Annotated in this window: 55 protein-coding genes (1 of these 55 running past the window's edge); 27 read left to right on the top strand and 28 right to left on the bottom strand. The window is 68.6% G+C overall.

What is annotated here, in order from left to right; all coding sequences use genetic code 11:
• Both V6M51_RS10300 and V6M51_RS10305 read right to left on the bottom strand, forming a co-directional pair.
• Positions 1-328: the beginning of a cation-translocating P-type ATPase gene (locus V6M51_RS10300; protein WP_332766876.1), read on the bottom strand. 2,267 nt of this gene lie to the left of the window's left edge; the window shows 328 of its 2,595 coding nt (coding positions 1-328); it begins with the start codon at positions 326-328; the stop codon falls past the left edge of the window.
• A gap of 39 nt (positions 329-367) precedes the next feature.
• A complete protein-coding gene (locus V6M51_RS10305) occupies positions 368-589 on the bottom strand; it encodes a hypothetical protein (RefSeq protein WP_332766878.1) in 222 nt (73 codons plus the stop codon).
• A 286-nt stretch (positions 590-875) separates the two neighbouring features.
• On the opposite strand from V6M51_RS10305, the gene V6M51_RS10310 reads away from it, so the two are divergent.
• Positions 876-1,505: a spermidine synthase gene (locus tag V6M51_RS10310; protein ID WP_332766880.1), complete on the top strand. Its 630-nt coding sequence runs from the start codon at positions 876-878 to the stop codon at positions 1,503-1,505.
• Between the two features lie 48 nt (positions 1,506-1,553).
• On the opposite strand, the gene V6M51_RS10315 is transcribed toward V6M51_RS10310, so the two are convergent.
• From V6M51_RS10315 to V6M51_RS10325, 3 genes are all read right to left on the bottom strand, one after another.
• Positions 1,554-2,129, bottom strand: coding sequence for an arsenate-mycothiol transferase ArsC (locus tag V6M51_RS10315; RefSeq protein WP_332766882.1), 576 nt, complete (start codon positions 2,127-2,129; stop codon positions 1,554-1,556).
• Between the two features lie 88 nt (positions 2,130-2,217).
• The gene (locus V6M51_RS10320; protein WP_332698368.1) at positions 2,218-2,469 is read right to left on the bottom strand and encodes a helix-turn-helix domain-containing protein; all 252 of its coding nucleotides are present in this window, start codon (positions 2,467-2,469) and stop codon (positions 2,218-2,220) included.
• 93 nt (positions 2,470-2,562) lie between these two features.
• Positions 2,563-2,988: a hypothetical protein gene (locus tag V6M51_RS10325; RefSeq protein WP_332766884.1), complete on the bottom strand. Its 426-nt coding sequence runs from the start codon at positions 2,986-2,988 to the stop codon at positions 2,563-2,565.
• 300 nt (positions 2,989-3,288) lie between these two features.
• Between V6M51_RS10325 and V6M51_RS10330 the strand changes: the two genes are divergently transcribed.
• The 7 genes from V6M51_RS10330 to V6M51_RS10360 are packed head-to-tail and all read left to right on the top strand — an operon-like array spanning position 3,289 to position 9,405.
• The gene (locus V6M51_RS10330; RefSeq protein WP_332766886.1) at positions 3,289-3,738 is read left to right on the top strand and encodes a hypothetical protein; all 450 of its coding nucleotides are present in this window, start codon (positions 3,289-3,291) and stop codon (positions 3,736-3,738) included.
• Between the two features lie 23 nt (positions 3,739-3,761).
• Positions 3,762-4,121, top strand: coding sequence for a DUF983 domain-containing protein (locus V6M51_RS10335; protein ID WP_332766888.1), 360 nt, complete (start codon positions 3,762-3,764; stop codon positions 4,119-4,121).
• A 27-nt stretch (positions 4,122-4,148) separates the two neighbouring features.
• Positions 4,149-4,427 (top strand): helix-turn-helix domain-containing protein, encoded by a 279-nt coding sequence (locus V6M51_RS10340; RefSeq protein ID WP_332766890.1) that lies wholly within the window; start codon positions 4,149-4,151, stop codon positions 4,425-4,427.
• The gene (locus V6M51_RS10345) at positions 4,417-6,099 is read left to right on the top strand and encodes a SulP family inorganic anion transporter (protein ID WP_332766892.1); all 1,683 of its coding nucleotides are present in this window, start codon (positions 4,417-4,419) and stop codon (positions 6,097-6,099) included. The genes V6M51_RS10340 and V6M51_RS10345 overlap by 11 nt, the downstream gene beginning before the upstream one ends.
• Positions 6,096-6,737: a methyltransferase domain-containing protein gene (locus V6M51_RS10350; protein ID WP_332766894.1), complete on the top strand. Its 642-nt coding sequence runs from the start codon at positions 6,096-6,098 to the stop codon at positions 6,735-6,737. The genes V6M51_RS10345 and V6M51_RS10350 overlap by 4 nt, the downstream gene beginning before the upstream one ends.
• Entirely contained in the window at positions 6,734-7,108 is a 375-nt protein-coding gene (locus tag V6M51_RS10355; RefSeq protein ID WP_332766896.1) for a DUF983 domain-containing protein, read from the top strand. Before V6M51_RS10350 ends, V6M51_RS10355 begins: the two co-directional genes overlap by 4 nt.
• An 11-nt stretch (positions 7,109-7,119) precedes the next feature.
• A complete protein-coding gene (locus tag V6M51_RS10360; protein WP_332766898.1) occupies positions 7,120-9,405 on the top strand; it encodes an NADP-dependent malic enzyme in 2,286 nt (761 codons plus the stop codon).
• Between the two features lie 336 nt (positions 9,406-9,741).
• On the opposite strand, the gene V6M51_RS10365 is transcribed toward V6M51_RS10360, so the two are convergent.
• The 4 genes from V6M51_RS10365 to V6M51_RS10380 form a co-directional block, all read right to left on the bottom strand.
• Entirely contained in the window at positions 9,742-10,140 is a 399-nt protein-coding gene (locus V6M51_RS10365) for an MAPEG family protein (RefSeq protein ID WP_332766899.1), read from the bottom strand.
• A 39-nt stretch (positions 10,141-10,179) separates the two neighbouring features.
• On the bottom strand, positions 10,180-11,493 hold the full coding sequence (locus tag V6M51_RS10370; RefSeq protein ID WP_332766901.1) for a hypothetical protein: 1,314 nt from the start codon (positions 11,491-11,493) through the stop codon (positions 10,180-10,182).
• A 111-nt stretch (positions 11,494-11,604) separates the two neighbouring features.
• Positions 11,605-12,060 (bottom strand): hypothetical protein, encoded by a 456-nt coding sequence (locus V6M51_RS10375; protein ID WP_332766903.1) that lies wholly within the window; start codon positions 12,058-12,060, stop codon positions 11,605-11,607.
• A gap of 69 nt (positions 12,061-12,129) precedes the next feature.
• Positions 12,130-12,831 carry a hypothetical protein gene (locus tag V6M51_RS10380; RefSeq protein WP_332766904.1) on the bottom strand — a complete coding sequence of 234 codons (702 nt, stop codon included), beginning with the start codon at positions 12,829-12,831 and terminating at the stop codon, positions 12,130-12,132.
• 158 nt (positions 12,832-12,989) lie between these two features.
• Between V6M51_RS10380 and V6M51_RS10385 the strand changes: the two genes are divergently transcribed.
• From V6M51_RS10385 to V6M51_RS10395, 3 genes are all read left to right on the top strand, one after another.
• Positions 12,990-13,592 carry a DUF2239 family protein gene (locus V6M51_RS10385; RefSeq protein WP_332766905.1) on the top strand — a complete coding sequence of 201 codons (603 nt, stop codon included), beginning with the start codon at positions 12,990-12,992 and terminating at the stop codon, positions 13,590-13,592.
• A gap of 55 nt (positions 13,593-13,647) precedes the next feature.
• Positions 13,648-14,706 carry a hypothetical protein gene (locus V6M51_RS10390; RefSeq protein ID WP_332766906.1) on the top strand — a complete coding sequence of 353 codons (1,059 nt, stop codon included), beginning with the start codon at positions 13,648-13,650 and terminating at the stop codon, positions 14,704-14,706.
• A gap of 221 nt (positions 14,707-14,927) precedes the next feature.
• Complete coding sequence (locus tag V6M51_RS10395) at positions 14,928-15,329, top strand: hypothetical protein (protein WP_332766908.1); 402 nt, start codon at positions 14,928-14,930, stop codon at positions 15,327-15,329.
• On the opposite strand, the gene V6M51_RS10400 is transcribed toward V6M51_RS10395, so the two are convergent.
• Positions 15,295-15,498 (bottom strand): hypothetical protein, encoded by a 204-nt coding sequence (locus tag V6M51_RS10400; RefSeq protein ID WP_332766910.1) that lies wholly within the window; start codon positions 15,496-15,498, stop codon positions 15,295-15,297. The genes V6M51_RS10395 and V6M51_RS10400 overlap by 35 nt on opposite strands.
• Before the next feature lie 149 nt (positions 15,499-15,647).
• Between V6M51_RS10400 and V6M51_RS10405 the strand changes: the two genes are divergently transcribed.
• Positions 15,648-16,094 (top strand): MarR family winged helix-turn-helix transcriptional regulator, encoded by a 447-nt coding sequence (locus V6M51_RS10405; RefSeq protein WP_332766911.1) that lies wholly within the window; start codon positions 15,648-15,650, stop codon positions 16,092-16,094.
• The gene (locus tag V6M51_RS10410) at positions 16,091-17,524 is read left to right on the top strand and encodes an MFS transporter (protein WP_332766913.1); all 1,434 of its coding nucleotides are present in this window, start codon (positions 16,091-16,093) and stop codon (positions 17,522-17,524) included. The genes V6M51_RS10405 and V6M51_RS10410 overlap by 4 nt, the downstream gene beginning before the upstream one ends.
• Here V6M51_RS10410 and V6M51_RS10415 read toward each other — a convergent pair.
• From V6M51_RS10415 to V6M51_RS10425, 3 genes are all read right to left on the bottom strand, one after another.
• A complete protein-coding gene (locus V6M51_RS10415) occupies positions 17,521-18,900 on the bottom strand; it encodes a sensor histidine kinase (protein ID WP_332766915.1) in 1,380 nt (459 codons plus the stop codon). The genes V6M51_RS10410 and V6M51_RS10415 overlap by 4 nt on opposite strands.
• 60 nt (positions 18,901-18,960) lie before the next feature.
• Positions 18,961-20,304: a dicarboxylate/amino acid:cation symporter gene (locus tag V6M51_RS10420; protein ID WP_332766917.1), complete on the bottom strand. Its 1,344-nt coding sequence runs from the start codon at positions 20,302-20,304 to the stop codon at positions 18,961-18,963.
• 107 nt (positions 20,305-20,411) lie between these two features.
• Positions 20,412-20,909, bottom strand: coding sequence for a hypothetical protein (locus tag V6M51_RS10425; RefSeq protein ID WP_332766919.1), 498 nt, complete (start codon positions 20,907-20,909; stop codon positions 20,412-20,414).
• 142 nt (positions 20,910-21,051) lie between these two features.
• Here V6M51_RS10425 and V6M51_RS10430 point away from each other — a divergent pair, with 142 nt between their 5' ends.
• The 3 genes from V6M51_RS10430 to V6M51_RS10440 are packed head-to-tail and all read left to right on the top strand — an operon-like array spanning position 21,052 to position 23,687.
• Complete coding sequence (locus V6M51_RS10430) at positions 21,052-22,044, top strand: ABC transporter ATP-binding protein (protein ID WP_332766921.1); 993 nt, start codon at positions 21,052-21,054, stop codon at positions 22,042-22,044.
• Between the two features lie 3 nt (positions 22,045-22,047).
• Complete coding sequence (locus V6M51_RS10435; RefSeq protein WP_332766923.1) at positions 22,048-22,878, top strand: ABC transporter permease; 831 nt, start codon at positions 22,048-22,050, stop codon at positions 22,876-22,878.
• A gap of 5 nt (positions 22,879-22,883) precedes the next feature.
• Positions 22,884-23,687 carry an ABC transporter permease gene (locus tag V6M51_RS10440; RefSeq protein WP_332766925.1) on the top strand — a complete coding sequence of 268 codons (804 nt, stop codon included), beginning with the start codon at positions 22,884-22,886 and terminating at the stop codon, positions 23,685-23,687.
• A 3-nt stretch (positions 23,688-23,690) separates the two neighbouring features.
• Here V6M51_RS10440 and V6M51_RS10445 read toward each other — a convergent pair whose 3' ends face one another.
• Positions 23,691-24,698, bottom strand: a complete 1,008-nt coding sequence (locus tag V6M51_RS10445; RefSeq protein ID WP_332766927.1) for an NAD(P)H-dependent flavin oxidoreductase — start codon at positions 24,696-24,698, stop codon at positions 23,691-23,693.
• Between the two features lie 139 nt (positions 24,699-24,837).
• Between V6M51_RS10445 and V6M51_RS10450 the strand changes: the two genes are divergently transcribed.
• Together V6M51_RS10450 and scpA are read left to right on the top strand one after the other, a co-directional pair.
• Positions 24,838-26,259: a methylmalonyl-CoA mutase family protein gene (locus tag V6M51_RS10450; RefSeq protein ID WP_332766929.1), complete on the top strand. Its 1,422-nt coding sequence runs from the start codon at positions 24,838-24,840 to the stop codon at positions 26,257-26,259.
• Entirely contained in the window at positions 26,256-28,409 is a 2,154-nt protein-coding gene (gene scpA / locus V6M51_RS10455; protein ID WP_332766931.1) for a methylmalonyl-CoA mutase, read from the top strand. Before V6M51_RS10450 ends, scpA begins: the two co-directional genes overlap by 4 nt.
• 4 nt (positions 28,410-28,413) lie before the next feature.
• Here scpA and V6M51_RS10460 read toward each other — a convergent pair whose 3' ends face one another.
• The 7 genes from V6M51_RS10460 to V6M51_RS10490 form a co-directional block, all read right to left on the bottom strand.
• Positions 28,414-30,102 carry a SulP family inorganic anion transporter gene (locus V6M51_RS10460; RefSeq protein ID WP_332766933.1) on the bottom strand — a complete coding sequence of 563 codons (1,689 nt, stop codon included), beginning with the start codon at positions 30,100-30,102 and terminating at the stop codon, positions 28,414-28,416.
• 91 nt (positions 30,103-30,193) lie between these two features.
• Positions 30,194-30,622, bottom strand: coding sequence for a DUF4112 domain-containing protein (locus V6M51_RS10465; RefSeq protein WP_332766935.1), 429 nt, complete (start codon positions 30,620-30,622; stop codon positions 30,194-30,196).
• A 60-nt stretch (positions 30,623-30,682) separates the two neighbouring features.
• On the bottom strand, positions 30,683-31,666 hold the full coding sequence (gene dgcA, locus V6M51_RS10470) for an N-acetyl-D-Glu racemase DgcA (RefSeq protein ID WP_332766937.1): 984 nt from the start codon (positions 31,664-31,666) through the stop codon (positions 30,683-30,685).
• Complete coding sequence (locus V6M51_RS10475; RefSeq protein WP_332766939.1) at positions 31,663-34,248, bottom strand: polar localization protein TipN; 2,586 nt, start codon at positions 34,246-34,248, stop codon at positions 31,663-31,665. Before V6M51_RS10475 ends, dgcA begins: the two co-directional genes overlap by 4 nt.
• A 145-nt stretch (positions 34,249-34,393) precedes the next feature.
• Positions 34,394-34,645: a hypothetical protein gene (locus tag V6M51_RS10480; protein ID WP_332766940.1), complete on the bottom strand. Its 252-nt coding sequence runs from the start codon at positions 34,643-34,645 to the stop codon at positions 34,394-34,396.
• A gap of 122 nt (positions 34,646-34,767) precedes the next feature.
• Positions 34,768-35,301: a methylated-DNA--[protein]-cysteine S-methyltransferase gene (locus V6M51_RS10485; RefSeq protein WP_332766942.1), complete on the bottom strand. Its 534-nt coding sequence runs from the start codon at positions 35,299-35,301 to the stop codon at positions 34,768-34,770.
• Positions 35,285-36,781: an AlkA N-terminal domain-containing protein gene (locus V6M51_RS10490; protein WP_332766944.1), complete on the bottom strand. Its 1,497-nt coding sequence runs from the start codon at positions 36,779-36,781 to the stop codon at positions 35,285-35,287. The genes V6M51_RS10485 and V6M51_RS10490 overlap by 17 nt, the downstream gene beginning before the upstream one ends.
• Positions 36,782-37,053: 272 nt before the next feature.
• Between V6M51_RS10490 and cysD the strand changes: the two genes are divergently transcribed.
• Positions 37,054-37,983 carry a sulfate adenylyltransferase subunit CysD gene (gene cysD, locus V6M51_RS10495; protein ID WP_332766978.1) on the top strand — a complete coding sequence of 310 codons (930 nt, stop codon included), beginning with the start codon at positions 37,054-37,056 and terminating at the stop codon, positions 37,981-37,983.
• A gap of 130 nt (positions 37,984-38,113) precedes the next feature.
• On the top strand, positions 38,114-40,018 hold the full coding sequence (cysN, locus tag V6M51_RS10500) for a sulfate adenylyltransferase subunit CysN (RefSeq protein ID WP_332766946.1): 1,905 nt from the start codon (positions 38,114-38,116) through the stop codon (positions 40,016-40,018).
• Here the strand turns inward: cysN and V6M51_RS10505 are convergent.
• From V6M51_RS10505 to V6M51_RS10515, 3 genes are all read right to left on the bottom strand, one after another.
• Positions 40,006-40,674 carry a glutathione S-transferase family protein gene (locus tag V6M51_RS10505; RefSeq protein WP_332766948.1) on the bottom strand — a complete coding sequence of 223 codons (669 nt, stop codon included), beginning with the start codon at positions 40,672-40,674 and terminating at the stop codon, positions 40,006-40,008. The two genes, cysN and V6M51_RS10505, sit on opposite strands and share 13 nt — an antisense overlap.
• 96 nt (positions 40,675-40,770) lie before the next feature.
• Positions 40,771-41,784 (bottom strand): zinc-dependent alcohol dehydrogenase family protein, encoded by a 1,014-nt coding sequence (locus V6M51_RS10510; protein ID WP_332766949.1) that lies wholly within the window; start codon positions 41,782-41,784, stop codon positions 40,771-40,773.
• 75 nt (positions 41,785-41,859) lie between these two features.
• Positions 41,860-43,020, bottom strand: coding sequence for an MFS transporter (locus tag V6M51_RS10515; RefSeq protein WP_332766950.1), 1,161 nt, complete (start codon positions 43,018-43,020; stop codon positions 41,860-41,862).
• A gap of 109 nt (positions 43,021-43,129) precedes the next feature.
• Between V6M51_RS10515 and V6M51_RS10520 the strand changes: the two genes are divergently transcribed.
• The 5 genes from V6M51_RS10520 (at position 43,130) to V6M51_RS10540 (ending at position 47,519) form a co-directional block, all read left to right on the top strand.
• Complete coding sequence (locus V6M51_RS10520) at positions 43,130-43,753, top strand: exopolysaccharide biosynthesis protein (protein WP_332766951.1); 624 nt, start codon at positions 43,130-43,132, stop codon at positions 43,751-43,753.
• A 67-nt stretch (positions 43,754-43,820) separates the two neighbouring features.
• Entirely contained in the window at positions 43,821-44,336 is a 516-nt protein-coding gene (locus V6M51_RS10525) for a DUF1993 domain-containing protein (protein WP_332766952.1), read from the top strand.
• Between the two features lie 92 nt (positions 44,337-44,428).
• Positions 44,429-45,706: an aminotransferase class III-fold pyridoxal phosphate-dependent enzyme gene (locus tag V6M51_RS10530; RefSeq protein ID WP_332766954.1), complete on the top strand. Its 1,278-nt coding sequence runs from the start codon at positions 44,429-44,431 to the stop codon at positions 45,704-45,706.
• A 6-nt stretch (positions 45,707-45,712) separates the two neighbouring features.
• Positions 45,713-47,143, top strand: coding sequence for an amidase (locus V6M51_RS10535; RefSeq protein ID WP_332766956.1), 1,431 nt, complete (start codon positions 45,713-45,715; stop codon positions 47,141-47,143).
• A gap of 1 nt (position 47,144) precedes the next feature.
• Entirely contained in the window at positions 47,145-47,519 is a 375-nt protein-coding gene (locus tag V6M51_RS10540) for a DUF423 domain-containing protein (RefSeq protein ID WP_332766958.1), read from the top strand.
• Here the strand turns inward: V6M51_RS10540 and V6M51_RS10545 are convergent.
• Entirely contained in the window at positions 47,516-48,721 is a 1,206-nt protein-coding gene (locus V6M51_RS10545) for a multidrug effflux MFS transporter (RefSeq protein ID WP_332766960.1), read from the bottom strand. The two genes, V6M51_RS10540 and V6M51_RS10545, sit on opposite strands and share 4 nt — an antisense overlap.
• A 99-nt stretch (positions 48,722-48,820) precedes the next feature.
• Between V6M51_RS10545 and V6M51_RS10550 the strand changes: the two genes are divergently transcribed.
• Both V6M51_RS10550 and pip read left to right on the top strand, forming a co-directional pair.
• Positions 48,821-49,840, top strand: coding sequence for an alpha/beta fold hydrolase (locus V6M51_RS10550; protein ID WP_332766962.1), 1,020 nt, complete (start codon positions 48,821-48,823; stop codon positions 49,838-49,840).
• A gap of 9 nt (positions 49,841-49,849) precedes the next feature.
• Positions 49,850-50,842 (top strand): prolyl aminopeptidase, encoded by a 993-nt coding sequence (pip, locus tag V6M51_RS10555; protein ID WP_332766964.1) that lies wholly within the window; start codon positions 49,850-49,852, stop codon positions 50,840-50,842.
• Here pip and rodA read toward each other — a convergent pair.
• The 3 genes from rodA to V6M51_RS10570 all read right to left on the bottom strand — a co-directional run.
• Positions 50,839-51,993 carry a rod shape-determining protein RodA gene (gene rodA, locus V6M51_RS10560; RefSeq protein WP_332766966.1) on the bottom strand — a complete coding sequence of 385 codons (1,155 nt, stop codon included), beginning with the start codon at positions 51,991-51,993 and terminating at the stop codon, positions 50,839-50,841. The two genes, pip and rodA, sit on opposite strands and share 4 nt — an antisense overlap.
• The gene (gene mrdA, locus V6M51_RS10565) at positions 51,990-53,978 is read right to left on the bottom strand and encodes a penicillin-binding protein 2 (RefSeq protein WP_332766968.1); all 1,989 of its coding nucleotides are present in this window, start codon (positions 53,976-53,978) and stop codon (positions 51,990-51,992) included. The genes rodA and mrdA overlap by 4 nt, the downstream gene beginning before the upstream one ends.
• Before the next feature lie 10 nt (positions 53,979-53,988).
• Positions 53,989-54,570: hypothetical protein (locus V6M51_RS10570; RefSeq protein WP_332766970.1), on the bottom strand; the 582-nt coding region annotated here is incomplete at its 5' end.

The raw sequence follows: 54,570 nt of genomic DNA on the forward strand, positions 1-54,570 counted from the left end.
CGCCACCGCCGCGGATCACCCGCGCGAAGGGCTGCGCGAGATCGCGCAGGGCCACCATCGCCCGTTCGCTCCGCGCCTCCTGTAGTATGACCAGGCCGATCGTGGCCAGCGCTCCGGCCAGAATGAACAGGCCCTCGCCGAGGTCGCCCAAGACCAGGTAGAGGACGGCGGCGACCATGAGCAGGATGAACATGGGCTCGCGCATGGTTTCGGCGGCGATCCGCAGGAGCCCTCGCCGGGAGGCGCGCGGAAGCTCATTGGCTCCGTCATGGAGCAGCCGCTGCGCGGCCTGCTCTTCGCCCAGTCCTCGAAGCGGTTCGACGGCCATGGTCAATCTCGGCTCGATCCCGCCTCGCACCCAGCCCATCTAGCGGGACGTCAGGGCGGACGTCGACGGCTCGGCTGGAATGTACCCGGTCGCGCCGCCGAGGACGAATTTCCGCGGCCGGGAATGGCCGTCGGCGGCCATGAAGAGGAGGTTGACCGCGTCCAACTCGACCCGAGAGGCCGGACGGCCCCGTGCGCCGAGGTGGCGCACAGCGTCGGCGCCCAGGCCCTGGGGGGCGGCCGGCTTGTCGTGGAGGGACATTGGAGGGCTCCTTGGGCGCCCTTCGTCTCACCGGAGCGGCCAGGCGCCCTTGATCGAAATCACACAGGCGGCCAGGTGGACGCTCGGCTCGCCGCGCCTGGGCGGACGTCCGCGGCGCCTGGGCCGACAACGGCGCGCGCACCCGCGCCTGACCCCGCGCCAAGAGCATTTCACATCACCATTGATGTTCACACCATCATGGATGATATGCTTTTCGACGATTCCCTAGGTTCACCTTCTCGTCGCCCCGGCGAATGGCGCCTGAGGTCTCTGGGAAGCCTGCGCTATGAAGGTGCTTGTCCAATGCGATGACCTGGACAGGAAGGTGCGCATCTTCGAAGCGATCGATGACGGGTCGCGTTTCTATTTCGAAGACGGCGCGCTCTACACCCATGTGGACGCTAAGGGCGTCAACCTCCTGGAATATGTTTCAGCCATGGAGGCCGCGCTCAAGGATCGCGAGAATCTCCTCCTGCTGGGGACGGCAGGCGGAGCCCTGGCGACCCAGCTCAGCCGACGGGGCGCGAAGGTCACCGCCGTTGACAACTGGCACACGGCTTTCGAAATCGCGCGCCGATGGTTTCACCTCCCAGCCGAGGTCGAGTGCATTCACGCCGACGCCCTGACCTTTCTGCGCTCGACGGAACGGCGGTGGGACGCCGTCGCGATCGACGTCTTCAGCGGCACGGAGATTCCGAACGCCATGCTGACACCCGATATCGGTCAGCTGCTCGCCGGGGTGCTCTCGCCCGGCGGCTTGATCGTCTGGAATGTTGCCGACTGCACGGCGTCGTGGCCGGCGCAGTGGATCGCACGGGCGTTGCGCGCGGCAGGTCTGACGCCCCGACTGGTTCCGGTGCTGGCCGAAGACGTCGGCAACACCCTGGTGGTCTGCCGAGCCAAGCTCAGTCGTTGAGCAACACCCTGGAGGGATGGCCGATCACCTGATGGTCGGGATCGGACCTCAGGCGCGATCAGTGGCCGTGAGCACCGCTCCAAGCGCCCAAATCCGTGGCGCGAGCGCGTGGCGCGCATTCCTCAGAACCGACATGGGGTCCAGCCCGGGCGCCTTTTCTGGGTCCGGCACAGCCCATGTCAACGCCATCTGGTGGCGGCCAAGTCCAAGCCTGTCGACGCCCAGGGAGACCACGATGTCGTATGCCTCGAGCTGCAGTTCGCCGATCGAGGTGGCCTGGCGCCGCTGGATGTCGATTCCAATCTCGGCCATGACCGCAACGGCTGCGGGATCCAAGGGCCCGACGGTCAGTCCAGCGCTGGCGACAACGATGTCCAGGCGACCGTAAGCGGCCCGCGCCAAGCCCTCAGCCATCGGGCTCAAGGCCGCCTGCGTCGGGCAGACGAACAACAGCCGAACCGGCTTGGCCTTACGAGGTTTCCGACCCGCACGAAGATGTGGATACGGCGATAGGTCGTCCCCGCTCAGCCCCCTCGAACGGCCGGGCTCGGGCCGCGGCGCGGGCAGAAACTCGGCGGCCGACGCGCGACAAGGCAACGGGCGGGCAGTCCCAGGATTGTGCATGACCTATCGGCCATAGCACACCCTACATCGCCAAGTCGATATGTTGAATTACTTTTGTGATGTCTTAAACATCAAACTCGAAGGCTAGCTACTTGCGCTCCAAGAGCCGCACACCCCGCCCCTCGCCTTCGCTCCGCGCGCCCCCGGCGATCAGTTCCACGCCGGCCGCATTGATGGCGTTGACCACCTTCTCGAGGCTGTCGACGACCGCGCGCACGATTCCGTCGCTGGCCTCCATCCGTTGGATGGTGGGCAGCGAAACGGTGGCCAGCCGGGCCAGCTCCTTCTGGTCAATACCGAGCAGCGCGCGCGCGGCTTTCATCTGTGAACCCGTGATCATTTCCGTATCTATAATGATGTCCAGCGCATCATCAAGTCATCAATGCGACCTATCGCGCCGCCCGAACGCCGGCCGGCACGGAACCACCGACGGCTAGGACCTCACCAGACATGGACCGTGGGATGGGCTTCCGGCAGTCGGTTCACGGCTGTGGCCCTTGGCCCCCATCACGCCCGGCACGCCTTCGCGCGCGGCGTATTTCGGATCCTGGCGCAGGAGATTGAGCACGGCGACCGCCGCGGCCGGACCATCGAAAACCAGGTCCATCCGGTCGTACCAGGTGCGTATCGCCAGACGCCTTGGGGACGGGATGGCGACCTCGTCGATCTTCGCGATGGGGATAGCCGACAGGCGCTGCTCGCTATCGATGAAGATCAGCCGCCAATTGGTGACTATAGCCAGCCCCAGGCGCCCCTCGCCCGACATCACGCGCTCCGCCGCCCATCCCTCCAGCAGCGTTTCCCCCTCGAACAGGGTAAGCGATCGTCTCAGTCGGGCGAAATCTATCGCGCAGTTCAACAGGTAACCACCCTCGCGGTGAGGTCGAGCGCCGCCATGCGCTCGACCTCCACGCCTCCCCATGACGTCTTGCACATCGATTTCGATATGTGAATGGGCACAGTTCACGAATTTCCGGAAACCGTCTCATGAGAACGCGCCGGATCGGCTAAAGTGATATCCTGAACACCTTTAAGACGCTCTAAAGACAATATACTGATCTCAAGACCATTCGTTGTGATATTTGACATATCACTTGATAGATGTGAGATTGCACGCCACACGGCCATCCCGTTCGCGCCCGTCATCCAAGAGCCCGCCATGCCGCTGAACGTCGCCTGCGCCCGACCGACCATCGTTCTGGTGGAGGACGACGGCGAACTTCGCGGCCGGCTCGCCGCCGGACTTCGGCACGACGGCATGCGTGTCGTTGAATACGAACATGGCGGCCCCGCCCTCGCGGCGATCGAACAGGGCCTGTCGGTGGACGTCCTGGTCATCTCCCTCCAAGACGACGGGGCGGCAACCTGCGACGTCGCTCGGCAAGCCAAGGCGCTGGCGCCCCAGATCCAGATCGTGGTCACGCCCGCACCCGAGGCGACGACCGGCCTTCCGCCGGAGGCCCATGTGCTGGTCAAGCCCTTCGAGCCAAGCCGGCTCTCGCGATATATCCGCTTGGTGGCCGCCAGGCCCGCCCTGCGCGGCGCCCTACGTGCGGTCTACCGGCAGGCGCGATCGGCGCCGCCGCCTTCCGCTCCCCTCGCACATTGAGCCCGCCGAGTGGCGCCAATCCCGTGAACCGGCTCAATCCCATCGTCTGCGGCCTGAGATGCCGATGCCCAACCTGCGGCCAAGGCTCTCTCTTCAGAGGTTACCTGAAGGTCCGTTCCAGGTGCGAAGGCTGCGGGGCGGACTTCTCACGCGCCGATTCCGGCGACGGACCGGTGGTCTTCATCCTGCTGATCGTGGGCGCCATTGGCTGTTTCGGGATGCTTTTCGTGGAGTTCAGATTCCATCCGCCGGTCTGGTTGCAGCTCCTGATCTGGCTCCCGTCCATCGGACTCCTGACACTGGCCGTGCTGCGCCCCTTCAAGGCGATCCTCATCGCGCTGCAGGTCCACAACGGCGCGTCGGAGGCTCGCCATGACAACTAGGATATCGTCTCGCCAGGACGCCTCGTCATGATCGCCGGCGCGCAGATGCGGGCGGCCCGCGCCCTGCTTGGCCTCGACCAACGCGACCTTGCCCGGCTGTCGGGCCTGTCGCTGCCGACCATCCAGAGGATGGAGTCATCCGAGGGCTCCGTTCGCGCGGTCGTCGATAGCTTGGAGAAGGTGGTTGACGCCCTCACCGCCGCAGGGGTCGAACTGATCGCGGACGGCGCCCCGAGCACAGGCGTCGGGCGTGGCGTGCGATTGATCGCCAGGTCCGAGAAAAGGCGTCCGACCCATGTCGCGTGAATGGCGCCTGTTCATTCCCAAGGCCGTGACGGTCCTTCGCCAGGGCTATGGCCTGAAGCCGTTCGGCGGCGACGTCTTCGCGGGCCTGACGGTGGCGATCGTCGCCATGCCGCTGGCCATGGCGCTGGCGATTGCCTCGGGCACGACGCCGGAGCGCGGTCTGATCACCGCAGTGGTCGCCGGCTTCCTCATCTCACTCCTGGGCGGCAGCCGATTCCAGATCGGCGGACCGACCGGAGCCTTCGTCGTCGTGGTCTATGGCGTGATCGCCAAGCACGGATACGACGGACTGCTGATCGCCACGACGATGGCCGGCGTCATCCTGATCGTCGCGGGACTCCTGCGTATCGGGACCCTGATCAAGTACATTCCCGACCCCGTCACGACCGGGTTCACCACCGGCATCGCCACCATCATCCTGGTCAGCCAACTGAAGGACATTTTCGGCTTCTCGATCGAGCGCGTCCCCGCCGACTTCATTCCCAAGCTGCAGGCCCTCTGGGAGGCGCGCGCCAGCCTAAGCCTTCCCACCCTGGTCCTCGCGGTCGCCTGTTTCGTCGCGATCATGGGGCTTAGGCGTTTGGCGCCGAAGGTTCCTGGCTTCCTTGTGGTGACGGTCGCCGCGGCGGTGACCGTCACCCTACTGGCCCTGCCGGTGGAAACGATCGGTACGCGGTTCGGAGGCGTGTCCTCCACCCTGCCCCCTCCAAGCCTGGATTTCTGGTCCTGGACCAAGGCGCGTGACGTCCTGCCGAGCGCCTTCACCATCGCCCTGCTGGCCGGAGTCGAGTCGCTGCTGTCGGCCGTCGTCGCCGATCAGATGACGGGCCGGCGGCATCGCTCCAATATCGAGCTCGTGGCCCAGGGGATCGCCAACATCGCCTCGGCGGCTTTCGGCGGCCTGCCGGCGACCGGCGCTATCGCCCGCACCGTGACCAATATCCGCTCCGGCGCCCACTCACCGGTGGCCGGCATGCTGCACGCGGCCTTCCTGCTGCTCTTCATGCTGCTGCTCTCGCCGCTGGCCAAGTATGTGCCGTTGGCGGCCTTGGCGGCCATCCTGGTAGTGGTCGCGATCAACATGGCCGAACTGAACCGCTTCCGGCTGCTGCTCGGCACATCCAACGGCGACCGGTCTGTCTTGCTGCTGACCTTCGGGCTAACGGTCGTCGTGGATCTTACGCTGGCCATTGAGGTCGGCATGGTGCTGGCGGCCTTCGTATTCATGCATCGCATGAGCCAGCTCTCCAGCGTGGAGGGTGGCGGCCCACGCCTCATCGACGGCGACCGGGACGACTTCAGCCGAGCGGAGGAGCCGGCCTACGAACCGTATGAGGGTCTGCCGCACGATACCGCGGTGATCACGTTCAGGGGACCCATGTTCTTCGGCAGCACCAGCGTGCTGAAAGACGCCCTCGACCAAGTCGGCGGCCGAAGCCGACGCTACATCCTGAGGTTCGAGGAGGTTCCGTTGGTCGATCCGACCGGAGCCGCCGCCCTTTCGTCGTTCCTTCGCCGCGCCATCCAGGACGGCGCCGAGATCATCGTCTGCGGCGCTCGTGACAGCGTGCGGGCCAACCTGCTGCGCACTGTGGAGGCCCACGTGCTTGAGAAGGTCGGGTTCGCACCGGACTTCGCCACGGCCCGCGCCGCAACGGCCGTGGTCGCATGATCCCGCTTCGAACCGTCCAGACGGCTGGCGGCGAAGTGGCGGTCATCCTGCGCAGGTCCGATCGCGCCGTCGGCTATGTGAAAGATGGGGTGCTGCAAACGCTGATCGACGCCCGCGGCCACAACCTCGCGCCGCATGTGACCGCCGCGGTCGATGTCCTATTGCAGGAGAAGGTTCGCCAGGCGCTCGTGCTGGGCTACGGCGGCGGAGCGGCTTCGACCATGTTGCACCGAGCCGGCGTGGACGTGTTCGCGGTTGACTGCGACCCCTGCGCCAAGCCGCTGGCGCAGCTCTTCTTTCGGGCGCCGCCCTGCCTCGAGGTAGTCGTCAGCGACGCCGCCGCTTATGTCGAGCGGGCTGCGGCGGCCTCCTTCGACGGCGTCCTCATCGATTTCCAGGATTCCTTCGAGACGCCGAGGGCCTATCTGTCCCAGTCCTTCTGGCGGGCGGTGGCGAGGGTGCTTCGTCCCAGGGGAATGGTCATCGTCAACGTGACCCGCTGGCTTCATGGCGGACGCGACTGGCGGGCGTTTCAAGGCGCGCTCGGCCTAGGCGGCTTCGACGCCGTGGCGCTGAGCGACGAGCACGGCGCCGGCAATCGGATACTGGTGTCCGCCCGAGGCGCCACGTCGCCATGATCCCGCGCCGGACGACAGCCGGGACGACCTTCCTGGGCCTCAAACGCGGGGCTTGGGGGCGCTGTCCGAACTGTGGGGACGGCCGGCTCTTCCGCGCCTACCTCAAGGTGCGGTCCGTCTGCGAGGTCTGCGGCCATGAAAACGGTCGTTATCCGTCAGATGACGCTCCGCCCTATTTCACCATCCTGATCGTGGGCCATCTCGTGGTCGCGCCGCTTCTCGCCTTCCGGGTCATATGGACGGTCCCGACCGGCTTGTTGCTGGCGATCCTGCTCCCGGCTCTCGCAGCGCTCACCTTGGCGGTCCTGCCGATCGTCAAGGGCGCCGTCGTGGGCGTCCTCTGGGCGCTCGGCAAGACTCCCACCGCCTGAAGGGCCGCGCCATGACCATCGACGAGCGGCGCGCCCGCGCCGACCAGGAAGCGCTCGACTTCCATCGCTATCCCCAGCCCGGGAAGATCGCGATCGCCGCGACCAAGCCCATGGCGACCCAACAGGACCTGAGCCTGGCCTACTCGCCCGGGGTCGCGGCCCCGGTTCGGAAGATCGCCGAGGATCCCAACGCGGTCTACGACTACACCTCCAAGGGCAATCTGGTCGGCGTGATCTCCAACGGCACGGCGATCCTCGGGCTCGGCAATCTGGGCTCCCTGGCGTCCAAGCCGGTCATGGAGGGCAAGTCGATCCTCTTCAAACGCTTCGCCGACCTCGACTCCTTCGACATCGAAGTCGCCACTGACGATCCAGACGCCTTCATCGAGGTCGTTCGGCACATCGGCGCTACCTTCGGCGGCGTGAACTTGGAAGACATTTCCAGTCCCGACTGCTTCCGGATCGAGGCCGAACTTCAGGACCTACTCGACGTTCCAGTGTTCCACGACGACCAGCACGGCACCGGCATCATCTGTGCGGCGGGCCTGATCAACGCCTGCGAGGTCACCGGGCGCAGGCTGGAGGACCTTCGCCTGGTGCTTTGCGGCGCCGGAGCCGCGGGCCTGGGCTCGATCACCATGATGAAGGCTCTGGGCGTGCGCCCTGAGAACACAACCCTGGTCGACATCGACGGTGTGGTCCACCGCGGACGCAAGGTCGGCATGGACCAGTGGAAGTCCGTCCACGCGACCGACACGCCTCACCGGACCCTGGCCGAAGCCCTGGCCGGGGCCGATGTGTTCGTGGGCGTCTCCGCAAAGGGGGCCCTTACAAAGGCGATGGTCGCCTCGATGGCCGCCAACCCGATCATCTTCGCCATGGCCAATCCTGATCCTGAGATCACCCCCGAGGAGGTCCTGGAGGTCCGCCAGGACGCGATCGTCGCTACGGGACGCTCCGACTATCCCAACCAGGTGAACAACATCCTCGGGTTCCCCTACATCTTTCGCGGCGCCTTGGATGTTCGGGCGCGGTCGATCAATCAAGAGATGAAGGTCGCAGCGGCCCGGGCGCTCGCCCTGCTTGCCCGCGAAGACGTGCCCGACGAAGTCGCTGTGGCCTATCAGGGCCGTAAGCTGAAGTTCGGTCGCGACTACCTCATCCCCTCCCCGTTCGATCCACGTCTGATCTGGTATGTTCCCCCGTTCGTGGCCGAAGCGGCCATGCGCAGCGGCGTGGCGCGTCGCCCGATCGCCGACATGAGCGCCTACCGCGCCGAGCTCAAGCGCCGGCTCGACCCATCGGCGGGGTTTCTCCAGAACATCACCGAGGCCGTCCGCTCGGCGCCCATGAAGCGGGTCGTCTTCGCCGAGGGCGAAGAGCCCTCGGTGATCCGCGCAGCGCACGCCTTCGCCAGCCAGGGCCTGGGCGTCCCAATCCTGGTCGGCCGGGAGGAGCAGATCTGGAGCAACGCGCGCGAACTGGGCCTCGACGCCTCGGATTTCGAGATCGAGGTCGTCAACGCACGACTGTCGCATCGCAACGGAGCCTATGTCGACTACCTCCACGGCCGGCTGCGGCGGGTGGGCTTCCTGAAGCGCGACGTCCAACGCCTGATCAACCTGGACCGCAATAGCTTCGCCGCCGCCATGGTCGCACTTGGCGACGCCGACGCCATGGTCACGGGCGTGACCCGGAATTTCGACCAGTGCCTGGAGGAGGTCTACCGGGTCATCGACCGGGCGCCAGGTGGCCGGGTCATCGGCTTCTCGGCCCTGCTGGCCAGGGGGCGAACAATCTTCGTCGCCGACACCTCGATCAGCGAGCTCCCGAGCGCCCAGGATCTCGTGGAAATCGCCTGCGAGGCCGCCGCGGCCGTGCGCGAACTCGGTCACGTCCCACGCGTCGCATTCCTGTCCTATTCGAGCTTTGGCCACCCGCGTGGCGCGCAGCCGCGGCGCGTGCGCGAGGCCGTCGAGCTGATGGACCGGCGGGGAGTCGACTTCGAGTACGAGGGCGAAATGCCACCCGACGTCGCGCTGGATCCGGGACTCTGGGACAGTTACCCGTTTCAGCGCCTAAGCGAGCCGGCGAACGTCCTGATCATGCCGGCGATTCATTCGGCGGCGATCTCGACAAAGCTGGTTCAGGCACTGGGGGAGGTACCCGTTATCGGACCCGTCCTGCGAGGCCTGGCGCGACCGGTGCAGATTTGCCGCCTAGGAGACTCCGTCTCGCGCATTGTGATCATGGCGACGCTTGCCGCCTTCGAGGCGCGGCAGGCCGGATATCCCTGACGACCTCGCGGTCGCGACGTTCAAGCCATCCCAACCCAAGTTTGTCGACATGCGCATTTTCAAGCGCCGCTCGTGGCGGCGTCATCATTGGAACTTCTTGACCCACCGAGGCTGGACGATCGTCATGGTGCTTGGCGGCGGCTTGGCCGTGCTCGGCCTAATACTGGCTGGAATCTAGGCGACGCTCTCGCCTCGCGCCCGACGCGCCGGGGCCCGCCAGCGCAGGTGTTCTTGGCCAATACGGCGACGATGGTGACGATGAACGCCGCGAACCCCACCAGATAGGGGCGTCCGGCGCCAGAACCGAAGGAGGAACAGTCCGGTGATAGCCCTCGGCTAAGGCGTCCAGACGATCGCGATCATGACCATGACCAAGCCGGCGGTCGCAATATTCCAACTGAAGGTGCGAAACCACGGGACGCCCGCGGCGTAGAGCGGGAGGAAAAGCAGCCTTCCCGCGAGGTAGACCACGGCGCCGGCCACGCTCAGCCAACCGCCTGAGCGGCCGAGCATCTCCAGCATCAGGACTGCGGCGGCGAAGACGGCGAAGGTCTCGAGGAAATTGCGCTGGGCCCGGTCGAGGCGCCCCGCGACGCCCTTCGGCCGCAATTCCTCATCCCGCGCACCGACCGAATAGGCGTTCCCGACCTGGGCCTTGAATGTGAACGACGCCGCGGTGAGATGGATGAGGCCCAGGACCATGGCCCCGAACAGCGCCCAAAGTTCGATAGACATCGGCTGCCCCCCTTTCGAGACCAGAATCCTAGCACAGCCTCAGGGGCTTCCGGCGACGCCTCCCGCCGAAGGGGCTGGATTCCAGCCGAGAAGCAGCAGCATGACGAAGAACCCCAGGACGTAGGCGAGCGGAACGAACCATCCCTCCCGCAGCCATCGGAAGACGGATCGACCTTCGGGATAGAGGTTGGTGAGCGCCACTCCGGCCGAGGATCCGAACCAGACCATGGAGCCGCCGAAGCCGACCGCGTAGGCTAGCAAGGCCCAGTCATAGCCGCCCTGTTCCAGGGCGAGCGCAGTCAAGGGGATGTTGTCGAACACGGCGGACAGGAAGCCCAGTCCCAGCGAGCTCTGCCACGTGGGATCCGGCAACGCGTTCACCGGCATCAGCGACGCCGCCGCGACCAAGGCCACTAGGAACGATGCGCCCTTGAGCGCCGGCCGAGCCACCGCCCAATCGGGCTTTGCCACAAAGGCCGTCAGGATCAAGGCCGCCCACACGGCCAAGCCCAGCCAGGGCGCCCTCTCCTCGCCCTCGGTGAGGATGTTTGCGGTGATATTCGTCGCCACAGCGGCCGCCAGGATGAACATCACGATCCAGACGCGGCGCCATTGCAGCGGATGGTCCGGCTCGTCCTTGGCGAGGATGGGTTGATAACGCTGCTGTGATCGCGCGCCCGCCAGGCTGCAGACGACGAACGCGACGCCGGCCGCCACATAGGCCGTCAGCACCCTGAGCGGTGATATCCCGTTCAACCACATGATCGTGGTCGTCGTGTCGCCGATGACGCTGCCCGCTCCGCCCGCGTTGGCGCAGGCGACGATGGCGGCCAGGAAACCCACGCTCACCCGGCCCTGGTAGACGTGGCGCGCCATCACGCCACCGATCACCGCGGCGGCGATATTATCCAGAAAGGCGGACATGACGAAGACGATACCCAGAAGCGCCACCCCACCTGTCCAGTCGTCAGGCAGCAGGCTCGGGAGATGATCGGGCAAGTTGCTGCGCTCGAACTGGTTCGAGAGCAATTCGAACCCGACCAGCAGCAGCAGCAGATTGGTCAGGATCACCCATTCATGCCGCACGTGTTCGCCCAGCGCGGCCAAGCCGACGCCCGTGGGAAAGCCGCTGACCAAGGCCTGATAGGCGAGGATCGTGGCGAGCCCGGTGAACGCCACCTCCAGGGTGCGATGATGGAAGATGGCGACGCCGAGCAAGGTCAGGCCGAAAAGATAGAACTCGATCGGCGCGCCCAGAAGCGCGGGCGCGTCAACCCGCGGCGCGGCGGCATGCGCTAGGGCTGGAAGGGCGCACAGGGCCAGCGCCGAGGAAAGAACCAGTCGGATTCGCATCAGGTTAGGTACCCGCCAGCGACTGGATCGCCAACCACGGCTTCGGGGCCTGAATGGGGGGCGGCAGTTCAATCTTGCCCGGCGGCGCCACCAAAACCTAGCTCCGCCGTGTCAGTACGCGTGGAAGCTGTCCAACCCCAGCACCTCATGGATGTCGGCGATAGTCGCCACCGCGCTCACCTCCGCGAGACGCGCCGGCAGGACCGTGTCTCGCTCCTCATCCTCGCACCAAAAGTCAGGATGGGCCCTCATCGCCGCACAAACCCGCGCCTGCACGTCCGCGAGAGAGAGCGGCGTGAGCAGTTCCAGTTCATGCTCTATCCGGAACTGCGCGGGACCTGGCATCAGTCGCGATAGCAACGATCCTGCCCGCCCCGTGCGCAGGACCGAGCTCACGATCCAACGACACCCTTCAGCGTCCACCAGCTCCATCCCGACCTGCAGGTCCTCCGCCAAGGTTCGCGGACCGCAAGTTGTCAGGGCGTCCAGGTCTGGCAGTCCCCAAATGTCGGAGTCCGTAGTGAACCCCAGAACAGGAAACCGGAAATCCGCCTGCGCCGTCTTCATACCCGCCCCCAAATTGTATACGAACGAAAAGGGAACAAAGACAATGCGGGCAGGCTTGTGAAGTTGCGATCAGCGCGGGTGCTTCGGCGCCGCGCTGGGGCGCGAGAGGTTCTCGACACTGTCTGCAGCATATGCCGCGAGGCCCGCGGGCATAGCCTTCATCCAGTCCGTCGTGCCGTACCAAACACGGCGAATAGGATCATACCTGGGCTTACCGCCCCAACTGCCGGTCAGGCGCCGGTGCTGCTCCGTTGGCAGCACCTTCAGCAGTGCATAGTGGTTCCTTGGATCCTGCACGTTTCGACCGAGGCCCTTCAGCGGGATTGTGTGGTGAATCTCCTGCCCGGGCTTCGCCAACCCGAGCTTGCGTAGCACCTTGCGAGAGGCGTCGGCGGTGACGGAGCCCTTTTTCAAAACTCCCACGCCCTTCGACGCCGCCCTTGCGCCCTTGACCACGACACCCACCGGTAGCGCATCCGCCACAGCCATCGCGCCATTGAATGCCGCGCCGGCGTAATTTCCATCCTGCAAGTCAGCTGCAGCTTCCCAGGCCGGTCCCACAATTGGAATGAACGACTGTGCGGTGGTCGGACCCTGGATGTCCGGTCCATTCTGGAAGTCGTGGAACGCATCCTTGGCTAGATCGAGCGGCGAGCGAAGTCCGCGATCCTCAGCCTGTCGTCGCGCCCGGATCCTGGCCATCTCCTGATCGTAGCGGTCTCCGGCCGCATCCGGCACGGTTCGAGGTTCACCGCGGGGCATTCGCGCCATTTCTTGCTCCATGATTTGGTTGTGGCCTCGTACGGCGTGGGTTGCGGACCGCTTGGTCGCGCATTGCAGTCGACGCACGCGAACCAGCGCTCGAAGGATTTCGCACGCTTGCTCAATTTGTACCCGGGTATTATTTAAGTCAGGAGCGACGGCTTTGGATGCCCGTCACCACCGGAGTCTCGATGCCCGCGACCGACATCTTCACGGCCTTTGTCCGACACCGACGCATCGCGGCTGGAACTTTGCGAGAGGTCGTTCCGGCCGTGAAGTCGGCGGCTGACGCCGACGCGACGCACCTGCTGATCTTCGACGACGCCACGGGACGCTCGGTCGAACTCGACCTGCGAGGCTCCCTGCCCGACGTCCTGGAACGGCTGAACCAGACGCCGCAGGCCGAACCCGGCAAGCCAACCGGTCGAGGACGACCCAAGCTCGGCGTCACGGCGCGCGAGGTGACCTTGCTTCCGCGCCATTGGGAGTGGCTGGCGGCACAGCCCGGCGGCGCCTCGGCGGCGCTTCGGCGGCTCGTGGAGGACGCCCGTCGGACCTCGCCCGCGACCCTGCGACAGGCCCAGGACGCCGTACACCGGGTCATGTTCGCGCTTGCTGGCGACCTGCCGGACTTCGAGGAGGCGAACCGCGCCTTCTATGCCAAGGACTATGCCCGCTTCGACGCCCTCACGGCCGCCTGGCCGGCAGACGTGGGCGACTATGTCCGGATGCTGGTCGGCCGCGTCGCCGTTGCAGGTGACCAGCGATAAGCTAGGATCGCCGCCGCGCATGCGGCCCATCAGAGGCGCGGCGCGGAGGAACACCATGGACGCCGCCATTCCCGCTTCCCTGCGCTACAGCCGCGACCAGTTGATGGCGAGCCATCCCTACGCCAGACCGCACGACGAGGCGGGCTACCGTCTGCATGGCGGTTTCGATGCTCAGGACGCCTATGTGTCGCCCCGGGTGCTGCATCGATGGCCGGCGGTGCGGGCCTGGGGCGCGGCGCTCGAAACGCGCGGCTGGCCGCTCATCGACGCCACCACGTCGCTGCTGAAGCTGCCCAACTATCCGACGGTGGCGCAGGAGCGCGTGCTGCTGCGGAACGGCCTCGGCCAGAGTTTCTGGAATTCCCTCACCATCACCGGGATCGTCGAGGCCCGCGGCAAGGCCCTGGTCAGCTACGTCCCGCCGGACATGCGCAAGCTGATCGTCGAGAACATCAGCGACACGGCCACCGGCCATCTTCACCTGGGCCTGCTCGAAGGCCACGGCATGGACGAGGGCGGCGGCGATCCCCGCACACCGGACCTCGGCGCCCACGACGCCATGTGGTTCGCCTGCCGCGACCTGGTCTTTGGCAAGGACGCCTATCCCATGCCGGCGCCGCCCGAGAGCATCTCGCGCCCCGTCGAGGTTGACCGGGAGATGCCTCTGATCAGCCCAGAACATGAGGGGCTCATCAAGATGCTGATGAACGTCCTGATGATCGAGGTCCGGGCGGAATCCTTCTTCGCCTTCTGCTGCGATGTCCTGCGCGATCCGGTGCTGTTCGTCGATCGGCGCCCCGCCGCCGACCAGGCGGCCGTCCTCGTCGAGCGAATCCGCCAGGACGAGCAGATTCACGTCGGTTACCTGCAGGCGGTGATCTCCGAGCTCCGCAGCTTCACCGTTCGCACCACCGACGGCCACGAGGTTCCCGGAAGCCAGATCATCGATCCGGTCTGGGCCGACATGGTGGAGTGGCATGGCGTGCGGGAGCGCGAGGCGTCCCGTGGACGAACCCGCGCGGAGATCGAACGCCAGGCTATCGATAAGCTGGGGCCCCAAGCCGGCGCTCGCCTGATCGTCGAGTTCGACAGCCTCGAGGTCGAGGCCGCGTAGACGCCTATCGTCGCCAACCAGGAGGCCTCGCCTCCAATTCGTGCTCGGCGTCATGCGTGTCGACGGCGAGCCGCCGAGCGGCGTCGCAATTCAGGATCTGAACGCCGCGCTGCACGTACGCGATTTCCAAGTCTGCCGCCGAGGGGCTCGGCGGCAGAACGTGTAGGCCACAGGGGCGCCTGGCCTCAGCGGGCATTTCGATCCGCGGCGCAGCCGTCGAGTTGCAGGCGGAGCAGCGGCGCGGGGCGTGGGCGCGTCAGGCTGCCGCTCGCCATGCCGGCGTCTGCTGGTCGGGACTCGGTCCCGCGCCCTACGAACCCCGTGATCGCCACGCCCTGCTGGCCGAGGCCAGGGCCAAGCTCACGCGACGCCAAGCCTGGTCCGAGAGTGCGGCGGGCGGGTTCCTGTCGGCCGTCGTGAAGGCCCAGCTCGCCGCCCGCGCGGCGCATGAGGCCGGCGAGCGCGCCCGCGCCGCCTGCTCGCGTGACGCGACGGGCGAAGCCATTGCTTGCGCCGCGGCCGCTGAGGAACTGGAGGCCCAGGCCCATCTGCTTCTGGCCAGCGCTCAGGCCGCTCGCAACGCCGCCGTCAGGCTTGCTGCGCCGACTCGGGCTGTGGATTGAAACGACGGCGCCAGGTCATCTGTTCGAACTGGCGCTCGCGGACCACCTCATGCAGCAGATCGGCAAGGTCCAGGACCTGGTCGCGCGACATGCGCCGCGTCATGGCGCGGATCTCGGCGGTCACTTGCGCCATCGCTTCCGACGGCAGGCTGTCTTGAGGCTCTGACATCTGCTGGCCCTCACTTCGGCCTACTCGCCTCAACGGGGAATTCGGCCGGAAGTTCCCGCAAGCCGCGCAGGCGGCGCCGCCCTCGCTTGACCGCCCGCTCGATGCGGTTCAGATAGGTAGTTCGACAACCTAACTACTTTCGTGACCAAATGACCGTGCAGCTCGACAGTCCCGAACCGACGAAACTGGCCGAGGCGCTGCGCCCGGCCCTGCTGCGCGTTTCGCGCCGTCTGCGGCAGGAAGCCCAACGCGCGGGGGTCTCGGCGCTGGACGCCCTGATCCTTGGTCAGATCATGCGTGTCCCCGGCGTCGGAGTCTGCGACCTGGCCGACGCCGAGCAAATGTCTCGGCCCACCATGAGCAGCCATGTCAAACGCCTGGAGGCGGCCGGCTGGGTCGTCCGCGCCGACCATGCCGACGATGGACGCCGCTCCGGCCTGGCGGTCACGCCAGCCGGCGCCCGCCAGCTCGAGGCGATCCGCCAGCATCGCAACGACTGGCTCGCCGCCCGCATCGCCAAGCTCGACCCCGCCGCGCGCGACGACCTGGGCGCGGCGATCGCGCCCCTCCTCCAGCTCCTGGCGCTCGAGCCGTGAGCCCGGTCGACGGGCCTCTCGAACGCCAGGATGACGCGGCCATGACCCGCGGCTGGGTGATCCCGGCCATCATCGGCTCGGCCATGTTGATGCAGACGATGAACGCCACGGTGCTCTCCAACGCCTTACCGACCATGGCCGTGGCGTTGCACGAGGATCCGCTGCGGCTGAACCTCGCCATCACCATGTTCCTGCTGGCCTCGGCGGTCTTCCTGCCGATCAGCGGCTGGGTGGCCGACAAGTTCGGCGCCAAGCGCATCTTCATGATCGCCATGGTGCTGTTCGCCCTCTCCTCGGCGGCCTGCGGCCTGGCCCAGGATCTGACCCAGCTGGTCATCGCCCGCATCTTCCAGGGCATGGCCGGCGCCATGATGGCGCCCGTCGGCCGCCTGGTCCTGCTGCGCACCACGCCCAAGGCTGAGTTGGTCGGGGCCATGTCGGTCATGACCATGCCGGCCCTGCTGGGCCCTGTGATCGGCCCGGTGGTCGGCGGCGCCATCGTCACCTTCGCCGACTGGCGCTGGATCTTCTTCATGAACCTGCCCGTGGCGGTGGTGGGCGTGTTCCTGGTCTTCCGCTACGTGCCCAATGTCAGCGAGCAGCAGGTCTCACCCATCGACTGGACCGGCATCCTGTTGACCGGCCTGGGGCTCGCGGGCCTGATCTTCGGCTTCGAGAACCTCGGCCGCGACATGCTGCCCGACGGCCTGGTGGCGGGACTGTTCCTGGGCGGGTTCGCGGCGCTCGGCCTCTACTGGCGGCGCGCGCGAGGCAATCCGCACGCCATCATCGACCTCTCGGTGTTCCGCATCCAGACCTTCACGGCCTCCGTGGTCGGCGGGGCCTTCATGCGCGTCGCCATGGGGGCGACGCCCTTCATGCTCGCCATGCTGCTGCAGATCGGCTTCGGCATGTCGCCATTCCAGGCCGGCCTGATGACCTTCATCTCCGCGGCCGGAGCCCTGGTCATGAAGACCACCGCCCCGCCCATCCTGCGCCGTTTCGGCTTCCGGACGGTGCTGGTGGTCAACGCCGTCTTCGTGGGGGTCAGCTTCATGGCCTATGGCCTGTTCACCCCCGCCACGCCCCACTGGCTGATCATGATCGGCCTGGCGGTCGGTGGATTCTTCCGCTCGCTGCACTTCACCAGCCTGAACGGCATGGCCTATGCCGACATCGACCAGGACCGGATGAGCCGCGCCTCCACCACCTCGTCGATGATGCAGCAGCTCGTCCAGTCGATCGGCATCGGGCTGGCGGCCACCCTGATGCATTTCTTTATGGTCGCCCGCGGCGAGACCCATCTGACCGCCGGGGCGATCTCGCCGGCCTTCGTGGTGATCGGCCTGCTCACCTTCGTCTCGCTGTTCTTCTTCGTGCCGCTTCCAAAGAACGCCGGCGACGAGATGAACGGCCGGCTCAAGGCCTAGCTGTCGAGCGGCGCGGTCATCTCGCAGATCAGCCCTTCCGCGGGAAACGCCAGATTGGCCGATCCTCCGAACGAGCCGAGCGCTGTCCTGATCAGGCGGGATCCGAAGCCCTCGCGCTCGGGCGGCGAGACCGGCGGGCCCCCAGTCTCACGCCAGAAGATCCTGAGCCCCTGCGGCTGGAGGCTCCAGTCGATCGCCACCTCTCCGCCCGGCGCCGACAGGGCGCCGTACTTGGCGGCGTTGGTGGCCAATTCGTGCAGCACCATGACCAGGCTGACGGCCAAGTCCGGCCTCAAGCGGACCCGGCCGGCCTCGCCATGCAGCCGGACGCAGGTCTGGTCGAAGGGCGCCAGGGCCGCGGCGAAGATCTCGGTCAGCTCGGCGGTTTCCCAGACGTTGCGCGTCAGCAGGTCATGCCCGCGCGCAAGGGATTGCAGGCGCTCCTCGAACGCCCTGCGGAACGTGGCCGGATCGTCGCCGGCGCTGCGGAAGGCGTGGGCGGCGATGGCCTGCACGGTGGCCAGGTTGTTCTTCACCCGGTGATTCAGCTCCGCCAGCAACAGGTCCTGGCGTTCCCGCGCCACGACCTGAGCGGTGATGTCCTGGGCGGTGCCGATGACCCGGCGGGGGCGACCGTCCTCCGCGAACACGACCCGGGCGGCGCCGCGCACCCAGGCCGCCGAGCCGCGCGCCCCGGCGGCGGCGGTCCGGTGCTCCACGACATAGGCGCCGCCCTCCTTGCCGGCCAAAGCGCCCCCATAGGCCGCCTCGACCAGATGGAAGTCGTGGGGGTGGACCGCCGCCGCATAGGTGGCGAAGTCGATCGTGGTCTCAGCATCCACGCCGAACAGAATTCGGGTCCGCGCATCCCATTCCACCAGGTCAGCCGCCAGGTCGTACTCCCAGAGCCCGAGCTCGGTGGCGTCGAGCGCCAGGGCGAGCCGCGCCTTCTGGCGGTCGGCGTCGCGCTGGGCCTGGTGTCGCGCCGTGACGTCGAGAACGACGAAAGCGACCCGTGGCCGTTCCCCCGGCATGGGCGAGAACGTGCCCAGAAACCAGCCTCGCCGGCCGCCCTCCAGCGAGAAGGGATACTCCGCCGTCCGCGCCTCCTGGGCGGCCCAGCAGGCGCGCAACGTGGTCAGCCGCACGTCGATCTGCGCCCGCGTCAGGCCCAGGTCCCGGCCGGTCAGGCCGTCCAGGCCGCCTTCGCCTCGGCCGTAGAACGCCGCGGCGTTGCGATTGGCCGTCACATACCGGTAGTCGTCATCGAGCAGTTCGAACACGCCGGCCATCACGTCGGCGGCGTCGAACATCGCCTTCAGCAGCGCCGCGCCACCGATCCCGGACCAGCGGTCGGCGCCCTCTTCGTCGGCCATCGGTGCTGGCCTCCCGCGATTCAGACGTCGCGGCATGCTAGCGGGTGGACGCCCATGGGCCTAGGCCGCAGGCTGGTCCTCGATTGTCGGCTCGACGCCCGCTGAATCGTAGATGGCCTGATCCAGTATGCCTTGGCGCCTGGCCACCAGCGTCGGGATCAGCGCCTGGCCGGCGACGTTGGTGGCCGTGCGGCCCATGTCCAGGATCGGGTCGATAGCCAGCAGCAGGCCAACTCCCTCCAGCGGCAGGCCTAGCGTCGACAGGGTCAGGGTCAGCATCACGATCGCCCCGGTCAGGCCGGCGGTCGCCGCCGATCCGATCACCGAGACGAAGACGATCAGCAGGTAGTCGGTGAAGGCCAGCGGCACGCCGTAGAACTGCGCCACGAAGATCGCCGCGATGGCCGGATAGATGGCCGCGCAGCCGTCCATCTTGGTGGTCGCGCCCAGCGGCACGGCGAACGCCGCATAGGCGCGCGGCACGCCCAGACCGGTTTCGGTCACCGTCTGGGTCACCGGCAGCGTGCCGATGGACGAGCGCGACACGAAGCCCAGCTGGATGGCCGGCCAGGCCGCCAGGTAGAACTTCACCGGATTGAGCCCGTTGAGCGCCAGCAGCGTCGGGTAGACGACGAATAGCACCAGTCCGAGGCCGATATAGACCGCCGCCGCGAACGCGCCGAGCTGGGCCAGGGCGTCCCAGCCATAGTGCGCCACGGCGTTGCCCAGCAGACCGATGGTGCCGATCGGGGTCAGGCGGATCACCCACCAGAGGATCTTACGCACGATGGCCAGAGCCGAGGCGTTGAAGGCCAGGAAGGGTTCGGCCGCCGCCCCGCTGCGCAAGGCCGCGATCCCGGTGACCAACGAGATCACCACGATCTGCAGCACGTTGAACGACAGCGAGGTGGTCGGCGATCCATCGGTGAGCTTGGTCGACGCCGTCAGTCCCAACATGTTCGACGGCACGAGCCCCTTGAGGAAATCCATCCAGGAGCCCTGGGTGCTCGACGCCTCGGCCGCCGCCGCGGCGACGCCGGTATTGACCCCTGGCTGGAGGATCAGGCCCAGCGCGATGCCGATGCTGACGGCGATCAGGGCGGTGATCGCGAACCACATGAGCGTGCGCCAGACCAGGGCCGCGGCGTTCTGCAGTTCGCGCAGGTTGGCGATGCTGGCCACGATCGCGGTGAACACCAGGGGCGGCACCAGCACCTTCAGAAGTTGGACGAAGGTCGAGCCCATCAGCTTCAGAGCTTCCGACAGGCCATGGCCCTGCTGCCCAGGCTCAGTTCCCAGGTTGCGGGCCAGCATGCCGAGCGCGAGCCCAATCACCATGGCGGCTAGGACCTGGAATCCAAAGGATCCCAGCAATCCCCGCCGCTTGCCGTCCACTCGCGCCATGTCAGCTCCTGATCGTCCGCCCGCGCGAGCATGGCCGCGCGGCCTCGGGCGCGCCAGCGGTTTTGCCCTGGTGGAGCTATTAGAGAAGCTGGGCGCCCAAGGGCGCGTCAGCCCGTTGGAGAATGACCCTCGGCCACCATGATCTCGCCAGCGCAGGCGCGCGAGACCGCGGCCTGATCGGCGATCTTGTCCCGCAAGGCCGGCACGCCCAGCGTGGATCCGCGCAGTTCGAGGATGTCCAGGGCGCCGCTGGCCACCACCTCCCGCGCTTCCGCGGCCCGCGCGCACGGATCTTTCAGCCGACCCCAGACTCCCAGCGAGCGGATCTCCGCCGTCGCCCCGCCGCAGATCAACCGCGCTCGCTCTATGACCGCCCGTCCCTCGGTGGAGGCCCGGCCGCCCGCCGCCAGCTGTCCGATCGGATCGGCCGCCTCGTCCATGGCGGCCTCGCAGGGCCCAAGCGCGCCGCGCAGGGCCACCAGCGCGACATCGCTCGGCGGCGCGGGGATCGGTGGGACATAGACTTCCGGCGGACGGGTGGCGGGATCGTCGCAGGCGCTGGCCAGCAACCCCGCCAGGGCGAGGCCGCAAAAAGTCTTCCACATGTCGCGGCTCCGGGTTGTCCGTGTCTCCCTAAAGTCGCGGCGAGCCGAATGGATGCGTCCGGGCCAAGCTCCGCAATTGACCCTCGCCGTCGCGCCGCCTAGCGTCCGCCTCCTTCTCTCTTTGAAATCGCGGCGGTGTCCCATGCCCCAGATCCTGGTTCAGGACCTGGCGAAGACCTATCGCGTCGCCGAACGCGATCCCGGCGTGCTGGGCGCGCTGAAGGGGCTTGTCCATCGCCGCTGGCGCGCGGTCGAGGCGCTGAAGGACGTCTCCTTCTCCCTGGAAGCCGGCGAGTTGCTGGGCTTCATCGGCCCGAACGGGGCCGGGAAGTCGACCACGATCAAGATCCTCTCAGGCATCCTTCGCCCCGACAGCGGCCGCGTGGAGGTAGGCGGCCTCGTGCCCTACCAGGAGCGGATCAAGCACGTGGCCCGGATCGGCGTGGTGTTCGGCCAGCGCACCCAGCTCTGGTGGGACCTGCCGGTGATCGACGGCTTCGACCTGTTGCGCGACATCTACCGCATCGACCCGGTCCGCTACGCCCGGACCCGCGACGAGCTGGTGGCCCTGTTGCGCCTGGAGCGCCTGCTCGACCAACCCGTCCGCCAGCTTTCGCTGGGCCAGCGGATGCGCGCCGAGATCGCCGCGGCCCTGCTGCACGAGCCTGAGGTTCTGTTCCTGGACGAGCCGACCATCGGCCTCGACGCCCCCTCGAAGCTGGCGGTGCGCGAGTTCGTCAAACGCCTGAACCGCGAGCGCGGCGTCACCGTCCTGCTGACCACCCACGACATGCACGACATCGAGGCCCTGGCCGAACGGGTCATCGTCATCGGCCACGGCCAGGTGTTGGCCGACAGCCCCTTCGAGGCCCTGCGGCGCGACGTCCTGCGCGAACGCCGCCTGTTCATCGACTTCGTGGACGAGGCGCCGGAGATCGACCTTCCCGGCGTCGAGGTCCGCGCCCGCGACGGACGATCCCTGGAACTGGCCTTCGATCCCGCCGTCGTCGGCGCGCCTCGGCTGATCGCCGCGATCACCGCCGACTATGCGGTGGAAGACATCCACGTCGAGCAACCGGCCATCGAAGAGGTGATCGCCAAGTTCTACGACCTGCACGGCGCGGCGGAGGCCTGAGCCGTGGCCGGCGCCATCCGCCCCTACGCCGCGGCCTTCGCGGCCCGGTTCCAGCTCATGCTGCAGTACCGCGCCGCGGCCCTGGCCGGCTTCGCCACCCAGTGCTGGTGGGGCGGGATCAAGGTCATGGTCTATGCGGCCTTCTTCGCCAATGCCGCGGCAGGCGACACGCCGATCACCCTGTCGCAGGTGATCACCTACACTTGGCTCGCCCAGGCCTTCCTGGTGCTATCCCCCTGGACCGGCGATCCGGAGATCAGCCAGGCCGTCCGCACCGGCGCCATCGGCTATGAGCGCCTGCGCCCCATCGACACCTATAACTGGTGGTACGTCCGGGCCGCGGCCTGGATGACCGCCCGCGCCCTGCCCCGCGCCCTGCTGATGCTGGCCGCGGCCGGCGTGGCCTTTCCCTTGTTGGGCCTGGAGGCCTGGTCCTGGCGACCGCCCGCCGACACCCTGGCTTTCGGGCTCTTCGCACTCTCCATGGTGCTGGTGGTCCTGGTCTCCTCGGCCTTCGTCATGCTGCTGAACATCAGCGCCGTGGTGACCATGGACGAGCGGGGGATCAACACCCTGGTCGCCTCGCTGCTCATCGCGCTGTCGGGCAACCTCCTGCCCTTGGCCCTCTATCCGGACTGGATGCAGACCTTCCTGCTGATCCAGCCCTTCGCCAGCTTCCTGGACATCCCGTTCCGCATCTATTTCGGCGGGCTGACCGGCTGGGCCGCCGCCGCGGGCCTCGCCCTTCAGGTCTTCTGGACCCTCGTCATGATCGTCATCGGCCGCGCCTGGATGACCCAAGTGATGACGCGCCTCCAGATGCAGGGAGGCTGACCCCCATGAGCGCGCTCTTCCTGCTCACCCGCTATTTCTCCGCCTCGGTCCGCGGCCAGCTCCAATACCCCGGCTCGACCATGATGCTCGCGGCAGGCCAGTTCTTCACGACCATTATCGACGTCGTCGCGGCCTGGGCGCTGTTCGCGCGCTTCGGCCCGGTCCAGGGCTGGATCTTCGGCGACATCGCCATGTTCTTCGGCATGGTCAGCGTCTCGTTCGCCATCGCCGACTTCCTCAGCCGTGGCTTCGACATGTTCGGCGCCCATTTCATCAAGACCGGCGACTTCGACCGCGTTCTGCTGCGTCCCCGCTCGGCGGCGCTCCAGCTCATCGGCTACGACTTCCGCCTGGCCCGCATCGGGCGGTTCGCCCAGGGCCTGATCGTCATCGGCCTGGCCACCGCCACCCTCTCGCTGGAATGGGACGCGGCCAAGATCGCGCTGGCGCTCTGGACCATCGTCGGCGGGGTGGCCCTGTTCGTCGGGCTGATGGTCTTCCAGGCCGTCCTGGCCTTCTGGACGGTCGAGAGCCTGGAGGTGATGAACGTCCTCACCTATGGCGGCGTCCAGGCCGCCCAATTCCCGCTCAGCCTCTATGCCGGCTGGTTTCGCAACCTGCTGATCTTCGTCGTGCCCCTGGGCTGCGTCGCCTATTTCCCCGTCCTGGCCATCCTGGACAAGCCCGATCCGCTGGGCGCGCCAGCCTGGCTCCTGCCGCTGACCCCAGCGGCAGGACTGCTGTTCCTGGCCGTCTCGTTCCTGGCCTGGAGGTTCGGGGTGTCGAAATACACCTCGACCGGGAGCTGACCCCTACTCGGCCGCCATCGCCAAGGCGCTGCCGCGGGTGAGCGAGGTCTTGCGGGCCAGCGAGGCCTTGGCCGCCTCGTACTCGGCCGCCAGGCGGTCGACCAGCTGGCCGGCGGTGGGGATGTCCTTCACCGCCCCGATGCCCTGGCCGCAGCCCCAGATGTCCTTCCAGGCCTTGGCCTTCTGGTTGCCGCCCGAGCCGAAGTTCATCTTCGAGGGATCGGCTTCCGGCAGGTTGTCCGGGTCCAGGCCCGCGGCCTCGATGGACGGGCGCAGATAGTTGCCGTGCACCCCGGTGAACAGGTTGGAATAGACGATGTCGTCGCCGCGCGACGCCACGATCATGTCCTTGTAGCCCTCCATGGCGCGGGCTTCCTGGGTGGCGATGAAGGCTGAGCCGATATAGGCGAGGTCCGCGCCCATGGCCTGGGCGCCCAGCACCGCGGCGCCGTTGGCGATGGAGCCCGAGAGCGCGATCGGCCCGTCGAACCACTCGCGCAGTTCCTGGACCAGGGCGAAGGGCGACAGGTGCCCGGCATGGCCGCCGGCGCCGGCCGCCACCGGGATCAGGCCGTCGGCGCCCTTCTCCACCGCCTTGCGGGCGAAGCGATCGTTGATGACGTCGTGCAATACGATGCCGCCATAGGAGTGGATCGCGGCGTTGACGTCCTCGCGGGCGCCCAGCGAGGTGATGGTGATCGGGGCCTTGTACTTCACGGCCAGCTCGACGTCCTGTTCCAGGCGGTCGTTGGTCTTGTGCACGATCTGGTTCACCGCGAACGGCGCCGAGGGGCGGTCCGGGTTCTTGCGGTCCCAGTCGGCCAGCTCCTCGGTGATCTGGGCCAGCCACTCGTCCAGCTGGCTCACCGGCCGGGCGTTCAGCGCCGGGAAGGAGCCCACCACGCCCGCCTTGCACTGGGCGATGACCAGTTCGGGACCCGAGATGATGAACAGGGGCGAACCGATGACCGGAATACGCAGGCGGTCGGCGAGGACGGGAGGCAGGGCCATGGGAATCGCATCCTTGGTTGAATGGGCGTCGATCTAATTTTTACAACGTATATACAAGAATAGCCGACGCGCAAGCCGGCGTCACCGCTCACGCCGCGTGAACTTGACGCGCGCGACCCACGCGGCCCAATGGCGCACGATGACGCAAGTTGCCGACGCCCCTCCGTCCGCCAGCGACGCCGACTGGCGCGCCCTGGTCGCCAAGACCCTCAAGGACGCCGCCTTCGAGACCCTGCGCGCAACCACGGCCGAGGGCCTGGCCATCGAGCCGCTCTATCCGGCGGCCCTGACCCAGGCGGCCTTCACGCCCCGCGTCCACGATCCTGAACAGCCCTGGGATGTCCGCGTCGCCGTCGCCCATCCGGAGCCCGCCCGCGCGAACGCCGACCTGCTGGCGGACCTGACCGGCGGCGCGACCTCGGCGGTCATTTCCCTCGATCCCGCCGGCCAGGCCGGCGTGGCAGTCGGATCGGCGGGCGACCTCGCCCGGGTCCTCGACGGGGTCCTGCTGGAGATGGCGCCGATCGCGCTCGACGCCGGGTACCTGGGTCCCAAGGCCGCCGACTGGCTGGCCGCCGCCGCCAAGGGCTCGCCCACCGCCCAACTCGCCCTCCACCTCGATCCCCTGAGCGCCTTCGCGCGGACAGGCGCGAGCCCCGGTCCCATCGAGAGCCATCTGATCTCGGCCGCCACGGTCGCCGCACGGCTGGCCCAGGCCCACCCCAAGGCCAGCCTTTTCCTGGCCTCGGGCCGCGTCGTCCACGAAGCCGGCGGCGGCGAGGCCGGCGAACTGGCCTTCGCGCTGACCGCCGCGCTCGCCTACGCCAAGGCCCTGGTCCGCGCTGGCGTTCCCATGGCCGAGGCCTTCGGCGGGATCATCCTCGGCCTCTCGGCCGACACCGACTATTTCGCCACCCTGGCGAAGCACCGCGCCGCCCGCCAGCTCTGGACCCGTGTCACCCAGGCCTGCGGCGTGACCGTTCCGGCCCGCATCGAGAGCCGGTCTTCGGGCCGCATGCTCACTGTGCAGGATCCCTGGACCAACATGCTGCGCCTGGCCGCCGCCGCCTTCGGGGCCAGCGTCGGGGGCGCCGACGCCGTGGTGCTCGGGACCTTCACCGACGCCATCGGCCTGCCCATCGCCTTCGCCCGGCGCCAGAGCCGCAACACCCAGTTCGTGCTGATGGAGGAGGCCCACCTCGGCCGCGTCGCCGACCCGGCCGCCGGATCCGGCTACGTCGAGGCGCTCACCGATGAGATGGCCCGCGCCGCCTGGGCCGAGGTCCAGGTGATCGAGGCTCAGGGCGGTCTGATCAGCGCGCTCGCCGGCGGTCACATCGCCGCCGAGGTCGCCAAGGTCCGCCGGGCTCGCGACGCCGCCGGCCCGCCCAAGATCGTCGGGGTCACCGCCTTTCCCCCGACCCAGGCCGCCCCGGTCGAGGTCGCCCCCGCCGCGCCCCGTGCCGTCGAGGCGCCCACCACCCGACTGCCGGGTCCCGACGGCGCCTGCCCGCCGCTCGCCCCTATCCGTCTCGCCGAGCCCCACGAGGCCGCCCGATGACCCAATTCCCCGATTTCGCCAGCCTGCCCTTCGACGGTCCTTGCGCCGCGACGTCGCCGCCGACGGGCCCGCTTTGGGAGACCCCCGAGGGCATCGCGGTGAAACCCGCCTACGGCCCCGCCGACATCGAGGGCGTAGATCCGGGTTTCCCGGGCCTGGCGCCCTACGTGCGCGGCCCCTATCCGACCATGTACCTGACCAATCCGTGGACCATCCGCCAGTATGCGGGCTTCTCCACGGCCGAGGACTCCAACGCCTTCTACCGACGCAACCTCGCGGCGGGCCAGATGGGCCTCTCGGTGGCCTTCGATCTGGCCACCCACCGCGGCTATGACAGCGACCATCCCCGGGTGAAGGGTGACGTCGGCATGGCCGGCGTCGCTATCGACTCCATCCTGGACATGCGGACCCTGTTCGACGGCATCCCGCTCGACAAGATGAGCGTCTCGATGACCATGAACGGCGCGGTCCTGCCGATCCTGGCCCTCTACATCGTCGCCGCCGAGGAACAGGGCGTTCCCCACGAGAAGCTGTCGGGCACCATCCAGAACGACATCCTCAAGGAGTTCCTGGTCCGCAACACCTATATCTATCCGCCCGGCCCTTCGATGCGGATAATTTCGGACATCTTTTCATATACTTCGCGCGAAATGCCGAAGTTCAACTCGATCTCGATCAGCGGCTATCACATCCAGGAAGCCGGGGCGACGCTGGACCTGGAGCTGGCCTACACCCTGGCCGACGGCATCGAATACGTCCGCGCCGGCGTCGCCGCCGGGATGAGCGTCGACCAGTTCGCTCCGCGCCTGTCGTTCTTCTGGAACGCCGGCATGAACGCCTTCATGGAGATCGCCAAGCAGCGCGCCGCGCGCCTGCTCTGGGCCAAGCTGATGCGGGACGAGTTCGATCCCAAGGATCCCCGCTCGCTGGCCCTACGCGCCCATACCCAGACCAGCGGCTGGAGCCTGGCGGCCCACGACGTCTACAACAACGTGCCGCGCACCCTGGTGGAAGCCATGGCCGCCGTCGGCGGCCAGACCCAGAGCCTGCACACCAACTCGCTGGACGAGGCCTTGGCCCTGCCCACCGACTTCTCGGCCCGCATCGCCCGCAACACCCAACTCTTCCTGCAACTCGAGAGCGGTCAGACGCGGGTCATCGACCCCTGGGGCGGCTCCTACTATGTCGAACGTCTGACTGCGGACCTCGCCGCCCGCGCCCTTGAGCATATCGCCGAGGTCGAGGCCCTGGGCGGTATGGCCAAGGCCATCGAGGACGGTCTGCCCAAGCGCCGCATCGAGGAGGCCAGCGCCCGCACCCAGGCCCGCATCGACTCGGGCCGCCAGAGCGTAGTCGGCGTCAACCGCTACCGCCCCGACGGCGCCGAGGTCATCCCGATGCTCAAGGTCGACAACAGCGCGGTGCGCGAGCGCCAGCTCGAGAAGCTCGCCCGCCTGCGCGCCGAGCGCGATCCCGTCGCGGTCGAGGCGGCGCTCACGGCGCTCACCGAAGGCGCGCGCGGGGCCGGCAACCTGCTGGAACTCTCGGTCAATGCGGCCCGCGCCAAGGCCACGGTGGGCGAGATCAGCCTGGCTCTGGAGAAGGTGTTCAATCGCCATTCCGCCGAGGCCTCCGCCGTCACCGGCGTCTATCTGCGCGAGGCAGGCTCCACGCCCCAAGCGGAGCGCGCCAAGGCGATGACAGAGGCCTTCACACAGGCCGACGGACGCAAGCCCCGCGTCCTGATCGCCAAGATGGGCCAGGACGGCCACGACCGCGGCCAGAAGGTCATCGCCTCGGGCTTCGCCGACCTGGGCTTCGAGGTCGACATCGGCAACCTGTTCCAGACTCCGGCCGAAGCGGCCGCCCAGGCTGTCGCCGAGGGCGCCCATGTGGTGGGCGCGAGTTCGCTCGCCGCCGGCCACCTGACTCTGGTTCCCGAGCTCAAGGACGAACTGGCCAAGCTGGGACGCGCCGACATCCTGGTGGTGGTCGGCGGAGTCATCCCGCCCGAGGACTTCCAGGCCCTGAAGGACGCTGGTGTCGCCGCCATCTTCACCCCCGGCACCGTGGTGCCCGAGGCCGCCATCGAGGTCATGGAGCGGCTCAACGAACAGATGGGCTACGCCCAGGTCGAGGCCGTCCAGTAGCTGCTCAGGCGACCAGCCGTCCCTCTGCGATGGATCGCCGCGCGGAAATCACCGCCTGGGCCACCTCGGCCTTGAACCGCGCCAAAGGCGGTCGCACGCCGTTGGCCAGCAGGGTCCGTACGACCGCCTTGCGGGCGCCGGCCAGGTAGACGAACGCGCCTCGCCCCTTGGCCCGCCGGGCGAAGTTGGCGACCGCGGCGGCGGCGGTGGAGTCCAGGATCGGCGCGTCGGTCAGGTCCAGCACATAGGCCTTGGGTTGCTCTCCGATCTCATCCAGAGCAGTGCCCACCGCCGCCGCCGCGCCGAAGAAGAAGGCGCCCGAGATCCGGATCAACGCCACGTCGGGATCATGGGTCAGGGCGGCGTCATAGCCGTCGTCCTCATCGCGCCCCTGCGAGGCCGCCCGCCCCACCTCGACCGCCGTCGCCAGCCGATGCAGGAACAGCAGCGCGCCCACCGAGAACCCGGCCACGATGCCGGTCGTGAGGTCGCGGAAGATGGTCAGGAAGAAGGTGAGGAGCAGCACCGCGGCGTCGCCTCGCGAGGCCCGCAGCAGGCCTGCGAACTCCTGCTTCTCGGCCATGGTCCAGGCCACCACCGCCAGGACGCCGGCCAGGGCGGCGAGCGGGATGTAGCCGGCCAGCGGCGCGGCGACGATCATGAAGACCAGCAGATAGAGAGAGTGCAGGATGCCCGAGATCGGTCCGGCCGAGCCTGAGCGTACATTGGTCGCGGTCCGCGCGATGGTCCCCGTGACCGGGATGCCGCCGAACATCGAGGCCCCGACATTGGCCGCGCCCTGGGCCACCAACTCCATGTTGGAACGGTGCCGCCGTCCTGTCATGCTGTCGGCGACCACCGCCGAGAGCAGGCTCTCGATGGAGCCCAGCAGGGTGAAGGACAACGCCGCTGGCAGCACCGCCTGGACCTTCGTCAGGGTGATCTCCGGCAGGCCCGGAAGCGGCAGTCCCCGGGGGATGCCGCCGAACCGCGTGGCGATGGTCTCGACCGAAAGGTCCAGCAGGGCCGCGCCCGCCGCCGCAAGGGTCACCGCGATCAACATGCCGGGCCAATGGGGCCGCCAGCGCCTGACCGCCAGGATCGTGGCGATGACCCCGCCGGCGACCAGGACCGCCGGCAGGCTGGCCGTCGGCAGGGCCTGGGCCAGCGCGCCGAGCTTGGCCGGCAAGGGCCCGGGCTCGGGTCCGGCCAGGCGCAGGCCCAACAGGTCCTTGATCTGGCTGGCCAGGATGATCACCGCGATGCCGGCGGTGAAGCCCACCGTCACCGGATACGGAATGTATTGGATGAAGGCGCCCAGCCTCAGCGCGCCGACAGTGGCGATCATCAGCCCGGAGAGGAAGGTCGCCAGGACCAGGCCCTCGACCCCGTGCTGGTGCACGGTGGCGGCGATCAGCACGATGAACGCCCCGGCCGGACCGCCGATCTGAAACCGGCTCCCTCCAAGCGCCGACACCAGGAACCCGCCGACGATGGCGGTGTAGAGCCCGCGATCCGGCGACACGCCCGAAGCGATGGCGATCGCCATGGAAAGCGGCAGGGCCACGATGGCCACGGTCAGGCCGGCCATGGCGTCCGCCCGCAATTGGGCGCCGCCGTAGCCCTCGCGCAGCACGTCCGCCAGTTTCGGGGTGAACAGCTTCGCGCCGCGCGACGCCGCGATATCGGCCATCCCTGTCTCCTGAGTGTCGCCAGCCAGTAGGCAAGCATCGCCGTGGCGGGTCAACGGGCCTTGACCCGCCGCAAATCGTGACGCCTGAAAACTAGAGCTTCGGCGAGAGCACCCGCCAGCCGCGCCGCCCCTTCGCCCCCCGCCGCCGGTCTTCAGCCAGCTCGGACGGGCCGTGGCGCGCCTCGATGTCCTTCTGCAGCGCCCTGGCCGCCATCAGGTGACCAGGAAACAGGGTGTCGACGATCCAGCCCACCACGGGCGGTACGGAGCTGGCCGTGTCGAGCGCGATATAGGCGGCCATCCGGGCCAGGGTGACGGGCTTGGCGCCTGCCGCGATCCCCTCCGAGATCAGCAGCACCCCGGCGCCGAGGCTGTAGACCGTCCCTGCCACGGGGACCCAGGCCAGGACGCCGTCCAGGCCGACGCCGATCGGCCCGACGCCCACCAGCCGGTCGGAGAGACGCTTGATCCGTTCGGCCTGACGCCAGGCCCGATGGGCCCTGTCTTTGGAGACTTCCATGCTGCGAGAACGCCGAGCTCCGCGTGAGGCTCCACCTTGCGCCGGGGACGCCTCCCGACGCTAGCCCCAGAGCGCGCGCGAGGGCGGGGCGATTTCCGAACCGGTGAACACCAGTCCCGGCTCGCGGTCGCGGGCCAGCAGCAGCGGTCCGTCCAGGTCGACCACCTGGGCGCCCTGCGCCAGGATCATGGCCGGCGCCATGGCCAGGGAGGTGGCGACCATGCAGCCGGCCATCACCTGCAGGCCCATGGCGCGGGCGAGGGCCGCCAAGGCCAGGGCTTCGGTCAAGCCGCCGCACTTGTCGAGCTTGATGTTCACCGCCCCGTAGCGCCGCGCGCAGTCGGCCAGCTCCGCGCGGGTGTGCAGGCTCTCGTCGGCGCAGAGCAGGACCGGGCAGTCGTAGCCCTCAAGCGCCACGTCCTCGCCGGCCTTCAGCGGTTGCTCGATCAGCTCGACCCCCAGGTTCGCCAGCTCTGGCGCCAGCCGCCGCAGGTCCTCGAACCCCAGCGCCTCGTTGGCGTCGACCACCAGCCGGCTGGCCGGCGCGGCGTCGCGGACCGCCGCGACTCGGTCGAGGTCGCCCGGGCCGCCGATCTTCAGCTTCAATAGCGGCCGGCGGGCCGCCGCCCGCGCCGCCGCGCCCATGGCGGCGGGCTCATCCAGGCTGATGGTGAAGCAGGTGGTGACCGGATGCATGACCGACAGGCCAGCCAGGGCCCAGGCCGGCGTTCCGGAACGCTTGGCCTCGAGGTCCCACAGGGCGCAGTCCAGGGCGTTGCGCGCCGCCCCGGCCGGGGCCAGGTCCTGCAGCTCCGTGCGGCTCGCCCCGTGCTCCACCGCCTCACGCAAGGTTTCGACGCGCTCCAGCTCCCCGGCCATGGTCTGGCCGTAGCGGGCGTAGGGCACGGCTTCCCCGCGGCCCACCGCGCCGTTCTGCGCGATCTCAACGACGATCACATGGGCCTCGGTCTTCGCCCCGCGGGCGATGACGAAGGCGTCGCGGGTCGGCCAACGCTCGTCGCGAAGGCTGAGCCGTCGCCTCAAGCCAGGTCGCCAACCGCGGCGTCGAACAACAGATAGGTCCGTCCGGCCTCGGAACTGAGCAGGCTCGCCACCTGGAAGCCCTCGTGGTCTCGGCTCGCCGCGTCGTCGAGCAAGCCGTGGTAGCGCGCCAGATAGGTCACGACCTGGTTCTTCAACGCCTCGTCGGTGGCCAGTCGCCGCGCCAGGCGGCGGGTGGCGGCCGGCGCCAGGCGACGTACGACCTCGCGGGCGCCGTCCAGGTCGCGGGCCTGGATGGCGGCGGCCAATTCGTCGACGCGGCTGCGCGGAAGTAGGGCTGCAGGATCGATGCCCATGGCCCCGATCTCGCCGGCCAGGATGTCCTCGAGCGGCGCATGCTGTTGGGGCGTCTCGACATCTTGCTCATCGATAGCCGAGAGCAGGTCCTTCCAAGTCCAGCCATCGCCGCCCTGGCCGTCCCCGGTCCGCCCGCCGGCCTGTCCGAAGACCTGGCTGAACTCCGAGTCGGTGGCGGTAGGGGTGAGGCGCAGGCGTTGGCGCAGGCTGGCCTGGGTATCCGTCGCCTTCACCGGCTCGGTCAATTCCAGGTCGGGTTCCGCCGCCGCGACGGCTTCCACCACGGGCGCGGGTTCGGTCGTGGGCGGGGCGACCGCCACCGGCTCCGGCTCCGGCACGGGAGCTGGCGCGGCCTTGGGTTCGGGGCGCGCGAGCCGCTCGCGCAGGCTGGCGACCGCCGGAGGCATGGCGCTGGTGCTGGCCACCGCGCCCATCATCCGGACGGCTTCGCTCAGCATCTCGTAATTGCGCCGGACCCGTTCCTGGAACACCTCGTCAATGGCCTGGGTCTCATCGGCCGTGCGCCGGGCGTGGTCCATCATGTCGTCGATGCTCTCGGCCACGGCCTTGCGCACCTGCTCGGCCTGGCCGCGCGCCGTGGCCGGCATCTGGGCGGCGCGGGCCTCGACGTCGACCAGCATAGCGGCCAGCTCGTCCAGGGTGGCGCGCGCGGTCCTGGCGCCTTCCTCCAGCTTGCCGGCGGTCGCCGCCCCGGCCTGTTCCACCATCTGGGTCGATTGCTCGATCAAGGCGCGGGCCTCGGCCAGCCGGGTCTCGAACACCTTGTTGGCTTGCTGGCCGGCCGTGAAGGCGGCTTCCGAGAGCTGATCCACCTGGTTGCGGGCGGTCTCGGCATGGCGCTCGGCCGCCTGGCGGGTCTCCTCGGCGGCGCGGCCCAAGGCCTCGATCGTCACCCGGGTCTGCTCCTCCAGCCGCGCGCGCTCGGCGGCCGCGGCCTGGGAGACCGCCTCCATGGCGTGCAGGGTCGACTGGCCGAATTCGTCGCGCTCGGCTCTCGCCTGCTCGGCCAGCTCTCGGAACTGCTCGGCCGCCTCGGTGATCATCTGGCGCAGGCTCTCGCCGCCCTTCACCGCCCGGTCGCCCATCTCCACGGTCGACAGCCGCGCCTGGCTGATGAATTCCGCCAGTTGCGCGGCGTGGCCCTCGGCCTGGACAGCGAAGGTCTCCTGGTCGCCACGCAGGGCGTGCGCCGCCGTGACAAGACCCGCCCGCTGTTCGGTGAGCCCGGTCTCCACAGCGCTGATCTGCTCGGCCACACCCAGACCCGCGGTCTCCAGGCGGGCGATGTGGCGGGTGAGATCCTCAGCGGCGGTCCGCGCGGCGTCGCTGGTCTCGCCTGCTGCGGCGGCCAGGTCGGCGGCGCGCGCGGCGAGCGCCGCCTCGGCTTCGCGGAGTTGGGTCTCGGCCAGGTCGGAGGCCTCCGCCACCATGCGCGCCTGCTGGGTGATGGTGTCGGACACCGCCGTGGCCTGGGCGTCGAGGGTCTTGGACAGGCCGCCCATCTCCTCGCGCTCCCGGCCCAGGGTCTGGGTTAGCTCCGCAGCCGTGCGTGAGGCGTTGGCCGCGGCCGCCACCAGGTGCTCGGTCTCCACGGCCAGGGCGTCCCGCAGGGCCACGAGGGTCTCGCGCGCCTCGTGCGCCATCACGCCGGCCCGAGCGATTTCCTCGCGGATATTGGCCACCACGTCATAGGTCTGGGCGCCGGCGGCCAGGACCGGCGTCACCATCTCGTCGGCCAGCTGCTTGGCGCGATGGGTCTCGGCGCTCAACTTCTGGCCCTGGCGGACCATGTAGGCGGCCAGCCAGACGAACAGGGCCGGACCCACCGCCATCAGGGCGAAGACGGTCAAGGCGAAGGGGTCGTAGTCGAAGGGCGCGACTGCGCGTCGATAGCCCCAGGCGAAGGCGATGGGCGCCGCGGCCCACAGCACCGAGACCACGAAGGCGGCCAGGTAGATCGGCCAGCCCGACGGCGTGTCGGTCGCCGCGGCGTCGGGCGCCTGCGGTCGACGCGCCAAGGTCTGCGGCGAGGCGACGGTGACCTCGGCCTGCGGCGGAATCGGCGACAGGGGCGCGGCGGCCTGCGGCTCGATGTCCCGAGTCGGCGGCAGGGGCGGCATGGCGAACAGTTCCTCCTCGGCGGAGAGGTCCAGTTCAGGCATTTCGGCGGAGGCGGTGGACGGGACCGAGACCTCGTCACCTAGCGTTTGAAAATCAACAGGTTGGTGCCGCTTTTTAATCTTCATGGTCCGACTTCAGCGGCCTTCCCACACTGCGCGTCACCCCGAGTTCGCGCCTCGACGAAAGGATTACCGGCGAACCTCGTCGGCGCAAAGCGGCATCGGCGGGAATCTTGGCGGAAGGGTCGGATTGTCGCGGAACGCCGCGGGCCTAGGTCTTGATCACCATGGCGCGCTGTTCGGGGCAGTCCTTGATGGCGCCCGTCGCGGTCTTGGCGGGTTTGGCGGTGAGCTTCACCGCGGCCTTGGCGGCGGGTTTCGGCGCGGTGGTGCGCGCGATCGTGCGCTCGGCGGGGACCGGCTTTTCGACCTGGTGGGCCTCGAGCGGAACCCCGAAATGCGCATAGGCGACCGCGGAGGAGTGCACCACCACGGCTGCGACGATCTCGGTCAAGGTCTGCATCGGAGCTCTCCCCGGTCGTCCGACACGATTCCGGCTAGCGGCGTTATACGGCAAGCGCCGCAGTTGGACGATCCGGGGTAACATGAAATTTCAGTCATGTGACCTTGGCGCCTCGCTGCGCCTCAGGCGGCGAGATCGCGGAAGGCCGCGCCCTCGTGTCCCAGCAGCCAGCGCTTGCGCTCGATGCCGCCGCCATAGCCCGTCAGGCTGCCATCGCTGCCGATCACCCGATGGCAGGGCACGACGATCCCGATGGGATTGGCCCCGTTGGCCAGGCCCACGGCCCGGACGGCGGCCGGCTTGCCGATCCGCTCGGCCAGGGCCCTGTAGCTCACGGTCTCGCCGGGTGGAATCGCGCGCAGGGCGGCCCAAACGCTCTTCTGGAACGCCGTCCCGCCCGTGTGGCAGACCAGCGTGTCGATCGCGCTCAGCTCGCCGTCGAAATAGGCCGCGAAGGCCTCGGTGATCGCCTTGGGCGCGGCGCGGTTCGTTAGGGTCACGGGGCCGTTCTGCCGGCGCAGCAGGAGGTGCATCCGCGCCTCATGGCTGACCCAGTCGAAGACGCGCAGCGCGCCAGCGGCGTCGAACACCACCAGCCCGACTCCGATCGGGGTGTCGATACGATCGAGGAACAGGGATTCAGGCGGCCTGAGCATGCTTGGTCTCCGAAGGATTCTTGGGGTCGGCCGCCCAGAGGTGCGAAGCGGCATAGGCCCGCCAGGGCCGCCAGCGCTCGGCCCGCGCCAACAGATCGGCGGGGGTGGGCCGCACGCCGTCAGGGGTTTCCAGGGCCCGCATCAGGCCGATATCGGCGCTGGGGAAGGCGTCGGGCTCGCGCAGGGCGCGCATGGCGATGTACTGGGCCGTCCACTCGCCGATCCCCGGCAAGGCGCGCAAGGCCACCACCGCCTCGTCCAGGCTGCGGCGGGGTCCGAACAGGTCCGGGTCGGCCGCCGCGGCCGCCGCCAGCCCCACCAGGGCCCGGCCGCGGGCGCGCGGCATGGCCAGGGTCTCGACATCCACGGTGGCCAGCCGCTCGGGCGTCGGGAAGAACTGGGTGAGGCCCATCTTGTTGGCCGCCTCGTCCAGCAGGGGCTCGCCATAGGCCGCGGAGATCTTGCCCGCCAGCTGGCGGGCCGCGTGGACGGTGATCTGCTGGCCCAGCACCGCGCGGACCGACAGCTCGAACCCGTCCCAGGCGCCCGGCGCCCGAAGGCCAGGCCGCGCCGCCACCAGCGGCGCTAGGTCGGGATCCTCGGAGAGATGCGCCTCGATGATCGCCGGGTCGGCGGCCAGATCGAACACCCGGCGCACCTTGGCGATGATCGCGGGCCAGGCCTGGACCTTGGGGAACCGCAGGGTGACCTTCAGATAGGCCCCCTCGCCCGGCTCGACCATCACCACGCCGCGCGCGTCGCCAACGGTCAAGGTGCGGGCGTAGCGGCCGTTGGCGACCACCTCGACGCCGGGAATGGCCCGTGCGGTCAGGAAGGCCAGCATGGCCGGCCAATCATAGGGCGCGCGATAGGGCAGCCTAATCGTCGCGGCCCCGCCCTCGCCCGCGGCGATCTCGGCTCCGCCCAGCCGGCGAAGGGCGCCAGGCGGACGGCGGAAGAGCTGCTGGAAGGTCTCGTTGAACCGCCGCACGCTGCCGAACCCGGCGGCCAGCGCCACCTCGGCCATCGGCAGGCGGGTCTCGTGCAGCAGCTGCTTGGCCAGCAGCACCCGCCGGGTCTGGGCCACCGCCACCGGCGAGGCGCCAACATGCTGCTGGAACAGCCGGCGAAGCTGGCGCTCGCCCACCCCCAGCCGGCCGGCCAGGGCGTCGACGTCCCCGATGTCCATAGCCCCGGCCTCGATCAGGGCCAGGGCCCGCGAGACGGTGTTGGAGGTGCCGCGCCACGACCCCAGGTCGGGCGATGTCTCGGGCCGGCAGCGCAGGCAGGGGCGGAACCCCGCCTCCTGAGCCGCCGCCGCGGAGCGGTGGAAGGTCATGTTCTCGCGCTTAGGGGTCCGCGCCGGGCAGATCGGCCGGCAATAGATCCCCGTAGTCTTCACGCCGCAGAAGATCCGTCCGTCGAACCGGGCGTCGCGAGTCTGAAAGGCGCGGTAGCAGGCGTCGTCATCCATATCCATGCCAGGATGATGGGTCCCGCGTCCGCGAAAGTCTCGCGGTTTTCGGACATTGTCGGCCGGGAATTGGCGGTTTTCGGACACCACCGTCGCGACGGACGTTATGACGCCTCCGCCGCAATTTCCTTGGGACGCTGTCAGTAAATCTCTATCGTCACGGTGGGTCAGGTCCCCTAATCCACCGCCAGGGCCAATCCGAGCGCCAGGTGGCGCGCGGACGTTTCGCGATTAGCGGCGGATACCCGCCCGAGGTTCATGTGCAAGGTTCAGCCCTGATGCAGGCGCAGGCGCCGGCGATCTCCACCGAGACCCTGACCCATCTCCAGCGCCTGGAGGCCGAGAGCATCCACATCATGCGCGAGGTGGCGGCCGAGGCCGAACGCCCGGTGATGCTCTATTCCATCGGCAAGGACTCCGCCGTGATGCTGCATCTGGCGGCCAAGGCCTTCTATCCGTCCAAGCCGCCCTTCCCCCTGCTGCACGTGGATACGACCTGGAAGTTCCGGGCCATGTACGAGATGCGCGAGCGCATGGCCCGGGAGCTCGGCTTCGAGCTGCTGGTCCACAAGAACCCGGAAGCCGTCGAGCGGAATATCAACCCGTTCGACCACGGCAGCGCCCTGCACACCGACATCTGGAAAACCGAGGGCCTGAAGCAGGCGCTCGACAAGTACGGCTTCGACGCGGCCTTCGGCGGGGCCCGCCGCGACGAAGAGAAGTCCCGCGCCAAGGAGCGCATCTTCTCCTTCCGCTCGGCCCAGCACCGCTGGGACCCCAAGAACCAGCGCCCAGAACTCTGGAAGCTCTACAACGCCCGCAAGAACCCCGGCGAGAGCGTCCGGGTGTTCCCGATCTCCAACTGGACCGAGTTGGACATCTGGCAATACATCCACCTGGAGAACATCCCCATCGTGCCGCTCTACTTCTCGCAAGTCAGGCCGGTGGTGGAGCGCGACGGCGCCCTGATCATGGTGGACGATGAGCGCATGCCCCTGCGCCCCGACGAGACCCCGGCGATGAAGTCGGTGCGCTTCCGCACCTTGGGCTGCTACCCGCTCACGGGCGCCGTCGAGAGCACCGCGGCGACCCTGCCCGAGATCATCCAGGAAATGCTGCTCACCACCACCAGCGAACGCCAGGGCCGGATGATCGATCACGACCAGGCCGCCTCGATGGAGAAGAAGAAGCAGGAGGGCTATTTCTGATGCGCCCCCTTCCGCTCATCCCGGCGAAGGCCGGGACCCAGATTCAGCCCCAGCGCTTCGGATACATTTCCCAGGTCCGGCCTTACGACCTGGGTCCCGGCCTTCGCCGGGATGAGCGGGTTTAAGTCGAATGGCTCACCAATCCGACCTCATCGCCGACGACATCGAGGCCTATCTCCTCGCCCACCAGCACAAGAGCCTGCTGCGCTTCCTCACCTGCGGCTCGGTGGACGACGGCAAGTCGACCCTAATCGGCCGGTTGCTCTACGACTCCAAGATGATCTTCGAGGACCAGCTCGCGGCGCTGGAGGCCGACTCGAAGAAGGTCGGCACCCAGGGCGGCGAGATCGACTTCGCGCTGTTGGTCGATGGCCTGGCCGCCGAGCGCGAGCAGGGCATAACGATCGACGTCGCCTATCGGTTCTTCTCCACCGACAAGCGCAAGTTCATCGTCGCCGACACCCCGGGGCACGAGCAGTACACCCGCAACATGGTCACCGGCGCCTCGACCGCGGACGCCGCCGTGATCCTGATCGACGCGCGTCGTGGCGTGCTCACCCAGACGCGGCGCCACTCCTATCTCGTCAGCTTGCTGGGCATCCGCCACGTGGTCCTGGCGATCAACAAGATGGACCTGGTCGGCTGGAGCCAGGAGACCTACGACGCGATCCTCGCCGAGTACCGGGCGTTCGCGGCCCAGATCGGCATCAAGGACTTCACCGCCATCCCGATGTCGGCGCTGAAGGGCGACAACATCACCGGCCACAGCGACGCCGCGCCCTGGTACGACGGCCCGGCCCTGTTGCCGCTGCTGGAAAGTCTGCCGGTCGAGGACGACCAGCGTGAGAAGCCGTTCCGCATGCCGGTCCAGTGGGTGAACCGCCCCAATCTCGACTTCCGCGGCTTCTCCGGCTTCGTCTCGGCGGGCGTCATCCGGCCCGGCGACAAGATCAAGGCCCTGCCCTCCGGCCGCGAAAGCCGGATCGACCGCATCGTCACCAAGGACGGCGATCTGCCCGAAGCCGTGGCCGGCCAATCGGTGACCCTCACCCTCACCGACGAGATCGACATCTCCCGCGGCGACGTCATCGCCGCCGCCGCCTCCCCGCCGCCGGTCGCCGACCAGTTCGAGGCCACGGTGGTCTGGATGGATGACGAGGCCATGCTCCCCGGCCGGCCCTACCTCATGAAGCTGGGCGCCCGCACGGTCTCGGCCCAGATCACCGAGCCCAAGTACAAGGTCAATGTGAACACCCTGGAGCACCTGGCCGCCAAACGGCTGGAGCTCAACGAGATCGGGGTCTGCAACCTCTCGCTCGACGCCCCCATCGCCTTCGACGCCTATGCGGACAACCACGACCTGGGCGGCTTCATCCTGATCGACCGGATCTCCAACCGCACCGTCGGGGCGGGCATGCTGCACTTCGCCCTGCGCCGCAGCCAGAACATCCACTGGCAGGCGCTGGACGTCGACAAGACCTCGCGCGCCGCGCTGAAGGGCCAGCGCGGCCGGGTGGTCTGGCTGACCGGCCTCTCAGGCTCGGGCAAGTCCACCATCGCCAACCTGGTCGAGAAGCGCCTGCACGCCAACGGCCGCCACACCTACCTGCTGGACGGCGACAATGTCCGCCACGGGCTGAACAAGGACCTGGGCTTCACCGACGAGGATCGCGTGGAGAACATCCGCCGGGTGGCCGAGGTCTCCAAGCTGATGGTCGACGCTGGCCTGATCGTGCTGGTCTCGTTCATCTCGCCCTTCCGCGCCGAGCGGCGTATGGCCCGCGAGCTGCAGGCGGAGGGCGACTTCGTCGAGGTCTATGTGAACACCCCGCTGGAGGTCGCCGAGCAACGCGACGTCAAGGGCCTCTACAAGAAGGCCCGCGCTGGCGAACTGAAGAACTTCACCGGCATCGACAGCCCCTACGAAGCCCCGGAACACCCGGAGATCGTCGTCGACACCACCGCCATGTCGCCCACCGAGGCGGCCGAGCGCATCGTCGCCTGGCTGGAGGGCGAGCTCGACTACTCGATCTGAGCCAACTCGGGGCCGGGGAAGAACGCCCGGAAGGGCCGCGCCTCCTCGACCACGCGCGCGAAGGACGGGCGAGCGCGCAGGCGCTGGTGGTAGGCCGCCAGCCGCGGGTGGGTCTGCGCGATGGGCTCAAGCGCATCCGCATAGAACAGCGCCGGCGCGGCCGCGCAGTCGGCGAAGCTGAACACCTCGCCCAGCGCCCAGGGGCCCTCGCCGATCTGGTCGTCCAGGACGCCGTATGCCGTGCGTAGGATACCGCGCCACAGGACGACGCCGGCCGGATCCTTCGCACCCTCCGGCCTCAACCGGTCGCCGACGATCCGCTGCAGGGGATCCTGGACATAGTTGTCGAACAGCCGGTCCAGCAGCCGCGCCCGCAGTCGCAGGGCCGGATCCTCCGGCAGCAGTCGCACCTTCCCCGGATAGAAGGTGTCCAGGTGCTCTATCACGATGCTGGCTTCGGGCAGCACGACGCCGCGCGTCGTGTCCTCCAGCACCGGCATCTTGCCCATCGGCCACAGGGCGTAGAACGCCGCCCGCCCCGCCTCGTCGCCCAGGTCCACGAGGACCGCCTCGAACGGCGTCTCGTTCTCGTAGAAGGCCATGATCGCCTTCTGGCAGTACGAGGCGAACGGGTGCTGGTGCAGACGAAGGGTCATGTCACGCTCCTTTGCTTAAGAGATGACTTCACTAACGTCCCTTGCGCTGGCAGGCAAGATCACTGTAGCAACAACTAAACCGTCTGGCGCGGCCGGTCAGAACTCCAGCACGATCTTGCCGAAGTGCTCGCCGGCGGCCATGGCCGCGAAGGCCGCCTTCGCTTCCGTCCAGGGGAAGACCTTGTCCACCACGGGCGAAATGCGATGAAGTTCGATCGCCCGGCACATGGCCTCGAACATCTCGCGCGAGCCGACCGAGACCCCCTGCAGCCGCGCCGAATTGCCGATCAGGACAGCGGGGTTGATGTCCCCCGCCCCCGCCACCACCCCGATGACGGCGATATGGCCGCCGATGCGAACGGAGCGCAGGCTCTGCTGGATGGTCCCGCCGCCGCCGACCTCCATGATGAAGTCGGCGCCGTCCGGGGCGATCTCACGCACCGCCCGGCCCCATTCGGGCGTGGCCTTGTAGTTGATCAGGTGGTCGGCGCCGAGCGCCCGCGCCCGCTCTAGCTTCTCGTCGGATGACGAGGTGATGATCGTGCGGTAGCCGGCCGCCTTGGCGAACTGCAGCCCGAAGATCGAGACCCCGCCCGTCCCCTGCAGCACCACGGTGTCGCCCGGCTCCAGATCGGCGTCCTCGAAAAGGCCCCGCCAGGCCGTCAGGGCCGCGCACGGCAGGGTCGCCACCTGCTGGTCCGTCAAGAAGTCCGGAACCTTGGAGACCCCCTCCTGGCTGAACACCGCAAGTTCGCGCCCTGCCCCGGGGACGGGGAAACCCAGGGCCGAGGACAGCTTTTCCAGCGTCGGACGCCCCGAGGTCCAGTTCTGGAAGAACAGGCTGGCCACCCGGTCGCCGACCGCGACCCGGTTCACCCCGGGACCGATCGCCTCGACGATCCCGCAGCCATCGGAGAAGGGCGTGATCACGTCCTTCGTGTCGGTGGATCCGCGGCCGTACATGCCGTTGATCATCAGCAGGTCGCGGAAGTTCAGCGACACCGCCTTCATGCGGACCAAGACCTGGCCCGGACCCGGCGTCGGATCGGGCAGCTCGGCGACCTTCAGATTGTCCACGCCCCACGGCGCGGCGGCTTGCAAGGCCCGCATGGCTCGTCTCCCAGCATGTTCTCTGGGTCATAGTCGCGCCTTCGTCGGCCCCAGCAAGACTGTCCCAGCGTAAGCTCAGGCGTCCAGTCGCCGGACGCCGTAGAGCCGCAGGGCGCCGATCAGGCCCAGGCCCGACATGACGGCCATGGCCAGGTAACCCTTGGCCCCGACCGCATCGAACAGCCAGCCCGAGCCGATGGTGGCCGCCCCCATCAGCAGGCCGCCAGACAGGGCCGAATTGATTGTCTGGGCGGCTGAGGCGTTGGCCGGGCTCGACAGCCGCTCCACGATCTGCAGCGAGGCCAGGAAGGTCGCCGCGTAGGTGAAGACGTGCAGGGCCTGTAGCGGGAACACCAGCCAGAGCGGGGGCGACAGCGACAGGATCGTCCACCGCGCCAGCGCCGCGACGCCCCCCATGACCAGCAGGTGTCGCGGTCCCACGCGGCGGCGCCATGGCTCCAGGAACCAGAGGAAGGCGACCTCGGCCGTCACCGCCACCCCCCACAGGATCCCGGTGAGGCTCTCGGGAATGGCCTGCTGCTTCCAGGCGAGGGTCGAGAACGAATAGTAGAAGGCGTGGGCCGACTGGATCAGGCCCGCCGAGATCACCGCCAGCATGAAGTCGCCGTCGCGCAACAGATCCTTAAGGCCCGCGAACCGCTCGGAGAGCCGGCTCACGGCCCCGCCCTCCCGCACCGGATCGGGCGGCAACAGCGCACGGGCGCCCAGCGCCGCCAACATCGCCGCCGCCGTGATCCAGACCACCACCAGCTCGGGCGAGAACCGGACCAGCAGCGCGCCCACCACGATGTTTGCGATGACGAAGGCCACCGAGCCGATGCCACGCGGCCAGCCGAAATTGAATCCGTCCAGCCGCGCGCGCGCGAAGGCGATGACATCGGTCAGCGGCGCGATGGTGGCGAACACGCTGGAGGCGAAGAACCAGACCCCGAACCACCAGGCGAAGCCGAACGGCGCGGCCAGGAGGCCATAGGCGCCCGCCGAGGCCAGGGCCATCAGGATCAAGGGCGTGCGCCGCAGCCTGAAGCTGTCGGCCCACATGGCCATGGCGGGCGCGGTCACCGCGCGCGCCAGCATGGGCGCCGAGAGGATCAGCCCGATCTCCGCCCCCGACAGCCCACGGCTGGCGAACCATACCGGGATATAGGGCGAACTGGCCCCCGTGCCGACGAACAGGGCGGCGTAGAACAGACCAAGGCGCACGGGCTGGTTCATGTTGCGCGTGAGCTACCGCGAGTCGTCTGCGCCATTCTTGCGACATCTCCAAAGACTCGCGTGCATTAACTTCCGCAACGGCCTCGACGCGTGCTAGCGCCAAGCTGCGATGTCCGAACCCTCCAGAGCCGCGCGCGTTTCCGAACTCCTTGAGGAGGTCGGCAAGCGTTCGGCGCGCAAGATCAAGGTCGCCCACGTGGTGGAGACCTTCGGGGACCGGGCCTTCGGCGCCCTGATGTTCATCTTCGCAGCCCCCCTGGTCCTGCCCATGCCCCCTGGGGTCTCGGCCGTGCTCGGCGCACCGCTGATCTTCATCACCGCCCAGTGGATGCTGGGCCGCCGCACCCTATGGCTGCCCAAGGCGCTGCTGGAGCGGGAGATGAGCATGACCGACTTCCGCGCGCTCGCGGCCAAGCTGACCCCCTATCTGGAGCGGATCGAACGCGGCCTGCGGCCCCGCCTGACCTTCATGTACAACCCGGTCGGCGACCGGCTGGTGGGGCTGCTCTGCTTCGTGCTGTCGCTGATCGTCTTCCTGCCGATCCCGTTCGGCAACATGCTGCCCTCCTTCGCCATCGCCGCCTTCGCCATAGGCGGGGCCGAGCGCGACGGCCTGGCGGCGATCATCGGCTGGATTTTCGCGATCATCTCGATCGCCGTGCTGTGGATCTTCTCCAAGGCGATCCTGGCCGCGGTGATCGCCTTCTTCACCACCCTGGTGGGGATGTTCTAGGCGGACATGGCGGCGGAGGCCGCGGGCCCCTATGTGGCCTGCACAACCCCTGCCACTGGAGAACGCCTTGTCCCTGTCCCTCTACGACGCCTCGATCCCCGGCTACCTGCACATGCTGCGCAACCTGTCGGCCATGCTCGACAAGGCGCAGGCCCACGCCGAGGCCAACGGCGTGGCGCTCTCGACCCTCGCCGAGGCGCGGCTGGCGCCCGACATGCATTCGCTGATCGGCCAGGTCCAGCTCGCCAGCGACGCGGCCAAGGGCGGCGGCGCGCGCCTGGCGGTCATCACCCCGCCCAGCTTCCCCGATGAGGAAACGAGCTATTCGCAGCTCAAGGAACGGGTCGCCAAGACCATCGCCTTCCTCGAAACCATCAAGCGCGAACAGGTCGACGGCGGCGAGGATCGCACCATCGAACTGAAGTTCCCCGGCCGGACCATGACCTTCACGGCGACCGACTTCCTGCTGCGCTTCTCGCTGCCCAACTTCCTGTTCCACGTGGTCACCGCCTACGGCGTCCTGCGCAACCAGGGCGTGCCGCTGGGCAAGATGGACTTCCTGGCCGGCGCCCAGCCGGTCTAAGCCGCGCCGAACCGCGCCTCGCATGGTTGCCGAGGCGCGGGGTCGGGGTAAGGTCTGTTCCGCTCGACAAAATATGGCGGAGGGAGACTGCGATGGATCGCGCCAACAGCCTCGACAGAGCCTTGCGAGAACGCGCCCGCGCGGTGATCCCCGGCGGCATGTACGGCCACCAGGCCGTGGGCCTGCTGCCCGACGACTATCCTCAGTTCTTCGCCAAGGCCGAAGGCGCCCACATCTGGGACGCCGACGGCAACCGCTATCTGGACCTGATGTGCGCCTACGGGCCCAACCTGTTCGGCTACGCCAATCCCGAGATCGACGCGGCCTATGTCCGCCAGCTCAGCCTCGGCGACACCCTCACCGGGCCCACCGAGCTGATGGTGCGGCTGGCCGAGGAACTGACCGGCCTGGTGACCCACGCGGCCTGGGCCATGTTCTGCAAGAACGGCACCGACGCCACCTCCATGGCCCTGGTCACCGCCCGCGCCCACACCCGGCGCAAGACCATCATCCGGGCCCGCGGCGCCTATCACGGGGCCGCGCCCTGGTGCACGCCCAGGCCCGCCGGAACGGTCGATAGCGACCGCGCCCACCAGCTGTTCTGCGACTACAACGACGTGGCCAGCCTCGAGGACGCAGTGGCCCGGGCTGGCGACGACCTGGCCGCCATCTTCGCCGCTCCCTTCAAGCACGACGCCTTCATCGACCAAGCCGCGCCGGACCCCGCCTATGCCCGCCGCGCGCGGGAGCTGTGCGACCAGACCGGCGCCCTGCTGATCGTCGACGACGTCCGCGCGGGACTGCGCATGGCGCGGGACTGCTCCTGGTCCCTGCTGGGGATCGAGCCCGACCTCTCCACCTGGGGCAAGTGCATCGCCAACGGCCACCCCATCTCGGCCCTGCTCGGCTCGGAGAAGGCCCGCACGGCCGCGGCCTCGATCTATGTCACCGGCTCCTTCTGGTTCCAGGCCGCCCCCATGGCCGCGGCCCTGGAGACCCTGCGCCTGGTCCGCGACACTGACTATCTGGAGCGCATCGAGGCCCTGGGCGACCGGCTGGCCGGCGGCCTGGTCGAACGCGCCGCCGCTGCGGGCTTTGGCCTGCGCTGCTCAGGTCCGACCCAGATGCCGCTCTACCTGTTCGACGACGACCCGGATCTGCGGAAGGGCTTCTGCTTCGTCAGCCAGATGCTGGCGCGGGGCGTTTACATGCATCCCTGGCACAACATGTTCCTGTGCGCGGCGATGACCGAAGCCGACATCGACCAGGCCCTGGAGGCCGCCGAGGGCGCCTTCGCGGTGCTGAAGCGCGAGGCGGCGGGCCTGGCGCCCGTCGAGAAGCTCGCATTCCTTTCCGCCGGCCAGAGGTAGGGCGACATGCCGATCAGCGACTATTCCGAACATGACGGGCTCTCGCTCGCCGCCCTGGTGGCCAAGGGCGACGTGACGCCGCTGGAACTCGTCGACGCCGCCATCGAGCGGATCGAGCGCCACAACCCGACGCTCAACGCGGTGGTCTACAAGGCCTATGACGAGGCCCGCGACGTGGCGAAAGGCCCTCTGCCCGACGGCCCGTTCCGCGGCGTGCCCTTCCTGATCAAGGACCTGGGCATGCCAGTCGCCGGCTGGCCACGCAGCTATGGCAGCAAGTTCGCCGCGAGCGTTGTGGACCCCGACGATGGCGACCTCACGGCGCGCTATCGAGCCGCCGGAGTCGTGCCCCTGGGCAAGACCAACACCCCGGAATACGGCATCACCGGCACGACGGAAGGCGCCCATCTCGGCGCCTGCCGCAATCCCTGGAACCCCAACCACATCTCCGGCGGCTCGTCGGGTGGCGCGGCCTCGTCGGTGGCCGCCGGCATCGTGCCCCTGGCCCACGCCAGCGACGGCCTGGGCTCGATCCGCATCCCGGCGGCCTGCTGCGGCCTGGTGGGGCTGAAGGTCACCCGCGACCGCAACCCCAACGGGCCGGACGACACCGCCTACGCCATGGGCTTCACCGTCGATCACGTGGTCACCCGGACCGTGCGCGACAGCGCCGCCATGCTGGACGCCACCGGCACGCCCCGGGCCGACGCCCCCTTCGCCGCCCCGCCCAAGGAACGGCCATATATCGAGGAGATCGAACGTAGCCCCGGCAAGCTGCGCATCGCCTGGTCCTCGGAGACCCCGTCCGGACGGCCCATCGAACCGGAGATCCAGGCCGCCCTCGAACGCACCGCCGACCTGCTGAAACGCCTGGGCCACGAGGTGGTGGAGAAGGGCATAGGCCTCGACTACCGCGCCCTCTACGCTGCGCGCGGGCCGGTCTCCGGCGCCAATTTCGCCGCCGACATGGCGCGGCTCATCGAGCAGATCGGCCGCGAGCCCGAGCCCGACGAACTGGAGCCCCTGACCTGGGCCTCGCTGAAGGGCGGACGCAAGGTCACTGGCGAACAGGCTTGGCGCGGCTGGCAGGACCTGCGGGTCCTGAACCGCAAGACCCTGGCCTTCTTCGAGGATTGGGACGTCTATCTCTGTCCGGTGCTCGGCACGAGCGTTCCCGAGGTCGGCCACATCGATCCGGTGAACCTGGAGCCGCGCGAGGTGAACCGCCGCCAGGGCGCGGCCTTCCCCTACACCCCGCCGTTCAACTTCTCCGGCCAGCCGTCCATGTCCCTGCCGCTCGAGATGTCCGCCAACGGATTGCCCATCGGCATGATGTTCACTGCCCGTTTCGCCGACGAAGCGACCCTCTTCCGCCTCGCCGCCCAACTGGAGAAGGAAGCGCCTTGGAAGGATCGCCGGCCCCAGCTATGGGGCTGAGATGATCTGGACCCGCCGCACCTGGATGACGCTGGCCGCGGTCGGCGGGTTTATCGCCGTCGCCGTCGGGGCCTTCGCCGCTCATGGCGTCTCCGACCCCAAGGCCCAGGAGTGGCTGCGCACCGGCTCGAGCTATGGGTTCATGCACACCATGGCCACCTTCGCCTGCGCCACCTTCATGAACATCGGCGCGAAGAACGCCCGGCGCGCGCCGGCCTTCTTCCTCTCGGGTGTGGTGGTGTTCTCAGGCTCGCTCTACGTGATGGCCCTCGGCGGGCCGCGCTGGCTGGGCGCAGTGACGCCGATCGGAGGCCTGCTGTTCCTGATCGGCTGGGCGACCCTGGCCTGGGCCGCCCGGGACGTGGACCGAGCCTAGGCCTTCTTCGGCAGCGCCAGGAATCGCAACGCCAACGCCGATCCCACCAGGGCCGCCAGCATCACCAGCGCCATCGGCCGCGGCGTCCCGTCGTGCAAGGCGCCCGCCAGGCTGGCCGCCAGGGCGCCGACCCCGAACGAGGCCCCGCCCGTAAGGGCCGAGATCGAACCCGCCCGCTTGGGATCGATATTGAGCGCCCCGGCCACGGTGTTGCCAGCCATGAATCCGTAGCTGCCCAGCAGCACGAACAGCAGCGGCAGCACGCTCCAGCGCTCGCCGAAACCGGTGACCGCCGCGGCGGCCAGGGCCAGGGCCCCGGTGACGGCGACCACGCTGGCCCGCGCCAGAACCTCGTCCGGCGTCCGGCGCTTCAAGGCGTAGCGATTGAGCTGGCTGGCGCCGATCACCGCCGCGGCGTTAAGGCCGAACACCCAGCCGAAGGCCGAGGGCGAGATGCCATAGGTCCCCATCAGCAGCTCCGGCGAGGCCGAGATGTACGTGAACAAGGTCGCGCCGTTCAGGCTGCCGGCCACCGCGTATCCCACCAGCCGCGGCTGGCGCAGCAGGGCGAGATAGGCCTGGAAGGGGTTCTCCGAGGCGGCCTGGGCCGCCGTCTCGTCCGACCGGGATTCCTTGAGCCGGAAGAAGGCCGCCGCCCCACAGGCCAGGCCGAACAGGGCCAGCACCCAGAAGTTCCACCGCCAGCCGCCGAGCGCCAGCAGCACGCCGCCCAGCAGGGGCGCGAGGATCGGCGCCAAGCCCATGATCAGCATCATCAGCGACAGCATCCGCGCCGTCTCGGTGTGGTTGAACTGGTCGCGGACGATGGCGCGCGACACCACCCCGCCCGCGCAGCCGCCGAGGGCCTGGACGAACCGGGCGCCGATCAGCATCTCCGGCGAGGTCGCGAGCGCGCAGACGATCGAGGCGGCGATGAAGATCGCGATGCCCACCATGATCGGCGCGCGCCGCCCGAACCGGTCCGAGGCCGGGCCGTAGATGAACTGGCCGATGGCCATGCCGGCGAAGAAGGCCGCCACCGTCGCCTGGGTCTGCGACGCGCTGGCGCCCAGCGCAACGCCGATGGCCGGCAGGCTGGGCAGGTACATGTCGATGGACATCGGCGCGAAGGCGGTCAGCGATCCCAGCAGGATCACCAGGCCCCAGGGCGTGCGGTCTTCGGCGGGGCGCGGGTCTGTCATGACGTCCTTCTAGCGCGGTTCTCGTCACGGCCAAGCCGCGCTTGCCTTCCGCCCAAGGAAGCCTGCCAGTCTGCGGGCACAACCGTCAGGGAGCCGCCCATGTCCGCCCTCGCCCGCCAGATGCCGCCCGTCCAACACGCCGCCGTCAACGGCGTCGACATGGCCTATTACGAGGTGGGGCCGCGAGGAAAAGGTGTGCCCATCGTCTTCTGTCACGGCTTTCCCGAGCTGGCCTTCTCCTGGCGCCACCAGCTCAAGGCCTGCGAGGCCGCCGGCCGCTGGGCGATCGCCCCCGACCAGCGCGGCTATGGCCTGACCTCGGCGCCCGAGGCGATCACGGACTACGACATGGAGCACCTGACCGGCGACCTGGTGGGTCTGCTCGACCACCTGGGCGTGGAGAAGGCGGTGTTCGTCGGCCACGACTGGGGCGGCATCGTCGTCTGGGCCCTGCCCCTGATGCATCCGACGCGGGTCGCGGGGATCGTCGGGCTCAACACCCCCTTCATGCGCCGCCCGCCGATGGATCCCATCGCCGGCATGCGGATGATGTTCGGCGAGGACATGTACATCGTCTGGTTCCAGAAACCGGGCGTGGCCGACGCCGCGCTGGGCGCCGACGTCGACAAGACCATCCGCTTCTTCATGCGCACCCCGGCGGCCATGGAGGCCGCGATCGGCGACGGGGCGGGATCGGGCCTGACCCTGTCGGGCCAGCCGACCGCCGAGACCCCGACCTTCGCCTTCGGCGACGCGCTCAAGGCCTGGGACAAGTCCGACACGGCCCACCAGTTGCTGAGCCCCGACGAACTGGCGGCCTTCGTGGAGTCCTTCGAGCGCACCGGCTTCACCGGCGGGATCAACTGGTATCGCAACTTCACCCGCAACTGGGAGAAGTCGGCGAGCCTCCCGACCCGCGTGGACGGAATCCCCTGTCTGATGATCATGGCCGAGAAGGACGTGGTGCTCTCCCCGGCCATGGCCGACGGCATGGAGGAGGTGATCGGCGACCTGGAGAAGGTCCTGGTCAAGGAATCCGGCCACTGGACGCAGCAGGAGAAGCCCGAGGAGGTCAATCGTCTCATCCTGGGCTGGATGGATCGCCGCTTCCCGCAGTAAACAGGGGACATGGAACGCAACACCCCCTCGCCCGTCGTCTCGTCGTCCGCGCACAGGCGGGGTCTCTTCCGGGAGAACGAGCCCTACGCCCAGGGCTGGCTGGCCACCGGCGGCCCGCACGAGATCTTCTACGAAGAGTGCGGGACCCCCGACGGCAAGCCCTGCGTCATCCTGCACGGCGGCCCGGGCGGAGCGATCAACCCGACCATGCGGCGGTTCTTCGATCCGTCGAAATGGCGCATGGCGCTGTTCGACCAGCGCGGCTGCGGCAAGTCGCGCCCCAACGCCAGCCTGGACGACAACACCACCTGGTCGCTGATCGAGGACATAGAGCGCCTGCGCGTCCATCTGGGCGTCGAGAAATGGACCGTGTTCGGCGGTTCCTGGGGTTCGACCCTGGCGCTAGCCTACGCCATCACCCATCCCGACCGGGTCGACGGCCTGGTCCTGCGCGGCATCTTCCTGCTCACCGCGCGCGAGCTGAAGTGGTTCTACCAAGACGGCGCCTCGATCCTGTTCCCCGACGCCTGGGCCCGCTTCACCGCCCCGATCCCGCTCGCCGAGCGTGGCGACCTGATGGGTGCCTATCACCGGCGCCTGACCTCCACCGACCGCGCCGTCCAGGCCGAGGCCGCCGCGGCCTGGAGCCAGTGGGAGGGCGACACCATCTCCATCCGAGGGCCGGAGGCCCGGCCCTCGAAGTTCAACGAGATCGACTTCGCCATCGCCTTCGCCAGGATCGAGTGCCACTTCTTCGCCAATGGCGGCTTCTTCGACGAAGACGGCTGGATCCTGAAGAACATCGAAAAGATACGGAATATCCCTGGCTGGATCGTTCAGGGACGGTTCGACGTGGTCACCCCGATGGAAAGCGCCTGGGCGCTGAAGACCGCCTGGCCCGAGGCGCGTTTCGACATCGTCTGGGACGCCGGCCACGCCTCGACGGAGCCGGGCATCGTCGATGGCCTGGTCCGGGCGACGGACCAGGCGCTGCGGGTCTAGAGCAGCGCGCCGCTGCCGCTGGTGACTTCGGAATAGCGATGCACCCGCACGGCCTGGACGAGGCCGAAGCCGATCATCACCGTCACCATGACCGTGCCGCCATAGGACAGCATCGGCATGGGCACGCCCACCACCGGCGCCAGGCCCATCACCATGGCCCCGTTGATGAGCACATAGAGAGCGAAGGTGGCCGTCGTTCCGGCCGCCGCCAGCCGCCCGAAATGGGAGTGGGAGATGGAGGCGATGCGCAGGGCCATGAAGATCACCGCGCCGTAGAGGAACAACACCGAGATGCAGCCCAGGAAACCGAACTCCTCCGCCAGGGTGGCGAAGATGAAGTCGGTCTGCTTCTCGGGCAGGAAGTTGAGCTGGCTCTGCGAGCCCAGGCCATAGCCCTTGCCGAAGAAGCCGCCCGAACCGAGCGCGATCTTCGACTGCATGATGTGATAGCCGGAGCCCGAGGGGTCGCTCTCGGGGTCGAGGAAGGTCAGCACCCGCTTGCGCTGGTAGTCGTGCAGCACGAACATCACCATCGGCGGCACCGCGGCGACCACGCTGATCACGCCCGCGGCGATCACCTTCCAGGACAACCCCGCCAGGACGACCATGGAGAGCCCGGTCATGGCGATCAGCATGGCGGTGCCGAGGTCGGGCTGGTGGGCCACCAGCACCACAGGGGCGGCGATCATCGTCAGCGGGATCAGCAGCCACCAGGAGAGCCGGGCGCTGTCGGCCGACATGCCGTGATAGAACCGGGCCAGGGCCAGCACGATGCCCAGCTTCATCACCTCCGACGGCTGGAAGCTGAACGGCCCGAGCGCCAGCCACCGCTGGGCGCCCATCCGCACGTCGCCAACGGCTTCGACGGCCACCAGCAGCAGCAGTCCTATGCCGTAGATGGGATAGGCCAGGGCCGACCAGACCCGCAGGTCCACCATGGCCAGCATGACCATCGCCAAGAAACACAGGCCGAAGCGGATCAGGTGGTTGCCGGCCCAGGGCTCCCAGGACGACCCGGCGATGGAGAACATCATCAGGGCGCCGGTCCCGGCGATCAGGCAGAGCGCGAGGGCGAACAGCCAGTCGATCTCGCTGAACTTGACGATGGCCCGGTCGCGTTCGCCGGGCCGGGTCAGGGCGCTGACGGTCATGTGGGCTCTCCCGGCGGCGCCGGCGGCGGCGGCGTGACGATGGGGGCTTCGGGGGCCGCGCCTTCCATGATCACGCTTTCGGGGACCTCGGGCAGGGGCAGCGGCTTTTCGATCCGGGCTCGCAGTTCGGGGTCCTTCAACAAGGCCACGCGCATCACCTCGCGAGCCCGGGGCGCGGCGGCGGTGGCGCCGCCCATCCCGCCGTGCTCGATGATCACCGACAGGGCGTAGCGTGGGTCGTCGTAGGGCGCGAAGGCGATGAACAGGTTGTGGTCCTTGAGCTTCCAGGTGACGCCGACGCTGCTGCGCGAGGCCAGCTTGTCGAAGCTGCGGACCTGGGCCGTCCCGGTCTTGCCTGCCATCTTGATGTCGCCCAGGCCCAGCTGGCTCTGGCGGAAGGCGGTGCCGCTCGTGTCGTTGGCCACGGCCTCCATGCCGCCTCGGACATATTTCAGGTGCTCGGCGGCGAACGGCAGATCGATCGCGGCGTCGCCGCGGGGCATCTCGACCCCGCCCACCGACTTGATGAGCCGCGGATTGAGCGCCTTCTTGCTGTTGGCCAGCCGCGCGGTCATCACCGCCAGCTGCAGGGCGTTCACCGCCACATAGCCCTGGCCGATCCCGTAGCTGACGGAGTCGCCCGGCTGCCAAACCGGTTCGCGCTTCACCGCCTTGCGCTTCCACTCAGTGGAGCCGACCACGCCCTTCTTCTGGTTTCCCGGAATGCCGATATCGAAGGTCTGGCCGAAGCCCATGGCGTGGGCCGCCTTGGCGATGTGGTCGGGACCGATCTTCAGCGCCGTCTGGTAGAAATAGATGTCGCAGGAGTTCTTGATGGCGTCGTGCATGTTCTGCGAACCATGCCCGCCACGCTTCCAGCACCGCCAGGTGCGACCGCCATAGTACCAGCCGCCCGAGCAGTTCACCCGGGCCTCGGGATCGACGCCGGCCTCCAGGGCCGCCAGGGCCACCGTCGGCTTGAAGGTCGAGCCGGGCGGATAGGTGCCGTTCATGACCTTGTCGAGCAGCGGCTTGCGGTCGTAGAGGGCCAGCGCCCGGTATTCCGGACCCGACAGGCCGCGCACGAACCGGTTGGCGTCGAAGCTGGGCGACGAGGCCATGCACAGCAGGTCGCCGGTGCGGCAGTCCATGACGACGATGGCGCCGCTCTCGTCGCCCATCACCTCAAGCGCGCGGTTCTGGACGTCGACGTCGAGGGTGAGCTGGATCTCCTTGCCGGGGATGGCGGCAATGTCGCCACCCTCGTCCTGACGGACCTCGCGGCCGTTGGCGTCCACCTCCACCTTGCGGGCGCCGGGCTTGCCCCTCAAGTCGAGATCGAACGCCTTTTCAACGCCTTGGCGGCCGATCCTAAAGCCCGGATGCAGCAGGATGGGGTCGGAGTTCGGGCCAGTCGGCGCCAGATCCTCCTTGTTGACCTTGGCCACATAGCCGATCACGTGGGCGAAGGCGCCGCCGTGCGGATAGACCCGCACCTCGCCCATGTCGGCGGTGACGCCCGGCAGTTCCGGCGCGCGGACATTGATCGCCGAGAACTCCTCCCAGCTCATGTCCTCCATGACCGACACCGGCGAGCGCTTGGGCGCCCGGGCGATGTCCTTGGCCAGCCGGGCCTGGCGCGCGTCGTCCAGGGGCACGAAGGCCGCCAGGGTCTTCAGCGTCGCCTTGGGATCGAGGTCCTCCTCGCGGCTGACCAGCAGCCGGAAGTTGGGGCGGTTGGAGGCCAGGATCGCGCCGTTGCGGTCGACGATCAGGCCGCGCGGCGCGGCCACCAGGCGGAAGTTGAACTGGTTGGAGGCCGAAAGCTTCTCGTAGCGCTGGGTCTCGACGAGCTGAAGGTGGGCGAGACGTCCGCCGAGCGCCGCCAGGCCCAGCCCCGCGAAGCCGCCCAGCAGGAAGGTCCGGCGATGGAAGACCCCCTGCCGTTCGTTCACCTCGGAGAAGAAGATCGACGGTTCGCTCATGGGTCCGATCCTAGCGGAATCGCACGTCGGCGTCTTCGAACCGGTCGATCAGCCGATCGGCGAACGGGAACAGGATCACCGTGGCCAGGAACTGCCAGCCGACCGAGACCAGGCTGGCCATGCCCCCGGCGTCGGCCATGGTGAAAAGGTAGGCGGCGAGTTGGGTGATGGCGCAGCAGGCGCCGAACCAGACCCACATCATCAGCCGGCTCTGCCCCACGATCAGGGTGCGTCCAGCCAGCACCGCGCCGTACCCGGTCAGCAGCGACAGGGCCCACAGCCCCACCGCTCCGCCCCAGAACAGGTCCAGGAACAGTCCCATGGCCAGGATGCCGAAGGGGGCGAGGATCGAGGGCCGGATCACCGCCCAGGCGAAGGCGGGGGCGAGCGCGAAGATCGGCTCCGGCAGCTGCAGCCCGAACACCCGGAAGGGGATGCCGAACAGCACCGTGAGCGCCAGGGCCTGCAGCATAGGGAGACCCAGCCACATCACCGGGTTCAGGGGACGTGCGCCGGCCAGGCTCAAAACGGCACCTCCGGCGGCGGCGGCGGCTCGGGTGTCGGGGTGGCCGCCGGCGGCGGGGTCGCGGCC

Source organism: Phenylobacterium sp., from assembly GCF_036677185.1.
GTDB lineage: Bacteria > Pseudomonadota > Alphaproteobacteria > Caulobacterales > Caulobacteraceae > Phenylobacterium.

Coding starts and splice junctions, on each gene's coding strand:
- V6M51_RS10305 (WP_332766878.1), bottom strand. CDS start 589: ATGTCCCTCCACGACAAGCCGGCCGCCCCCCAGGGCCTGGGCGCCGAC.
- V6M51_RS10310 (WP_332766880.1), top strand. CDS start 876: ATGAAGGTGCTTGTCCAATGCGATGACCTGGACAGGAAGGTGCGCATC.
- V6M51_RS10315 (WP_332766882.1), bottom strand. CDS start 2,129: ATGCACAATCCTGGGACTGCCCGCCCGTTGCCTTGTCGCGCGTCGGCC.
- V6M51_RS10320 (WP_332698368.1), bottom strand. CDS start 2,469: ATGATCACGGGTTCACAGATGAAAGCCGCGCGCGCGCTGCTCGGTATT.
- V6M51_RS10330 (WP_332766886.1), top strand. CDS start 3,289: ATGCCGCTGAACGTCGCCTGCGCCCGACCGACCATCGTTCTGGTGGAG.
- V6M51_RS10340 (WP_332766890.1), top strand. CDS start 4,149: ATGATCGCCGGCGCGCAGATGCGGGCGGCCCGCGCCCTGCTTGGCCTC.
- V6M51_RS10345 (WP_332766892.1), top strand. CDS start 4,417: ATGTCGCGTGAATGGCGCCTGTTCATTCCCAAGGCCGTGACGGTCCTT.
- V6M51_RS10350 (WP_332766894.1), top strand. CDS start 6,096: ATGATCCCGCTTCGAACCGTCCAGACGGCTGGCGGCGAAGTGGCGGTC.
- V6M51_RS10355 (WP_332766896.1), top strand. CDS start 6,734: ATGATCCCGCGCCGGACGACAGCCGGGACGACCTTCCTGGGCCTCAAA.
- V6M51_RS10360 (WP_332766898.1), top strand. CDS start 7,120: ATGACCATCGACGAGCGGCGCGCCCGCGCCGACCAGGAAGCGCTCGAC.
- V6M51_RS10365 (WP_332766899.1), bottom strand. CDS start 10,140: ATGTCTATCGAACTTTGGGCGCTGTTCGGGGCCATGGTCCTGGGCCTC.
- V6M51_RS10370 (WP_332766901.1), bottom strand. CDS start 11,493: ATGCGAATCCGACTGGTTCTTTCCTCGGCGCTGGCCCTGTGCGCCCTT.
- V6M51_RS10375 (WP_332766903.1), bottom strand. CDS start 12,060: ATGAAGACGGCGCAGGCGGATTTCCGGTTTCCTGTTCTGGGGTTCACT.
- V6M51_RS10380 (WP_332766904.1), bottom strand. CDS start 12,831: ATGGCGCGAATGCCCCGCGGTGAACCTCGAACCGTGCCGGATGCGGCC.
- V6M51_RS10385 (WP_332766905.1), top strand. CDS start 12,990: ATGCCCGTCACCACCGGAGTCTCGATGCCCGCGACCGACATCTTCACG.
- V6M51_RS10390 (WP_332766906.1), top strand. CDS start 13,648: ATGGACGCCGCCATTCCCGCTTCCCTGCGCTACAGCCGCGACCAGTTG.
- V6M51_RS10400 (WP_332766910.1), bottom strand. CDS start 15,498: ATGTCAGAGCCTCAAGACAGCCTGCCGTCGGAAGCGATGGCGCAAGTG.
- V6M51_RS10405 (WP_332766911.1), top strand. CDS start 15,648: ATGACCGTGCAGCTCGACAGTCCCGAACCGACGAAACTGGCCGAGGCG.
- V6M51_RS10415 (WP_332766915.1), bottom strand. CDS start 18,900: ATGGCCGACGAAGAGGGCGCCGACCGCTGGTCCGGGATCGGTGGCGCG.
- V6M51_RS10420 (WP_332766917.1), bottom strand. CDS start 20,304: ATGGCGCGAGTGGACGGCAAGCGGCGGGGATTGCTGGGATCCTTTGGA.
- V6M51_RS10425 (WP_332766919.1), bottom strand. CDS start 20,909: ATGTGGAAGACTTTTTGCGGCCTCGCCCTGGCGGGGTTGCTGGCCAGC.
- V6M51_RS10430 (WP_332766921.1), top strand. CDS start 21,052: ATGCCCCAGATCCTGGTTCAGGACCTGGCGAAGACCTATCGCGTCGCC.
- V6M51_RS10440 (WP_332766925.1), top strand. CDS start 22,884: ATGAGCGCGCTCTTCCTGCTCACCCGCTATTTCTCCGCCTCGGTCCGC.
- V6M51_RS10445 (WP_332766927.1), bottom strand. CDS start 24,698: ATGGCCCTGCCTCCCGTCCTCGCCGACCGCCTGCGTATTCCGGTCATC.
- V6M51_RS10450 (WP_332766929.1), top strand. CDS start 24,838: ATGACGCAAGTTGCCGACGCCCCTCCGTCCGCCAGCGACGCCGACTGG.
- scpA (WP_332766931.1), top strand. CDS start 26,256: ATGACCCAATTCCCCGATTTCGCCAGCCTGCCCTTCGACGGTCCTTGC.
- V6M51_RS10460 (WP_332766933.1), bottom strand. CDS start 30,102: ATGGCCGATATCGCGGCGTCGCGCGGCGCGAAGCTGTTCACCCCGAAA.
- V6M51_RS10465 (WP_332766935.1), bottom strand. CDS start 30,622: ATGGAAGTCTCCAAAGACAGGGCCCATCGGGCCTGGCGTCAGGCCGAA.
- V6M51_RS10475 (WP_332766939.1), bottom strand. CDS start 34,248: ATGAAGATTAAAAAGCGGCACCAACCTGTTGATTTTCAAACGCTAGGT.
- V6M51_RS10480 (WP_332766940.1), bottom strand. CDS start 34,645: ATGCAGACCTTGACCGAGATCGTCGCAGCCGTGGTGGTGCACTCCTCC.
- V6M51_RS10485 (WP_332766942.1), bottom strand. CDS start 35,301: ATGCTCAGGCCGCCTGAATCCCTGTTCCTCGATCGTATCGACACCCCG.
- V6M51_RS10490 (WP_332766944.1), bottom strand. CDS start 36,781: ATGGATATGGATGACGACGCCTGCTACCGCGCCTTTCAGACTCGCGAC.
- cysD (WP_332766978.1), top strand. CDS start 37,054: ATGCAGGCGCAGGCGCCGGCGATCTCCACCGAGACCCTGACCCATCTC.
- cysN (WP_332766946.1), top strand. CDS start 38,114: ATGGCTCACCAATCCGACCTCATCGCCGACGACATCGAGGCCTATCTC.
- V6M51_RS10505 (WP_332766948.1), bottom strand. CDS start 40,674: ATGACCCTTCGTCTGCACCAGCACCCGTTCGCCTCGTACTGCCAGAAG.
- V6M51_RS10510 (WP_332766949.1), bottom strand. CDS start 41,784: ATGCGGGCCTTGCAAGCCGCCGCGCCGTGGGGCGTGGACAATCTGAAG.
- V6M51_RS10515 (WP_332766950.1), bottom strand. CDS start 43,020: ATGAACCAGCCCGTGCGCCTTGGTCTGTTCTACGCCGCCCTGTTCGTC.
- V6M51_RS10520 (WP_332766951.1), top strand. CDS start 43,130: ATGTCCGAACCCTCCAGAGCCGCGCGCGTTTCCGAACTCCTTGAGGAG.
- V6M51_RS10530 (WP_332766954.1), top strand. CDS start 44,429: ATGGATCGCGCCAACAGCCTCGACAGAGCCTTGCGAGAACGCGCCCGC.
- V6M51_RS10535 (WP_332766956.1), top strand. CDS start 45,713: ATGCCGATCAGCGACTATTCCGAACATGACGGGCTCTCGCTCGCCGCC.
- V6M51_RS10540 (WP_332766958.1), top strand. CDS start 47,145: ATGATCTGGACCCGCCGCACCTGGATGACGCTGGCCGCGGTCGGCGGG.
- V6M51_RS10545 (WP_332766960.1), bottom strand. CDS start 48,721: ATGACAGACCCGCGCCCCGCCGAAGACCGCACGCCCTGGGGCCTGGTG.
- V6M51_RS10550 (WP_332766962.1), top strand. CDS start 48,821: ATGTCCGCCCTCGCCCGCCAGATGCCGCCCGTCCAACACGCCGCCGTC.
- pip (WP_332766964.1), top strand. CDS start 49,850: ATGGAACGCAACACCCCCTCGCCCGTCGTCTCGTCGTCCGCGCACAGG.
- rodA (WP_332766966.1), bottom strand. CDS start 51,993: ATGACCGTCAGCGCCCTGACCCGGCCCGGCGAACGCGACCGGGCCATC.
- mrdA (WP_332766968.1), bottom strand. CDS start 53,978: ATGAGCGAACCGTCGATCTTCTTCTCCGAGGTGAACGAACGGCAGGGG.